The sequence below is a fragment of the Mycobacterium sp. NGS11 genome (assembly GCF_059813315.1).
This window is the reverse complement of the sequence record NZ_JCALEJ010000010.1, coordinates 115197-172867: the sequence shown is the minus strand read 5'-3', so window position 1 is coordinate 172867 and position 57671 is coordinate 115197. Positions and strand designations below refer to the sequence as shown.

Annotated in this window: 15 protein-coding genes and 3 pseudogenes (2 of these 18 cut by a window edge); 7 read left to right on the top strand and 11 right to left on the bottom strand. The window is 65.4% G+C overall.

The annotated features are described in order from the left end of the window. The 5 genes and pseudogenes from AC5Y4T_RS14400 to AC5Y4T_RS14380 form a co-directional block, all read right to left on the bottom strand. Positions 1-6968, bottom strand: a pseudogene (locus AC5Y4T_RS14400) (amino acid adenylation domain-containing protein) (its annotated part extends 1916 nt beyond the left edge of the window); the annotation flags it as partial. Between the two features lie 23 nt (positions 6969-6991). Beyond that, complete coding sequence (locus AC5Y4T_RS14395; protein ID WP_499919807.1) at positions 6992-7222, bottom strand: MbtH family protein; 231 nt, start codon at positions 7220-7222, stop codon at positions 6992-6994. 688 nt (positions 7223-7910) lie between these two features. Next, a complete protein-coding gene (locus tag AC5Y4T_RS14390; protein WP_499953933.1) occupies positions 7911-9182 on the bottom strand; it encodes a glycosyltransferase in 1272 nt (423 codons plus the stop codon). 184 nt (positions 9183-9366) lie between these two features. After that, positions 9367-10359: an aldo/keto reductase gene (locus tag AC5Y4T_RS14385; protein WP_499953931.1), complete on the bottom strand. Its 993-nt coding sequence runs from the start codon at positions 10357-10359 to the stop codon at positions 9367-9369. Further along, a complete protein-coding gene (locus AC5Y4T_RS14380; RefSeq protein WP_499953929.1) occupies positions 10359-11966 on the bottom strand; it encodes a GMC oxidoreductase in 1608 nt (535 codons plus the stop codon). Before AC5Y4T_RS14380 ends, AC5Y4T_RS14385 begins: the two co-directional genes overlap by 1 nt. Positions 11967-12224: 258 nt before the next feature. Between AC5Y4T_RS14380 and AC5Y4T_RS14375 the strand changes: the two genes are divergently transcribed. Next, on the top strand, positions 12225-13880 hold the full coding sequence (locus AC5Y4T_RS14375; RefSeq protein ID WP_499953926.1) for a GMC oxidoreductase: 1656 nt from the start codon (positions 12225-12227) through the stop codon (positions 13878-13880). Between the two features lie 115 nt (positions 13881-13995). Here AC5Y4T_RS14375 and AC5Y4T_RS14370 read toward each other — a convergent pair whose 3' ends face one another. Continuing rightward, positions 13996-15264: a glycosyltransferase gene (locus AC5Y4T_RS14370; protein WP_499919802.1), complete on the bottom strand. Its 1269-nt coding sequence runs from the start codon at positions 15262-15264 to the stop codon at positions 13996-13998. Between the two features lie 377 nt (positions 15265-15641). Here AC5Y4T_RS14370 and AC5Y4T_RS14365 point away from each other — a divergent pair, with 377 nt between their 5' ends. Both AC5Y4T_RS14365 and AC5Y4T_RS14360 read left to right on the top strand, forming a co-directional pair. Then, positions 15642-16736: an NAD-dependent epimerase/dehydratase family protein gene (locus AC5Y4T_RS14365; protein ID WP_499953961.1), complete on the top strand. Its 1095-nt coding sequence runs from the start codon at positions 15642-15644 to the stop codon at positions 16734-16736. A 154-nt stretch (positions 16737-16890) separates the two neighbouring features. Beyond that, a complete protein-coding gene (locus tag AC5Y4T_RS14360) occupies positions 16891-19077 on the top strand; it encodes an acyltransferase family protein (RefSeq protein ID WP_499919852.1) in 2187 nt (728 codons plus the stop codon). Positions 19078-19677: 600 nt separating this feature from the next. Here the strand turns inward: AC5Y4T_RS14360 and AC5Y4T_RS14355 are convergent. Continuing rightward, the gene (locus tag AC5Y4T_RS14355; RefSeq protein WP_499919800.1) at positions 19678-20976 is read right to left on the bottom strand and encodes a glycosyltransferase; all 1299 of its coding nucleotides are present in this window, start codon (positions 20974-20976) and stop codon (positions 19678-19680) included. A gap of 1236 nt (positions 20977-22212) precedes the next feature. Here AC5Y4T_RS14355 and AC5Y4T_RS14350 point away from each other — a divergent pair. Beyond that, positions 22213-23724, top strand: a complete 1512-nt coding sequence (locus AC5Y4T_RS14350; protein ID WP_499919799.1) for an MFS transporter — start codon at positions 22213-22215, stop codon at positions 23722-23724. A 200-nt stretch (positions 23725-23924) separates the two neighbouring features. Further along, positions 23925-25352, top strand: coding sequence for a hypothetical protein (locus AC5Y4T_RS14345; RefSeq protein WP_499953959.1), 1428 nt, complete (start codon positions 23925-23927; stop codon positions 25350-25352). Between the two features lie 122 nt (positions 25353-25474). Here AC5Y4T_RS14345 and AC5Y4T_RS14340 read toward each other — a convergent pair whose 3' ends face one another. Next, the gene (locus AC5Y4T_RS14340; protein WP_499919798.1) at positions 25475-25705 is read right to left on the bottom strand and encodes an MbtH family protein; all 231 of its coding nucleotides are present in this window, start codon (positions 25703-25705) and stop codon (positions 25475-25477) included. A gap of 751 nt (positions 25706-26456) precedes the next feature. Here AC5Y4T_RS14340 and pks2 point away from each other — a divergent pair. Together pks2 and AC5Y4T_RS14330 are read left to right on the top strand one after the other, a co-directional pair. Further along, the gene (gene pks2, locus AC5Y4T_RS14335; protein ID WP_499953922.1) at positions 26457-32798 is read left to right on the top strand and encodes a sulfolipid-1 biosynthesis phthioceranic/hydroxyphthioceranic acid synthase; all 6342 of its coding nucleotides are present in this window, start codon (positions 26457-26459) and stop codon (positions 32796-32798) included. 86 nt (positions 32799-32884) lie between these two features. After that, a complete protein-coding gene (locus tag AC5Y4T_RS14330) occupies positions 32885-34237 on the top strand; it encodes a hypothetical protein (protein WP_499953957.1) in 1353 nt (450 codons plus the stop codon). Between the two features lie 21 nt (positions 34238-34258). On the opposite strand, the pseudogene AC5Y4T_RS14325 reads toward AC5Y4T_RS14330, so the two are convergent. The 3 genes and pseudogenes from AC5Y4T_RS14325 to AC5Y4T_RS14315 all read right to left on the bottom strand — a co-directional run. Continuing rightward, positions 34259-34945: pseudogene (locus AC5Y4T_RS14325) on the bottom strand (thioesterase domain-containing protein); the annotation flags it as partial. Positions 34946-35077: 132 nt separating this feature from the next. Beyond that, positions 35078-44410 (bottom strand): annotated as a pseudogene (locus AC5Y4T_RS14320) (amino acid adenylation domain-containing protein); the annotation flags it as partial. 161 nt (positions 44411-44571) lie between these two features. Then, positions 44572-57671: the 3' portion of a non-ribosomal peptide synthase/polyketide synthase gene (locus AC5Y4T_RS14315; protein WP_499953918.1), read on the bottom strand. 9916 nt of this gene lie beyond the right edge of the window; the window shows 13100 of its 23016 coding nt (coding positions 9917-23016); its start codon lies off the right edge, out of view — the gene reads right to left on this strand; it ends in the stop codon at positions 44572-44574.

Here is a 57671-nt window from a genome sequence, read left to right as displayed (position 1 = left end):
ACGGGCACGCCACAAACCGCGACGCCGTCAAACCCGCGCGGCCCACATAGCCATACCCCACCCCGGAACCGGCCACATACAACTCACCGGCAACACCCGCCGACACCGGCCGCAACCAGCCGTCCAACACAAAAAAGCCCAGATGCGCCAGCGGCACCCCCACCGGACTGGCCTTCGCCGCCACGTCGGCGCGCACAATCTCCCTGAACGACGCATGCACCGTCGTCTCAGTCGTGCCATACATATTGATCAACCGCGGCACCACCGGATGATCGGTGACCCAGGTCGCCAAACGCTGCGGCTCCAACGCCTCCCCGGCAAACACCACAGCCTGCAACTCAAGCCGCCGTCCCTGCTCCGGGCGCACCTCGTCAACAGCCTGCAGCGCATAAAACGCTGACGGCGTCTGACTCAACACACTGACCTGCTCGGCAACCAGCAACGCGTGGAAATCCTCCGGCGAACGCGCCACCGACTCCGGCACCACCACCAGCCGCCCACCATGCAGCAGCGCACCCCAGATCTCCCACACCGAGACGTCAAAGGCCAACGAATGCCACTGCGACCACACCTGCCCGGACAACTCCAGGTGCTCGCCCGCAGCCTCCAATAACCCCGTGACATTGCGGTGAGAAATCGCCACACCCTTAGGCACACCCGTGGTACCCGAGGTATAGATCAAATACGCCACGTCATCAGCCGAGCGCGCCGGAAATCCCGTACCCGGCTGCCCTGTCACGCGCGGATCATCGAACTCGACCACAACCAGGTCAAACTCAACCAACCGATCCGCCAACTCCCCAGCGCACACCGCCACCACCGGCGCCGCATCACCGAGCACGAACTGCACCCGCGCCGACGGTACGGCCGGATCAATCGGCACATACGCCGCCCCGGTCTTCAACACCGCCAGAATCGACACAACCGCCTCGACCGAACGGGAAAACAGCAACGCCACCCGCTCGCCCGGACCCACACCCAAGCCAACCAACAAGTGCGCCAACCGATTCGACGCCTCATCAAGCTCGCCATACGTCATCGACCGGCCGGCGAAACTCACCGCCACCGCCTCCGGCGCCCGCGCCACCTGCGCGGCAAACAACACCGGAATCGACACCCCCAAGCCCGCCGCCTGGGTCAACACCCCCCGGTTGGACCACCCATCCAACCGGACACGCTCGACCTCATCCAACAAATCCATCGACGACAACCGCCGCCCCGGATCAGCAACCATCCGGACCAAAATCTGCTGCAACCGATCGATCAACGTCTCAACGCTGGATGCGTCGAACACATCGGTATCGAACTCGAGGCGCAAACCCAACTCAGCGCCAGGCACGACCTGCACCGCGAGCGGGTAGTGGTTGTACTCGCGGTTGGTGAACTCGGTGACGACCAATCCGTCGGCGCCCAGCAACCCGTCGGTATCGAGCGGATAGTTTTCGAACGCGAAAAGGGTGTCGAATAGCTGGTCATGGCCAGTGGCGCGATGGATCTCGCTCAGCGCCAGGTGCTGGTGCTCAACGGTGTCGTTATGGATGGTCTGCAGCTGCGCCAGCAGGTCCACCGTGGTTGTTGCCGGCGAGATGCGCGCGCGCATCGGCACCGTGTTGATCAACAGCCCGATCATCGAGTCCGCGCCGAGTACCTCGGGTGGCCGGCCCGAGACCGTGACGCCGAAGACGACATCGTGGTGGCCGGTCAGTGAGGTCAGCAGCTGCGCCCAAGCGGCCTCCAGCACGACGTTGATCGTGGTGTGGCTTGAGCGCGCCAGCTCGCCGAGGGCATTCGTGGTTTCCTCTGGGACTCGAAACGACGCCACGCTTCGCCGTCCCAGCCGCAACCCACCTGGCTCACCAACTAGCGTCGGGGCCTCGAAATCGGCGAGCACCTGACGCCACGCCCCATAGGCGGAGTCAACGTCTCGATCCGCCAACCAAGTCACAAACCTGCGATATGGGACCGCCGCGGGCAGCCGCTGACCGGAGTAGCTGGCGAAGATCTCCCCCAACAGGATCGACAGCGACCAACCATCAAGCACGATGTGGTGGTTCGTCAGCACGACCCGGTACCGGTCTGTTCCGGTGCGAATCAGCACCACCCGAAAGGGTGACTGATCAGCGAGATCGCACACAGCGGCACGTTCGGCGGCGCATACCCGCCGGATTTGCTCGTCGATGTCGGGACTGCCGTCAAGCTGCACATACCGCCAGGGCAGTTCCGGGTCAGCAGGGATGATCTGCACCGGCCGGTCGAACTTGTCGGAGAACCGAGCCGCCAGGTTTGGATGGCGGTTGACCACCGTGTGCACCGCATCGCGCAATCGGTCCGGGTCGAGCGGGCCGGCCACGGTGATATCCAGCTGCACCGCGTACAGATCGTCGCCGCCCTGCCCCGCGCTGGCATGAAAGAGTAGGCCCTGCTGCAGCGGAGTCAGCGGCAGGACGTCAGCAATCCGCATATTGCCGCTGGAGCTCGTCGATCTGCTGCTGACTGAGGCCGGTAAGCCCGATGTCGGAGGGCGTCAACCCGCCACCACCGCGACGCACGTGGGTGCAGATACCGGCGAGGGCGTCGAACCACAGCCGGCTTAGCCGCCTAACCTGCGCCTGATTCAGTGCCGAGGGCGCCCAGGTCCAGTCGGCGTGCAGGCGCGGGCCGGTTTCGGTGTCGATCGTGGCAGCGTTGAGCTCTAGCGTGTGCATCAGCGCCATCGGAATAGCCGCGGCCGCCGCGGTCAACGACAAGCCGTCCTGGCTGATCTGCCAGAGCTCGCCAGGAGCCTGGGCGTCCGGGCCACCGAACCGCCCCAGATAGTTGAACCCGATCTGTGGATCGGAGCCCGCCAAGTCAGCGTCGGTGTTCAGATATCTCAGCAACCCGTAAGTCATACCGTCCGGAAGGTCCCGAAGCTGTTCCTTGGTGGTCTTGATCGCCGCCCCCAGCGCGGCGTCACCGGATCCCACCTGGGTCCAGCTGAGCCTGCCGACGGTCAACGAGACCGGGTATTTGGTGGTGAACCATCCCACCGTGCGTGACAGGTCGATATCGTTAGCCAGCTCTTCGTTGCGTCCGTGGCCCTCGACATCGATACCGATGGGCGCGCCGCCTGTGCCGAGGAATTCCGCCAGCGCCACTCCGAATGCGATCAGCAGGATTTCCTGCACTCCGGCGTGGAACGACGCGGGCACCTCGCCGAGAAGCAGGCGGGTGGTCTCGGCATCCAGCTGCGTGGACAGGCGGCCGGCCGTGGCGAACGTGTCTACGGCCGGTTGCACTGCCGGCAGCACAGCCGGTGTCAACAATGCCTTCCGCCACGTCTCGGCCTCGTTCAAGACTGCAGCTTCGCGCGCATACTCGGCCAGCAGGGACGACCACCGGGCGAACGATGTTCCGCCCGGCGGCAACGCCACCGGCTGCCCGCTGTGGCGTTGGGCCCAGGCGATGTTGATGTCCTCGAGCAATATCCGCCAGGACACCCCGTCGACGGCCAAATGGTGAATGACCAACGCCAACTGCCCCGTGGACGCCACCCATACAGCGCTGAGCATCACGCCGGCGGCCGGGTTCAACCGCGACCGCGCCTTTACCAGCGCTTCCTCGGACAACACGTCCACTGACTGCAGGCAGCCGCCGGCATCGACGGCCCCCGCCTCGGGCACCTGCAGCGACCAGCCGCCGGCGCCGTCGGCCTCGGCACGCAGGCGCAGTACGGCATGCCGATCCAGCAACGCCTGCAGGACCGCTACCACGTCCGGTTCGCTAACCCGCGGGGGTGCCTGCATCACCACAGTCTGGTTGAACTGGTCAACCGCGCCATCCACGCCTCGCAGCCAGCGCATGATCGGGGTGGCCACCACCGGTCCGAGACCCTCGTCGTCAACCTCGCCATCGCGGTCGATGACGCCGGCTACCGAGGCCAGCCGTGCGACGGTCTGCTCGACGAAAACGTCGCGGGGTCGGCACCGCACCCCGGCTTTGCGAGCCCGCGCGACCACCTGCATCGACAGAATGCTATCGCCGCCGAGTTCGAAGAAGGATTCGTCGACGCCGACGCGTTCGAGGCCAAGGACGTGGGCATAGATCCCGGCAAGGATCTCCTCGGTCACCGTGGCCGGAGCCCGATAACCCTCGGCGTCCTGATACTCCGGCGCCGGCAACGCCCGCTTGTCCAACTTGCCGTTAACCGTCAACGGCAACCCCTCGAGCACGATCACCGCCGCGGGAACCATGTACTCCGGCAACCGCTCAGCCAACCCCGCCCGCGCCGCACCCGGATCCACCGTCCCGGTCACATACCCCACCAGACGCTTATCACCCGGACGATCCTCACGCGCGATCACCACCGCCTGGCGCACCCCATCCAGCGCGGCCAACGCCGCCCGCACCTCACCCAACTCGATGCGATACCCACGAATCTTGACCTGCTCATCAGCACGCCCGAAGTACTGCAACTGCCCATCAGCACCCCAACACACCACATCCCCGGTGCGATACATCCGCGCCCCGGTACCACCGAACGGGCACGCCACAAACCGCGACGCCGTCAACTCGGGCCGACGCACATACCCGCATCCGACGCCGCGGCCCGCCACATACAACTCACCGACCACACCCATCGGCACCGGCCGCAACCACCCATCCAAGACAAACAACGCCGCACCAGACACCGGCGAACCGATCGGCACCTCATCTGATCCCGACGTCAGCGGGCCAGTCATCGCCGCGTACACCGTGGCCTCGGTCGGGCCGTAGGCGTTGATCATCACTCTTCCGGGCGCCCACCGGTCCACCACTTCGGCCGGGCAGGCCTCGCCCGCCACCACCACTGCCGTCGAATCTAATCCCTCTTGCGCCAACATCCCAAGGGCAGAAGGAGTTTGGCATAAGACGCTGACCTTTTCGGCGACCAGTAAATCATGGAAGTCCTCGGGTGAGCGCGCCACCAGCTCGGGCACCACCACCAGCCGCCCACCGTGCAGCAGCGCGCCGAAAATCTCCCACACCGAGACGTCAAAGGTGAAGGAGTGCCATTGAGACCACACCCTCCCTGGTCCGGGCGGCAGGCCCGCATGCAGCACCTCAAGCAACTGGGTCACGTTGCGTTGCGTGACGGCTACGCCTTTGGGGATGCCGGTGGTGCCCGAGGTGTAGATGATGTAGGCGATGTTGTCGGGCGCAGGCGCCGGCAGCCCCGTGCACGCACACGCCTGGATCTCGGCGGCACCGACATCGATGACCGGCAGATCACAGCCATCGAGGCGCTCCACCAAATCCTGGGTCGTGACCGCCACAATCGGCGCGGCATCGGCAAGCATGAACTCCAACCGCGCCGTCGGCAACGCCGGATCCATCGGCAAATACGCCGCCCCAGTCTTCAACACCGCCAAGATCGACACAATCGCCTCAGCCGAACGGGCAAACAACAACGCCACACACTGCCCAGGCCCCACACCCCGACCGGCCAGATGATGCCCCAACCGGTTGGCGGCCTCATCAAGCTCGCGATAAGTCCACCGGCGCTGCCCACACACCAGCGCCACCGCCTCCGGAGCGCGAGCCACCTGAGCGGCGAACAACTCCGGAACCGACGCCGAGGACCCCACCGCCGCGGCCAACACCGACCGATTACCCAACTCATCGAGCCGCGCCTGCTCGGCCCCATCAAGCAGACCCATCGACGACAACCGCCGCACCGGATCGGCAGCCATCGCCACCAACACCCGTTCTAGCCGCGTAGCCAACTCCCCGAGATCGCAATTGGGCAGCAACTGCCCCGCACCCGGCGTGGACAAAAACAGCTGATCCTCGTCCCGGAAAAAGACCAGCCGGAACTGATCCCCCAACCCGTCATGAGTCAACGTCGCCGTCACCCCAGAGCCGGCAAGATCTGCCAGATGCGTAGTCGGGATGAAGTTGACCGCCACCCGATTCGACGCCTGCCCGGGACCCCGGAAATGCCCCGCATTCTCCAACGCGTGCACCGGGAACCGCTGATGCTGCAACGCTTCTCGAATCCGCCTGTCGACGTGTTCACAAAAACCGGCCACCGTCGACCCCGGTGAGGCCTTCAACACCAGCGGCACCACCCCAGAAATCATTCCCGGCACCAGCTTGGACTCCGGCCGCACCCGCCTGCTCACCGGGAAATCGAACACGATCTCCGAATTCTCGATATCGCCCCCACCGACCAGCAGCGCACACGCCGCAGTAATCACCGACGACCGACGCATCCCCAACGTCTTCGCCAGCGTGTCGATGCCGGCGACGGCGTTCGAGTCCAGCTGCACGGGCGCAGACGATTCGTCGCCGTCGTTCGCGTTCGCAGCGTCCGATGCCTGATAGCGCGGTTCACTCTGCGGGGGCAGATTCTTGGCCCAATACTCCTGGTCATCGAGATAATCGCTGGAAGATTCATATTCCAGCTCACAGTCGATCAGATCGTGCAATGAGCCGAAGTAAGTATCAGGAATCGACTCACCACAAGCCAAAGCACTATAGGTGGTGGCTACCCGATGGAGAACTAGTGCGAGACCGATTCCGTCGGTCACAATGTGATGACAGCACGCGAAGAAATAAAATTCATCCGTCCGTGTCTGCAACAAAGCGAATTTGAATAGCGGGCCACTAAGCGGCATCGCCGTTCGCTGAATCGAGGACGCCAGCCGATAGGCGTCCTGCTCGGAATCCCGGGATTCTGTCAAATCGTAGCGAGCAAGTTCGACATGTGGATCCTCGACCACACTTTGAATAATCTGGCCATCGACCTCGGAAAAGACGGCTCGCAGCGGTTCGGCTTCCCGCACAACCTGGCGGATCGCGGATTCGAACAAGTCAGCGTCGATAGGGCCCGCAATCCGCATGAATACGCCAAGCTGCCACCTGGCAGCAAACTGTCCTGTTTCTTCTGCGAGCCATATATCCAGTTGCCCCCGCGTTAGCGGAAGTGAACGGTCATGAAGTCTCATACCACTCCCCCGAAACACACGATCTACTGGTCAGATGCGCGGGCCGCCGTCAGCCTTTCGCGCAGACTCTTCGGCCGTATGTCAATCCAGTTCTGGTCGATGTAGTCCAGGCACGCGGCGCGGTCGGCTTCGCCGTACACGACCCGCCAGCCGGCTGGAACGTCAGAGAAGGTCGGCCACAGGCTGTGCTGCTCCTCGTCGTTAACCAAGACGACAAAGCTGGCACTTTCGTCGTCCAACGGATTGACGCTCACCGATTCCTCATACCCCTCTAGTCGACGTGTGTAACACTGCTCCAAACGGTACCGGAGGCGTCGGGGCCTGTCCGTAGTTTCGACAAACTTGATGGTTGGGCCTACGTGACGATCGCCACAGCCCGGGTGGCGGTGTGCGGGACCGGCTTTCGCAGGCCAACTTCGCCCCGGCGATTCGCGGCTGTTGAGTTTGCTCAATGGTGTGTTGGTCGGGCAAGAATCCCCCAGACTACGAATGTTCGGCAAGCGAGCATTACAATCCACGCCGCTTGTCATCCCCCGCCCTTCAGGGGGTCCATTTTGAGACGTCGTAGCGACGTGATTCGCCCGTTTGAAGCAGTGCCACCACCACATCGCTGATTTTGGTCGACTAGCGCCGACCGGCTTGTCCGTCGTCATTGCAATGTCGGCCAGCAACCATTTGTGTGCCCGACCATTAGGCCATGTCTTTGTGCGTCGTCCGTTGCCCGGCGTGATGACGAGCTCTTTGCGCCCGTGCCGATATGGCGGTGGCTCGCGTCGGCATCCGGTGTGGCGCACGGCCGCCGGCGGAAATGGTCACCCGAGAAAAATTCTCGAGCATTAAAAATGCATCCCCTTCGGGCATAGGGGCAATGACCTCAAACATTCGGTTTTGGGAGCGATGAGGTCGCCGATCGACACACTTTCGGCCGCTCGACTGCACCGATCAGCCGGCCCTTCGAGCGCGAGCGAATTCTTCCAGAAGATCGGCGGCCGCCACAACGCTGGCATCAGGTTTCGTCATTCGAGTCGATATTTCACGAGCCCGAGCGACGTATTGCGGGGCGAGGATGGTGCGTAAGTCCGCGACCAACGATTCTCGGGTAACGGTTGAAAAACGACGGGCGGACCCCACCTTCAGTCGTTTGATTTGAGCTCCCAGGAGCGTCTGAGTGGGGTCCATCGACAGGATCAAAGTTGGAACGCCGGCGCGCAGTCCGACGGCCGTGGTGCCTGCGCCACCGTGGTGGACAATCGCGCGGCAAGCCGGAAATATCGCCGTGAAACTGACTGCTCCTACCACCTTGACATGCTCGGAATGCGAGACGTCGCTGAAGTCACTCCAGCCGGCGCACACCAAGGCACGCTCGCCTAACTCCGCACACGCCGCGCTGATCATGGCAAGCGTGTCGGCCGGGGATTCGACCGGCATACTGCCAAAGCCGAAGAAGATGGGCGGTGTTCCCGCAGCAATCCACGAGGCGACCTCTGCGTCTGCCGTGGTCGGCGACTCCATCGTCAGCGCGCCGACAATGGGCCGTCGGCCATTCCATTTCGCCCATTCAGCTGCCAGCCCTGGAAAGCAAACCTCGTCGTAGGCTTGGATTTCCAGAGATCCGCGTTCGGCGATCCTTCGCGGCGCGGGTTTCCTTGCCTTGGGTAAACCGAGCTCACGGCGCTGTTGGTCCTCGACCCGCTTTTCGATCAACCAATCCACCCACTCGAGCACATTCATCGCGAAGCGTGCCAACGGCGCGGGAAGGAACCGCAGGAGCTGGCCATTGGCACGCACCGGGACGTAGTGCAGTGCCGCAAACGGCAGGTCGTAGCGCTCCGCGACGTTGGCGGCGGGCCGCTCGAAAGCCAAGCCCGTGAACAGTAGGTCGGCTCCCTCTGCCACCAAAGACGTCAGGGTTGTGTTCAGCTCCCCCCAGCACCGGCTAACGGGCTCCGAGAGTTCTCTCCACAACCGGCGAAGCTCACGGATCCTCCAGAAGTTCCGGAACAAAGACATCCAGAAGTCGCGGTAGACGGTCAGCATCGCCTGCGAATCCGGCCCGTATGCGACTGCTGGAAGCCCCACCGACTCGGCGAAGCCGACCAGGTCAGGCGGGACGGCGATGCGCACGTCGTGCCCCCGGCGCAGCAGCTCGCGGCCGAGGGCGGCACACGGCTCGATATCGCCACGAGTGCCGAAGCTCGCTAGCACGAATTTCACTGCGAATCCACGCCTTTCACTTATCCTGCCGCGTCCTGCGGGAAGGAGCAGGCGCAGCCATCGTGCGAGCCCAATCGCCCGGCAACCTACGTCAGTACCCACGCTGACGACTGAAATCCAGACGTTCTGGTCAGGCGTGCTACAACACCGGACGCCCTGCTGAGTGTAGCGGGGCTCCGAAAAGTCACCGCAGAGCCTGACCTGTATTCAGCCAGTGCAGCGTCGCTTCATCCAGCTTCAGCGAGAGTGCGGCCGCGTTGTCGTCGAACTTCTCCAGCGTCGTGCAGCCGACCACCGCGAACACATGAAGCGGGTGGCACAGGACGTATGCGAGCGCAACCTGCGCGACGGTGACATCATGCTCGCGCGCGAAGGTTTTTGCGCGATCGAGCCTTTCGATGTTCTCTTGGGTGCCGAAGTACGTTGCACACCACCGGCTCATGCGGTTGCGGCCTGGATTCTTCGGGTCGTAATGGTTGGAAAAGAATCCGCGGGCGAGGCTGGACCACGAGAACACGGACAGCCCGTGCGTCGAATACCAGTCCCTCGCCGCACGCTGGGTTTCCCCTCCAAGTGTGACGGCGCCGGGCCATGGGGCTTTCGCCCATTCGGCCAGGCTGAACTGAACGCTCGAGGCGCTGAATGGCATCGATCCCGCGGCGGTGGCGTACGTGTTGGCCTGGGTGATTCGCTCGTGGGACCAGTTCGACGCACCGATCGCGCTGATCTTCCCTTCGTCCATGTGACGGCTGAGCCGCTCCATGATGGGTTCCACTGATGCCGTGGGGTGGTCGTAGTGAAGCAGGTACAGGTCGATGAGATCCGTGCCGAGCGCCTTGAGTGACGCGTGGAGGTCGTGCGTCACGTCGGACGCAGAGAGCCGCGGAGTTTTGAGTAAGAGGTGGGGATGACATCCCTTGCTGATGACCACAACCTCGTCGCGATTCCGGTGTTGCCGCATCCATGCCCCCAGCGTGCGTTCGCTGTCCCAATAGATGCGCGCCGTGTCGAATGTGTTGTACCCCAACTCGAATGACCGATCCAAAAGTGAAAAGGCTTGCTGTTCAAGGGCTCGGCTGGGCGGCAACAACGGCAGTCCCCGGCCCCGCAACCGATCGGTGCCGAAGACGATCCGAGAGACCGGCTTATCGATCCCCGCAACCTTCCCGTACTCCATCAGTTCACACCGTTCGCGTAGCCAGCAACGATGAATCGACACGCTCGAACAGTGAGGGCCATCATCGTCAGCGTGGGATTCTGATATCCGGGCGAGACGAAACACGCACCGTCGGTGACAAACACGTTGTCAACATCCCAGCACTGGCAGAACGAGTTGACCACCGAGCTCTCCGGTGTCTCGCCCATGCACGCGCCGCCGGTCTCGTGAATGGCTCCCCCAGGCCACAACGCGCCAGAGTCCGTGAGGATCAGGGAGCGGAGCAGTCGGTAGGGGATGTTCCACCGCGCGGCGTCGAGGTTGTTGGCCGCTTGCAGTCCGCCGGCCGCCGCAATGTCGGGAAGGGTCCGCTTCATGTGCGCGACCATGTTGACATCACTTGCCGAATGCTTGCACTCGATCCTGGCTACCGGGATCCCCCACGCATCTCTGACTTTCGGGTCGAGCGAAACGAAATTCTCGTACCGGGGCTGCATTTCGCCATGCGCGCTCATAACCCAGACCGGCGTATCGCGGCCAATCGCGACCTGGATGCCGTATCCGCCCGGGAAGTCCTTCGATGAGTCCTTTTCGCAGAAGCTGGGAATGTAGAGGCCCGTTCCACCGAAATCGAATCCGTCCTCGTTGAGACCAATCTCGACGTCCTCTTTGGAGACTGCACCAACCTGCGTGTATGAGACGTGGTCGCACAGGTAGCGGCCCAGATGGCCCGACGATCCGCCCACGCCCGACGGGTGTTGCGCGGATCTCGAGTTCAACATGATCCGCACGCTTTCGATCGCCGACGCGCAAAGCACCACGACCTTTGCCTCAACTGTCTGCGCCTTCTTGGTCGAACGATCGATGTACTCAACGCCCGTCGCCTTGCCCGATCGCGGATCGATCACCAATCTGCTCACGACGGAATCGGTCCGAATCTCGAGCCGGCCAGTTGCCAGAGCGAGCCTGACGGCAAGCGGAATCCTATGGTTGTCGTACTTGGTCTTCCTGGCGTACGTCACCCGGACGTTCGGAAGCCTTTTCTCGACATTGGTGAGGAAAGCCGCTTCCATCTTGGTCGTCTTCGCCGGCCCGATGAACTCTCCGTCCGGACAATTGGGGATACCTTCGGCTTTTCCGTAGACGCCGAGCGTCCTCTCGACGATGTCGTAGTAGGGCGCCAAGTCTTCGTATGACAACGGCCAATCGACGCCATCCCCACGGACGCTTGCGGCTTTGAACTCGTAATCCGACATCCGAGGCGTATGTCTCCACCAAGTGTGCAGGCGGCCGCCCAGTTGCCGGCCCCTGAACCAAAGGAACTTGTCCTTGCCCGGCGTGGTGTAGGGGTTTTCCCTGTCGCTGACGTAAAACCGCTTTGTCGTCTCGGCGAATGACGAGCACCGAATCTGCACGTGTTGTCCCCGGGCCGCCGAACGGACGCGCCCTGCAATCCCCATCGCCCGTAGCTCCGCATCGGCGGGAAAGTCGCCGTCGATGTCCAGGTTCCGGCCGGCCTCTAGCAGCACGACGTTCAGGCCACCTTCGGTCAGCTCCTTGGCAGCCCACGATCCAGAGGCGCCGGAGCCGACGACAATGGCGTCGTACGTCAGTTCGCTTGTGCGCATACCTGTTCGTCTCGTTTCATACGTACTTGTTGTTTCCTCGCGGGTAGCGGCCACGACACATCGGACCGCGTGTCCTTTGAGGATATGCGCGCTCACCGCCGTACACCGCCGATTTGACTGCGGCAGGCGTTGCTGAAAAGCCCACGCAGGCGGCATCTTCCCGCCGCTAGGCAGAAAACCGCACCCTTCCTGCGGCGGCGGTGCTATCGTCGTGCCGCTCAGACTCGGCGAACTTTTGCGCCCAACATAAGGAGCTGGATGTTGGCTCACGGCGAAGTGGATCCGCACGAAGCGGAACGCACTATGTGGGACGTGATTGTCGTCGGCACGGGCATGGGCGGTGGGGTGCTGGGTTATTCGCTTGCCAAGGCCGGGCGCAGGGTGCTGTTCGTCGAGAAGGGACGCTCGACCCTGCCGGGGGCGCCGGGCACGATTCGCGCTTCGATGCCCGAAGTGGCCGAGCCGCGAGCGAGCCGGTCCGCTGCATCCTACTACGACGCACTGGCCCGGGCCGGGCGCTCCACCGATGAGATCGAAGACGTTACCGGCCGCTCCGCGCGGCGTTTTTTGGCCGGGATAGGCAGTGGGACCGGCGGGTCCTCGGCGCTGTATGGCATGGTGTGCGAGCGATTTTTTGCTCGCGATTTCACTCCCCGGCAAGACTTTCGCGACCCCGGTGATTCCACGGTGCCGGAGGCTTGGCCGATCAGTTATGACGAAATGCGGCCGTGGTATGCGGCAGCGGAAAAGCTGTTTGGCGTGCGTGGCCAGTCCGATCCCTTAAGGCCTGAGGCAGCTGATGCCAATCTGCTTGCTGCGCCGCCGTTTTCGGAAGTGAACCAGCCGCTGGTCGACCATCTGGCTGGGCAGGGACTGCACCCCTACCACCTCCCGATGGCCTGTGATTACACCGACGGCTGTACCACCTGCCAGAGCTACCTATGCCACCAATCGTGCAAAAACGACGCCGCCCGCAACTGCCTGCAGCCAGCCCTCGCCGAGCATGGCGCCCAGCTGCTGACGGAATGTCGGGTCGTCGGTCTGGACGCTGACGCCACCCACGTCCGCCAGGTGATCTGCGAACACCCCTCCGGGAGGTTGGCACTGAAGGCCAAGGTAGTGGTGCTCGCCGCCGGCGCGCTGATCACCCCTGTCCTGTTGCTCAATTCCCGATCCGGCGATTGGCCGCGCGGATTAGCCAACGGCTCAGATTGGGTAGGACGCAACTTGATGCGTCACGTGGCTGACCACATCGAGGTCTGGCCGCAACGCGGTTGCAAAATCACGGCCGAAAACAAGCAGATCGGGCTTAACGATTTTTATTTCTGGGAAGGGCAAAAATTCGGCACCGTGCAGTCCGGTGGGGCGATGCCGCCCGTGGCGGCGCTGACCAACCATCCCGGCTGGGGGCACAAGGCCCTGCGTGCGATTAGCCCCGTGGCGCGTCCGCTCTACGAGCGATACTTCAGCGGCGGGCTGGTGCTCGTGGCGATCATGGAAGATCTGCCCTATCTGGACAACCGCGTACTTCCATACGATCAGCCAAGCACGGACGGCCGCCAACGACTTCGACTTCAATATCGCTTGCATGCCAATGAGATTCAGCGCCGCGAAGTGTTCTTACGCCAGGTAAAACACGTGCTGAAACCGTTTCGCAACATCACCCTCGGAAGCCCTAAAAGCAATGCGGCCATTGCTCATGTCTGCGGCACGTGCCGGTTTGGGACCGACCCGAAAACCAGTGTGCTGGACCCGCAAAACCGTGCGCATGAGGTGGAGAACCTGTACGTGGCGGATAGCTCGTTCTTCCCGTCCAGTACCGGTATGAATCCCAGCCTGACGGTCGCGGCCAACGCCTTGCGCGTTGCCGCGCACGTGAACCAGGCGCATTTCGCGCATTCCATCGCGTCCTGATTGCGGTGCGGGCGGCCTCGAGCCCACCCACACGCGGCGCGTTGCAGCGCGACTAATTCATTGTGGTTGGCGACTTTTCGACGCCGACGCGAGTACCCAACGACCGCCGGGTCGATCAGGCGACACGTCGTAAGCGCGCGAACTCTTCTAAGAGATCGGCAGCGGCCGCAACGCTTTCGCCGGGTTTGGTCATTTGGGTGGCGACCTCACGGGCCCGGGCGACGTATTCCGGAGCGAGGATAGTGCGCAGGTCCGCGACCAACGACTCCCGTGTGGCACTCGAAAACCGCCGGGCGGTGCCGACTTTCAGCCGCTTGACCACAGTTCCCCAAACCGGTTGATCGCCCAGCATCCAGAGGATCAGGGTGGGAACCCCTGCGCGCAGTCCCGCGGCGGTGGTGCCCGCGCCGCCGTGGTGAACGACCGCGCGGCACGCCGGAAGGACGGCGGCGTGGTTCACCGCACTGACCACCTTGACGTGCTCGAGATCCGGGACGTCAGGGTAGTCACTCCACCCGGAGCAGACCAACGCTCGTTCGCCCAATTGGGCGCACGCCCTGCTGATCAGGGTAAGGGTGTCAATGGGGGATTCGACCGGCATGCTGCCGAAGCCGAAGTAAATCGGTGGTCTACCGGCGGCGACCCATGACAGGACCTCGTCATCGGTCTCTGTCGGCAATTCCATCGTCAGCGCGCCAACGAAGGGGCGCTGGGCGGTCCGATTCGCCCATTCCGATGCGAGCCCCGGAAAGCACACGTCGTCGTATGCCTGGATTTCCAGTGATCCACGTAGAGTGATTCGCTGCGGCGCAGGCCGCTTAGCCTTGGGCAGACCCATGTCCCGGCGTTGTGCGTCTTGGACCTTCTTCCAAAGACCCCAAAGCAGCCACTCTCCAGCCGTGATTGCGGTGCGGCCCAACGGGCCCGGCAGGAGTGGCAGGAGTTTACCGTTGGGCCGCAACGGGAGGTGGTCCAGCGTTGCCAACGGAATGTTGTGATATTCCGTTACGTCCGCGGCGATCTCCTGGTACGCCAAACCGGTGAATAGTAGATCCGCGCCCTCCGCCAAGTCCATCAGTGTCGTGTTCATCTGACCCCACCATTGGACGCTCGGCTCCCAAGCCTCACGCCAAACGCTGACGCGATTCCGAATTCTCCAAAAATTGTCGGACAGGTCCTTCCAGAGATTGCGGTGCGCCTCCAACATCGCCTTGTTTTCCAGCCCGTACGGGACGGCCACCAGCCCAGCCGCCTCAGCGAAACCAACCTGGTCAGGAGACGCGGCCATGCGCACCTCGTGCCCCCGCCGCAGCAGCTCACGGCCGACAGCGACGCACGGCTCGATATCCCCGCGAGTTCCATAACCTGCCAGCACAAATTTCATCGCGGATCTTCGCCTTTCGCCAATCTTGCGCATCCGTCAAATGAAAGCGGCTGCGCAGGTTGCCAACCCGCCGTCGGCAGCTTATCCCCAGAATTAGCTCGAAAGGGTGAAAATCGCACGCCAATGGCTCCGAATTTAGGAAGTTTCCTCAATCCACCCTCACCGGACCGTGGCGGACAGCCCACTCCGGCGGTTCTCTGTTTGTGGTACCCAGCATTCATCCAGGCGTGACGTCGATGCCCAGCTGCAGGCGGCGTGCGGCCGCCAATCGAAAATGAGCCGGATATGATCGACTCCGACCGCACGCGTGCCCGCATCGCGTGCCGGACATAACCTCTCCGCAGGCGAACCGGAGGCTTCGGCTCTTGTCACAATCTGTGCTCATCACTGGTGGGGCAGGCTTTATCGGGTCCGCGCTCGCGCGCCGTCTGGTCACATCCGGCTACGACGTCGCCGTCATGGACGTGCTGCATCCGCAGGTGCACGGTGAAGGCCGCGCGATCGACCTGCCCCAGTCCGTGCGCATGTTCACCGGTGATGTGACGCATGCTCCCGATTGGGACGCTGCGCTTCGGTTGTTCCGCCCTTCTCAAGTCGTCCATTTGGCGGCCGAGACGGGAACGGGACAGTCACTGTCCCATGCGACACGCCACGGTTCGGTGAACGTAGTAGGAACCACCCAGCTGCTTGATGCGCTGAGCCGTTCGGCACTCGTGCCCGACCAACTCGTCTTGGCATCGTCGCGGGCCGTCTACGGCGAAGGAGCGTGGCGATGCGGCACCCAAACCTTCTATCCGCAGCCGCGCAGCCACGCGCAGCTGCGGGCCGGTATCTGGGATCCCAAGGGCCCCAACGGTCAACCTGCGGCGCCGCTTGCGAGCTGCGCGGGCCAAACCGAGCCCCGCCCGACCAATATCTACGCTGCAACCAAGCTCGCGCAGGAGCACATGTTGGCGGCCTGGACGGCCGCGCATGACACCAATCTCAGTGTGCTGCGCTTGCAGAACGTCTACGGGCCAGGCCAGTCGCTGACCAATGCATACACCGGAATCGTCGCTCTGTTCGCGCGGTTGGCGCGGGAAAAGAATGTGTTAGAGGTGTATGAAGACGGTCGCATCGTACGCGATTTCGTTTTCATCGACGATGTCGTCGACGCGATATATGCAGCGGTTCAGACTCCCTCGACCCGTGCACGCTGCCTCGATATCGGGTCGGGTGTGGCGACCACCATCCATGAGCTTGCCCGCAAGATTGCCGCCATCTGCGGCGCCCCAGAACCAACGGTCGTGTCAAAGTTTCGGGATGGTGACGTACGCGCCGCGAGTTGCAACATCCATCCGGCCGAACATTCGCTGGGCTGGCGCCCGAGGTGGGCGCTCGAGGATGGTCTCCATTCACTTCTCGAGTGGATCGGGCAGCAACACGATGTACCGGCGGGGCCGCCGATCACGCCGGCTCCTGCCGTGCCGTAGCGGCTCACGATGAGAACCGCCACCGGCCTTTCGCCGTACACCAATGTGAGCGCGGACGGCGAAGGCTCCTTGGGCCACTTACGCGACGCGGCGCAGCCGTTGGAGTCGTGTGCAACAATGCGCCAGTCAAAGAACGTGTCCTCGTGCCCAGGTGGTGATCTTGCTCAAGACCCGCGGCGATAGCCCTGTCGAAGGGGCACAGGGTCGCCGCGCACCACAGACCGGTTTTCGCGCGGACATCGAGGGACTGCGCGCCGTCGCGGTGATCGGCGTCGTCCTCTTTCATGCCGATGTGCCCGGTGTGGGCGGTGGTTACGTGGGCGTGGACGTCTTCTTTGTGATCTCCGGCTTCCTGATCACCGGGCTGCTATGGCGCGAGGTCAGCACCACGGGCACCATCGGGCTGCGCCGGTTCTACGGTGCGAGGGCCCGCCGGCTTCTACCAGCGTCTGCTCTGGTGGGCATCGTCACCGCTATTGGCTCGGTGCTTCTACTTCCCCCGTTGCGGGTCCCGGACGTCCTTGATGACGGCCTTTGGAGCGCGCTGTATGTCGGCAATTACCGCTTCGCCCTGCAATTTCGCAACTACTTTGATGCGAAGCTGCCGGCATCGCCTTTTCAGCATTACTGGTCCTTAGGCGTAGAGGAGCAGTTCTACTTGGTGTGGCCGGCCGTGATCATCGGCACGGCTTGGCTCATCCGGCGTGTGGGTCGCCGTGGCACGGACGGCCCCGAGCCGTCGCGACGGCCCTACCTGGTAGTCCTTGCGCTGATTGCCGCCGCTTCGTTTGCGCTGTCGGTGGTGGTCAGTTACGTCGTGCCTTGCGTAGCCTTCTATTCGCTGCCCACACGGGCCTGGCAACTGGGTCTCGGCGGCCTGGTGGCACTTGCGGCAGGTCGATTGGGCCGGCTTCAGGCATTGCCCGCGGCCATCGCGGGATGGTCAGGACTGGCCCTCATCGTCGTGGCTTACCTGGCATTGAGCCCGACCACTGTCTACCCGGGGACCGCGGCGCTATTACCAGCGATCGGTACGGCGTTGGTGATCGGCGCCGGCTGTGCCGGCCCTCCTCGGGGATGCGGTCGCTTGCTGGAATTGCCCCGGATGCGCGCGGTCGGCCGGGTCTCGTACTCGTGGTATCTGTGGCACTGGCCGGTGCTGGTGTTCGCGCCCGCCTTGCTGGGCCATCCGCTCGGCTTGGCAAGCAGATTTGCGGCGGTCCTGCTATCGGCCGGCCTGGCGGTGCTCACGCTTCATCTGATCGAAAACCCGCTCCGATTCGCGCCGCTCTTACGTCGGTCTTCACTGCGCAGTCTCGCTCTCGGCGGTGCCGCCACCGCGGTGGCGGCCTGCGTGTGTGTGGCGTTACCAGCAGTGGTGCCGACCCCGGTCGGGCGCGGTGCGCCAGCTTCGGCACTGACCGTGACGGCGATGCCTCGACCCACGGGACCCGACATCACGGCATACGACGCGGCAGTGCAGCGCGCATTCGCACAAGTCCAGGCCGCCGTCGCAGCCTCTGTCGAGTTGCGAGCCGTACCGTCGAACCTGGACCCGCCACTTGCCGATGTGGCAGCCGAACTTGAGCCCCTATTCCTCAACGGCTGCATGCGCACGTTTTTCCAAGCGGGACAGCCGGAATGCGTGATGGGAGATACCGCCTCCGCGACGACTGTCGCGCTGGTCGGTGATTCGAACGCCGCGATGTGGGCTCCGTCGGTCCAGCAAGTCGCCGCGCAGCGGCACTGGCGCCTGGAGATACTCAACAAGGCGGCCTGCCCTTTGATGGACTTGCCTGTCACCAACCCCCTGCGTCGCATGCTGACCAAATGCGATCAGTGGCGGGATCAAGTGATCGGCCGATTACGCGCGGAACGCCCACGATTGGTGCTACTAAGCGTATGGCGCGGGTACGGCCCAGGCGGCGGCTACCTGCCGGGCTTTACTGCATACGATCCGGCGTGGCTCGCGAGTTTGACCCGCCTGGTGCAGCAGCTGCGTGGCTTTGGCGCCGAGGTGCTGGTGCTCGGGCCGATTCCGGATCCGAAGCTTGTGGCGCGGATATGCCTGTCTGGACACCTCGATGACGCGACAGCCTGCTCGTCAGCGAAATCGACGGCGGTAAACAGCTCTGGTATTACCGCTGAATCTTCAGCGACCAAAGTCGGCGGCGGACAATACGCCGACCTCACGGAGCTTTTCTGCACCGCCGACCGCTGCCCGGTCATCGTAGGAAACACCTTGGTCTACTTTGATGAGGATCACCTGACGGCCGAGTATCCCCGGGCGTTGGCACCGGTAATAGGGGCGCTGGCCGACCGCGCGCTGGCCGGCGGGTGAAATTTCGCGCCGTTCGCGGCCAACCTCAGCGTCGTCCAAGCAGGTAACACCGCTTGCTGTGGCATTCATCAGCTATACGTGCCGTCACCCCGATCGGCTCTCAAGGTGACTTGTTATCCGTTGCAGAACAGGCACTTTCGTCAAACCGAAACTGGCCGAGCTACGTATTCAGTGCGAGGATGGCGCGGACGTGTGCGACCCGGAGTTCCGCGTAATGGTCCAAACTGCCGACCGGTGCCGAACATCAGCTGCCTGACCACGCCTGGCCTTGGAGGGTTGATCTCGCAAAGACGGGACGCGTTGTCGTCGCCGTTCTAACATGCATGCGGCTCAAAGGTGTCGCACCCGAACTCAATTGGCCTATCCAAGAAGCGTGAGGGCCCTGCCGCTCACTGCTTCATTGAGTGGTCAAAACGGTCGCCCGGCACTGGAATCAGTGGACGCCGAGGATAATTTGAGAGGTTCGCACACAACGCTGACTATTCTTCCTTGGTATCAGAATTTGCCGAGTTATCGTCGGAGCGGTGCGCCGGAGATTTTGAATCGACCAACGCGAGCAGGTCAAGGAAACCCGGGCGACTCGCCGGATTGCCGCGCCAGTCACCGCAATGACGGTGGTCGCCGTTCGGATGCCGTGCCGCGGAGGGCAGACTCTTCCAGAAGATTGGCGGCGGCCGCGATGCTTTCGGAGGGTTTGCTGGTCCGTGTCGCGATCTCACGCGCTTGGGCAGCATATTCTGGATCGAGGATGGTGCGCAGGTCCGAAACGAGCGAATCAGTGGTGCTTTTCCAGAGGAGGCGGCCAGTACCTATCTTCATCCGCTTAACCGCATTTCCCCAAATCGGCTGATGCATCCGCAACGTCGCAAGAATCAACTGAGGGACCCCTGCGCGCAGAGCTGTGGCTAGTGTGCCAGCGCCGCCGTGGTGGACGACCGCGCGGCAGACCGGAAAGATCGCGGCGTGGTTGACAGTGTTGACTAGCTTGACGTGTTCGAAATCGGGGACGCCACTGAAATCACTCCAGCCGGCGCATACCAATGCGCGCTCACCCAACTCCGCGCAAGCTGCGCTGATCATGGCGACTGTCTCGGCGGGAGACATAATTGCGGTACTGCCGAAGCCGAAATAGATTGGCGGTTGACCTGCTGCGATCCACGAGAGAATTTCTTCATCGGCTTCCGTCTCCAACTCCATTGTCAGAGCGCCAATTAAGGGCCGACGACCCTCCCATTTCGCCCACTCGCTTTTCAAGCCGGGAAAGCAAACGTCATGGTACGCCTGGATCTCAAGCGAGCCACGTTCAGCAATCTGCCGCGACGTGGGGCCTTTAGCAGTTGGCAAGCCCAATTCGCGGCGCTGGTTGTCCCCTAACTTCTTCATTGACAAACGCCACGTCAGCCAATCGTCCACAGTCATTCCGATACGACCAAATGGCGAGAGGAAGGTCGGAACAAGCTCACCGTTGGCCCGAATCGGGACCGTGTGCAGGGTGGCCAACGGAATGTCATAAAACTCCGCGACGTTGAGAGCAGCCTGCTCGCCATATACGAAGTTCAATAGTAGATCGGCCCCATCTGCCAGCGACATCAGTGCCGTACCAATATCTTTCCAGCACTGCGAAAATAGGCGCAGATCTTCCCGAACCAGCTTGAACAGATCTTGGACTTTCCAGAACTCGCGCGATAGACGCGTCGTAAATTCGAGGTGCAGGTTGTGCCATGCCAGCGAATCCGGCCCGCAAGCAACCACGGAAAGCCCCGCCGCCTCGGCGAAGCCAACCAGATTGGGCGGGACGGCAATCCGCACGTCGTGCCCTCTCTGTAGCAACTCACGACCCACGGCGACGAAGGGCTCGACGTCGCCGCGAGTTCCATAGCTTGCCAGAGCAAATTTCATCCCGAAAGTCCTAGCCTTTCATTTGCGTACTACTAATTAGCAGTTCCTGAGAGCCGGCGGGGCGCTTGCCTACGACTGATTCTCCCCCCCACTGCCCACAACAGCGCGATAGGGCGGCGCGTTCACCGCGCCAGCTACCGTGCCCTGCTCGACCCTCACCACGTGCGTGTTCTGCGATATAAAGCATCAGCCCCCGACCGGCGTAGCCGCTTCGCAACATATCCCAAGTCTCGACTGCATATGCGAAAGTTCCTCAAGTTTTATCGAATTGGCACCGAAACCCGACCACCGCGAAACAACCACATCTACCCACCTATGTCAGAAGGCCGCAGGCGTTGACCGCTCCATGGCCTTCAACCAGCCGCTCAGGCGCTAATACCCCGGCCGGCTCGTCTGGACAACATACTGGCCGTATACATCAAGGCGCTCGACGATTCTTTACGGATGTTTGGGTCCCGCACGATCCTGAAGAATTCGTCGCGCCAGTTTAGAGCTACCCGGAGCCGACGGAGGGTAAACTGGCGACCTTTTATCGCGATAGCGAAGCTCGAGCGAAAGCGCGAGTTGCGACTGGACGCCCTGCATGACTCCAATCTCAGTCGGCTGCGCCTGACTCTCGGTCCGCTGCGCCTGCGGAAGGTCTACTTGACGAGTCTTCGCTGAAGTACGTATCTGCGCGCGAGCCGCCCTGCCTGTAGATCGGCGCGGCGCTGTAATCACACCATGACCTGACCCGCGAGATCGCCGCTATCTGCCCTTCGAATGCAAGTAGTAGCGAGCGTGTCGACGCGACTGCACTAGGAATCTGCGCCGTACCGTCGAGGCGACGATGAAACGCTCTACTGGCGCGCTAAGCGACCATTGACGATGGCCTGCAGTCATTGGTCTCCGGATTGGCGATTACCTTTGCGGAATGAAGTGGTGAATCTATCGAGGTGTGCCAACCGACGCGACTGGGCGTCGTGCGGCACGTCGCCAACGCACGATCACAGGACCGAGTACCGAGGCCAACCATATTCGCGTGACCTCACCGCTGGCTCTGGACTGCCAGGCGCCCCTGAGGCGGACCCTGGGCCATTGGTGCTAGAACGGCCATCTGCGGGTTCACGAAAAAACATTCGTATCGTTGCGGTAGCGTGCGCTGCTATGACGGCTCTAATGATGTAGGGCTGGCAGCACCCCAAAAGACGACACAGCGCGGGTCGCAATGCGACAGACGCGCGGAATGAGCGATACATGCCCTTCAAACCGACCACGCTCGGCCGTGCGAGCAATAACTTCATGGCCGGGCTGCCAGCTCGTCGGTTTATCGCCGCAGTCATTGCAATCGGCTCCGTGCAGCTCATGGCCACGATGGACGGCACCATCGCGGTCGTTGCTCTCCCCAAGATCCAGGACGAGCTAAACCTGTCAGATGCCGGGCGGAGCTGGGTGATCACTGGCTACATAGTGACCTACAGCGGCCTGCTGCTAGTGGGCGGTCGCCTCGGTGACGCAATCGGGCTCAAACGCACCTTTATGGTCGGCGTCGGCCTATTCAGCATCGCGTCGGCGGTATGCGGTATCGCGCAAGACGGAGGCACCCTCGTCACGGCCCGGCTTCTGCAGGGCGCGGCGGCCGCGATCATCGCACCCACCAGTTTGGCGCTGATCTCGACCACCTTCCCGAAGGGACCGGCACGTAACGCTGCCGTGGGGGTTTTGGGCGCCACGGCCAGTCTCAGCTCGGTGATGAGCCTGGTGGTGGGCGGGGCCCTTACCGAAGTGTCATGGCGGCTCATTTTTTTGTTGAATGTGCCGATTGCGCTGCTGGCGATTTACCTCGGTCGAAGCGCCCTACGGGAAACTCAGCTGGAACGGCTGAAGCTCGACATCACGGGGGCAGGGCTGGCGACGTTGACATCTATCGCCGCGATTGTCGCCGTGTCGATGGGACCGGAGAAGGGCTGGCTGTCGGGCGCGACGATCGGTTCGGGTGCGGTGACACTGGGCGCTTTTGTGGCGTTTGTCGTCGTGGAACACCTGGCTGAGAACCCTATCGTGCCGCTTGACTTATTCTTCGACCGCAACCGGCTCGCCACGTTCGCTACCATCTTCCTCGCCGGTGGCGTGCTCTTAACCCTGACAGTGCTGGTCACCCTGTATGTGCAGAACCTCTTGGGCTACAGCGCCCTGCACGCAGGCCTCGCCTTCATCCCATTTGTCCTTGCCGGTGGGGCCGGGGTGGCTTTGTCCTCCCGGCTGGTAACGCGTTTTCCGCCGCGGGTATTGGTGCTCGCCGGCGGGATGCTCGTGCTCGGCGCGATGCTGTACTGCTCAACGTTTCATCGTGGCATCCCGTACTTCCCCAATTTGCTCGTGCCGCTCGTCGTGGGCGGTATCGGTATCGGCATAGCCGACCCGCCAATCGTGCTGTCATTAATCGCTGGCGTTGGTCCCGATCGGATCGGGCCCACGTCCGCGATCTCGCTTATGCTTTACGGCCTCGGCGGGCCGGTGGTGATGGGCGTCATCCAGGCTGTCGTCACAGCGCGAACCGTGTCATTAGGCGGGACTAGTGGACCGGCGAAGTCCATGAATCCCGCCCAGCTACATGCCCTGGATCAGGGCTATACCTTTGGGCTGTTGTGGCTGGCCGGCGTGGCCGTCGTGGTCGGTGTGGCTGCGCTGCTCATCGGCTACACCGCACAGCAGGTGGCGCATGCCCAGGAAGTCAAGAAAGCTATCGACGCCGGCGATCTAAACTAATAGCCGACCCGTGCAGCACCACCCGGTGCGCGCGGCGCATTCATGGCCCATACATGACCGGATTTTGAGTGGCCTCGAGTTTGACGCGATGCCCTCCGCTGCTCTCGTCACGCCGCGAATCGGGCGCAACCAGGTTCAGGAATAAGCTTGGCAGCGCCAAAGAGCCGAGAGACATGAGCCGGCAAGGTAAGGTTCGGGCGGTGCCAGCCCGGATACGCCCCCTTAGAGCATCCAGAACACGCCGCGCCTCGAAACGTGATGCGCTGCCGGACAATCGGCTCGCGTTCGCGGACCACGCCGTGTTCGCAGAACACACCGCCAACGGCCGGAACCTGGTCATCCAGGTCGTGTTCATTTACGAGCACGCTATCGACATCGATGGGGTGAGGCGGTTCAACCGAAATCTGGGTCGCGGGCTGCTCGGGCGGCGCATCGAGCGTTCATCGTTCGGGCGATATCGGTGGGTGACTAACCATGTTCCATCGGACGTCGACGTCGCCGAGCGTCCCCGGCCACGTGCCGAACTCAGCGACTGGGCCGACGAACGCTCGCAGATGCCCACCGATTCGGAATCGGGTCCCGGTTGGCATATCGGCGTCCTCCCGCTTGCCGACGGCTCGACCGCGGTCAGCTTGGTGGTTTCGCACTACCTCATCGACGGCTTCGGGCTCGCCCTCGTGATCGCTGATGCGTTAATAGACAAACAGCTCGAACTTGGCTACCCGCAGCCACATTCGCGCAGCCCACTGCGCGCCATCGCACAGGACGTCCGCGAAGCCGGGCGGGACGCGCGCGAAGTCGGCCGCGCGCTTGCCGTCGCAGCAAAACTGGCCCGTCGCCGTCGGCCGGACAGTACCCCGGCAACGGAATCGCGACCCGTCGCCGTCAGCGGAGGCGGGGCCGATGAAGGCGTTGTCGTGCCGGTCGTCACCTTGCATATCGACGCGGACGAATGGGATGCGCGCGCAAAGATTCTGGGCGGAACTGGTAGGACGCTACTCGCAGGATTCGGAGCAAAACTCGGCGAACGCATGGGACGTCGACGTGCCGGTGATGGTGCCGTCACCTTGCAACTCCCTATGAGCGCCCGCACCGAGGGCGATACACGTGCGATCGCGGTATCGTTTGCCCGCTTCAGCGTCGACCCGACCCCGGTGACAACGGATCTCGGCGACGTCCGTGCCGCGGTCAAGCAGGCGCTGGACACGCTGCGGGAGACACCAGATGAGTCGGTGCAGCTGCTGTGGCTGGTCCCGTTCACGCCGAAGCGGATATTGAGACGAATTGGCAATGCGATGGGCGCCGACCCGGATCACCCGGTGTTCTGCTCAAATCTCGGCGACCTCGGCTTCTTGGTGTTGGCCCTGGCCGGCAACGAGGCCGAATACGCCGTCATCGAAGCGGCCCTCAACAGGCTGCATCTCATCCGGGTGAGCGGGCAAAACTTAACGCGGCAACTGCTCGAGCGGACCGGTGGTCAAATGATGCTGCAGTCCTGGCGGATCGGCGACAAGATCGCCATCACCATCGAGGCCTATCAACCGGGCGCGAAAAACACCAAGACCGCTTTGCGCGAGCTGGCCGGGCAGACACTGGCCGAGTTCGACCTGACCGGTGAGATCGACTAAGCGGCACATCCCGGCTGCCGCATTGCGGCGACTTCCCTGCGGTGCCTGGCACGTGGGCCCGGAACGTGACGGTTCACGCAACGTAAATTTCGCGGCCCCTGCGATGCGGCGCGACTGCAGGCTTACTCGTCAGACGCCTTGCCGGCTGCCAACCTGTCGCGCAGGCTCTTCGGCCGTATGTCGGGCCAGTTCTGTTCGATGTAGTCCAGGCACGCAGCGCGGTCGGCTTCGCCGTAAACCACACGCCAACCAGCCGGAACATCGGCGAAGGTCGGCCACAAGCTGTGCTGCTCCTCGTCGTTGACCAACACGAAAAAGCTGCCACTGTCGTCGTCGAACGGATTGACGCTCACCGAGTGATTCTCCAGATCCTGTAGTCGAGATTGAGTGAAACCGCCCCAAACGATACCCGGAAGCCCACAGCCACAGTGGTGGGTTCGGGCAAATGTTCCTGATGACGCGGGGCGCGGTACGGCCATCGCACCCGGCGCCAACTGTGCTGCGATGACCCGTTGGCGATGGAGCGTCGTCGGGCTAGCCACCGACAGCCACGCCGCTCGCCGAGGCAGGGCTCCGGTAAGGGCGTCAACCGCCGCGAGCAAACACCCTGCCGCCACCGCGAGGCGGTTGTGGACGCGCACGGACGGCCGAGGAGTGGCCTGAGCGCGCGATACCCAAAGCGTCGCCGCCGCCGCGCCGGAGCGCCGGTAAGTGAGATCACGGTTATTGACGCTTGCGTAGCCGCTAAGCAGGACCGATCCCCCGCGGCCGAGTGTGCGAGGGGCCCGTCGCCAAGCGGCGGGTCGTCACCGTCGATGACAACCGGATCGGCGGACGCGGTCACGGGGTCGCGATCCGTCCACAGCCTTGACTGTGAACACAGCCCAGCTAATATCACGGTTAGGTAACGATCTTATCAACTTTTTAAAATCGTCGGCGGCGCGCGTAATACCATCGCCCTGCCATGTGGGCCGCTGGCGGCACCGATATCGCCGACGTGTAAAGGATCAAGCGGCGTGGGTGGTGGAGCTGGTAATCGGGGGACCGGGTCTTGAGTCAAGCAGGGGGGCAAGGCCAGGTGGTCGTTGCCCGTAAGGAGGCGGAATGGTTGCATTCCGGGCCATCGATGATGATGATGCACGTCGATCGGAGTCATTGAGCTGTTCGCCCGGCGCGGCCAGGCCTGCCACCCCGGTTGCCATCATCGGTGTGGCGTGCCGACTTCCAGGGGGAATCGACTCGCCGGACCGGTTATGGGAAGCGTTGCTGCGCGACGATGACCTGATCACCGAGATCCCCGCCGACCGCTGGGACGCCGAGGAATATTACGACCCCGAGGCCGGGGTGCCCGGTCGGTCTGTGTCGAAGTGGGGCTCGTTCCTGGACGACGCCGCGGGGTTCGATGCCGAGTTCTTCGGGATCGAGGAGCGTGAGGCGACCGCGATCGACCCGCAGCATCGGCTGCTGCTGGAAACGTCGTGGGAGGCAGTCGAACACGCGGGCCTCAACCCGGCGAGTTTGGCCGGGTCGCGGACCGCCGTCTACGTCGGCGTGTCGCACGACGACTACCTCTCGGTGGCGGCCGATTCCTACACTCAGGCGGGCCCGTACGGATTCCTGAGTAACAGTCGCAGCATGGCGTCCGGACGAATCGCCTACGCCATGGACCTACGCGGCCAGGCGATAACGGTGGATACCGCATGCTCGTCTGGGCTGGTCACGGTGCATCTCGCATGTCGCAGCCTGCACGACAGCGAATGCGATCTGGCGCTGGCGGGCGGCGTTTCGCTGACGCTGGATCCACGAAGATACGCCGCCGGATCAGCCGGCGGCGTGCTCTCGGCGACCGGGCGCTGCCACGCATTCGACGTCGCCGCCGATGGTTTCGCCATCGGCGAGGGCAGCGCAATGATGCTGCTCAAGCGGTTACCGGATGCATTGCGTGACGGGGACCGAATCTTGGCCGTGGTGCGCGGCACGTCCCTGAACAACGGTGGCCGAACTGCGGCCATCACCACACCGTCGCGGCCGGCACAAGTAGCCGCCTACCGGGCGGCCCTGGCAGCGGCGGGGGTGGAGGCCGGCAGCGTCGGCATGGTCGAGGCGCACGGCAGCGGCGACCCGGTCGGTGATCGGATCGAATTCGCAAGCCTGGCAGAGGTTTACGGCGCTGCCGGTCCCTGCGCGCTCGGCTCGGCAAAGTCGAATTTCGGACATAGCCAATCGATTTCGGGAACGCTCGGCTTGATCAAGGCGGCCCTGGCCCTGTGGCACGGCGCAATACCCGGAAATCAACGCTTTTCACGCCTGCCGGATGAGCTCGCGCAAATCGACACAAAGCTCTTCGTGCCGAAGTCGAACACGCCGTGGCCGAGCGATGACCTCCAACCGCGGCGGGCAGCGGTATCGGCCTACGGGTTCTCGGGTACTAACGCCCACGCGATCTTGGAGCAAGCGCCGCAAACTTTCGAGCCCGATGTAGAGGCCGAAGGAGCGACATCGCTTCTCCAGCCGCCGTTACTCTTGACGCTTTCGTCCACCTCGTCCAGCGAATTGCGCCGCACCGCAAGGCGATTGGCCAGCTGGATGCAGTCACATGACGAGGTGTCGCTGCCTGATCTGGCGTATACCCTTGCGCGCCGTCGTGGCCACCGCCCCGTGCGCACCACGGTCGTCGCCGCCAACCTCGACGAGGCGGCGGCGGGGCTGCTCCAGATCGCCGACGGCGAAACTTCGTATCGGGCGGCGGCCGGACGCGACGACCGGGGCCCGGTGTGGGTGTTCTCCGGTCACGGGTCGCCGTCGGCAATCATCGGGGCCGACCTGTTGGCCAACGAGCCGGCGTTTGCTGCCGCGATTGCGGCGGTCGAACCACTGATCGCGCAGGAGTCGGGCTTTTCGGTAATCGAAGCGATGAGGTCACCGGAGGTGATGACCGGCGTAGACCGGGTGCATCCGACGCTGTTCGCTATGCAGGTCGCGTTGGCGGCCACCTTGAAGTCCTACGGCGCGCGCCCCGGCGCGGTGGTGGGGCACTCGCTGGGCGAGACCGCGGCGGCAGTGGTCGCGGGCGCGCTGTCGCTGGCAGACGGGGTGCGGGTCATCTGCCGCAGCTCCCGGCTGATGGCGCGCATCGCCGGTTCCGGTGCGATGGCCCTGGTGGAAATGCCGGCGCAGCAAGTGCTTTCCGAGTTGATGGCCGGTGGGATCAGGGACGTTGTGATCTCCGTGGTGGCTTCACCCGAGTCCACCATCGTCGGCGGCCAAACCGAGACGGTGCGCGAACTGGTGAAAGCGTGGCAATCACGGACGGTGGCAGCTCGCGAAATCGTCACCGACGCGGCATGGCATACCCCGGTGGTCCAACCCATCCTCGATGAACTGTCGGAGGCGCTGGCTGAGCTGTCACCGGCAACGCCAGAAGTGCCTATCTACTCCGCGAGCCAGTTCGACCCTCGCGAGCTGCCGGTGTGCGATGCCCGCTACTGGGTCGACAATGTGCGGCGCACGGTGCGGTTCGCCGCGGCGGTCCAGGCCGCGATGCAGGATGGCCACCGGGTTTTCGCCGAGCTGGCGGCGGATTCCCTGCTCGACACATATCTCGAACAGAACGCTCGAAGCCTCGACATCTCGGTGGCCGCCTTGGCCGGCATGCGAAGCGAGCAAGCGCTGCGGCACGGGCTGCGCGGCCTTTTGGCGGATCTGCACAATGCGGGCGCAGCGGTCGACTTCTCCGCGCTTTATCCGGGCGGGCGACTGGTAGACGCGCCCCTGCCGACGTGGACGCACCGCCGGCTGCTGTTGGACCGTGACGATCACCAATCCTCCGCCACCGCCGCCGGATGCACTGTTTCGGCCCACCCGCTGCTGGGTGCGCACGTGCGCTTGCCGGAAGAGCCGGAGCGTCATGTCTGGCAGGGAGAGGTCGGCACCGCCGCCCAGCCGTGGCTCGACGATCACCAGATCCAGTGTGTCCCTGCGCTTCCGGCGGCGGCCCACTGCGAGATGGCGCTGGCCGCCGCGCACACGGTGCTGGGCGAGATTTCGGAAGTCCGCGACATCCACTTCGAGCGGACGCTAGCGCTGGATGAGCAGACCGCGATCGGCGCTTCGGCGTCGTTGTCGTCCGCAGGGGCGGTCGAGTTCGCGGTGGAGGCATTCCGGGGCGGCGAGAGAACCCGGCTGAGCAATGCGGTCCTGCACGCCGCTGACGAACGACACCTCGCCGTGCGCGACATTGCCGCGCTTCTTGCCGCGCATCCGCGCAGCGAAGACGGCGACGAGGTGCGCAAGCGCCTGGACGAGCGGGGCGTTCAGTACGGTCCGGCGTTCACCGGACTTGGCGCGGTGCACACGGGCGAGGCGGGTAGCAGCGCCGTGGCCGAGGTCGCGCTCCCCCGTCAAATCCGCTCCGGCCAACATGATTACACCGCGCACCCCGCACTGCTGGATGCCTGTTTCCAATCGGTCGCGGCTCATCCGGCCATGCAGGCGGTTGGCGGGAACGTGTTGGCGCTGCCACACAGCATCCGCCGGCTGCGGGCCTACGCCTCGGCGCGCAACGCCCACTACTGCTACACACGCGTATCGAAAGCCGACAGTTCCGGGATCGAGGCCGATCTCGATGTGCTCGATGAGCACGGCGCAGTCCTGCTCGCCGTAGAGGGGTTGCGATTGGAAACCGGTCTCTCCGAGAAGGACAGGAAAGACCGGGTTCTGGCCGAGCGGCTGTTGACCATCCAATGGCGGCAGCGAGAACTGCCCGACGTCGAATACGCCCACCCCGGAAGCTGGCTGCTGATCAGCACCACCGCCGTCGCAGACGTTCTGGCCACCGATTTGCCCGACGCCCTGAAAAGCCACGGCTCGCAATGCACCACCGTGTCCTGGACACCGCACGCTGACCACGCAGTGAACAGCCAACAGCTTCGGAAACATCTTCTCGGCACTGGGTTTACCGGCGTAGTGGTACTGATGGGACCGCAGAACGGTGACTCGGTTGACCCCCAGCTGGGCCGCGAGTGTGTGGAGCATCTGGTGCGGATCATCCGTGAACTGCCAGATCTCCCAGGCGAGTCGTCTCGCCTGTATGTGGTGACCCGCGCCGCTCAGACGGTGCTTTCCGGTGATGAACCGAACCTGGAACACGCTGGACTGCGGGGTCTGATCCGAGTGGTCGGCACGGAACACCCCCACTTGCGGGTCACTCATATCGATCTGGACCCCGACGCCGAAGCCGAACATCTGGCCCGGCAACTCGAGAGCGGATCCGAGGAGGACGAAACCGCTTGGCGTAACGGCGACTGGTATACCGCGCGGTTGTCACCCAGTCCGCTGCTTCCCGAGGAGCGGCGCACCACCGTAGCAGACCACGAGCGCGACGGGATGCGCCTGCAGATCCGCACGCCTGGCGCTCTGGAATCGATGGAACTCGTTGCCTGCGAACGGGTTACGCCCCGGCCCGGCCAGATCGAAGTCGCGGTCAGCGCGGCCGGCGTCGATTTTACCGACGTCCTCTTAGCATCCGGTCGTCTCGCGCCGCGAGAACTCGACGGCCACCCAGCGCGGCTCGGCACCGACTTCGCCGGGCTGGTGACAGCGGTCGGGCCGGGCGTGGCCGATCACAAGGTGGGCGACCATGTCGGCGGCCTGTGTCCCACCGGCTCGTGGGGTACGTTCCTGACGTGCGATGCGCGCTCGGCCGTTACTCTGCCGGCCGGCCTTTCTGACGAGCAGGCGGCCGCAGTCACCACCGCGACGGCGACAGCCTGGTACGGACTGCACGATCTCGCCCACATCGACAGCGGCGACAAGATATTGATCCATTCCGGCACCGGCGGTGTCGGGCAGGCGGCGATCGCGATCGCCCGCGCGGCGGGAGCCGAGATCTTCGCGACTGCCGGCACCGACCAGCGCCGAGATCTGCTGCGCGACATGGGTATCGCGCACGTTTACGACTCACGAAGCATCGACTTCGCCGACCTGATACGCCGCGAGACCGGCGGCTATGGGGTCGACATCGTGCTCAACTCGGTCACCGGCGCCGCCCAGCGCGCGGGGGTCGAATTGCTCGCGCACGGCGGACGATTCATCGAGATCGGTAAACATGACGGCTTCGGCGACCTCCGGTTGGGTCAGCTGCCGTTGCGGCGCAACCTCGCGTTCTACGCCGTGGACCTGGCCGCTATGTCCGAGAACCACCCGCACCGGCTGCGCGGGTTGTTGGACAAGGTGTATCGACTCAGCGCCGACGGTGTGCTGCCCATCCCGCACAGCACGCCCTACCCGATAGAGAAGGCCGCCAACGCGATTCGGGCGATGAGCGAGGCTCGACACACCGGCAAACTCGTGCTAGAAGTCCCCCGCACCGGGCGCACCCGGGTGAAGGTGCCGCCGGCGGCGGCCCGGGTCTTCCGCGACGACGGCGCCTACATCATCACCGATGGGCTCGGAAGCCTGGGGTTGTTCTTGACCGAGAGAATGGCTTCTCCCGCTTCAGGGGAGGGCTGCGGACGCATCGTGTTGTCTTCACTCACGCAGCCGGCCCCCGAGGCGCTGGACAAGATTGAGCGCATCCGCGCGATCGGCGCCGACGTTGTGGTGGAGTGTGGCGATATCGCCGAGGAAGCTACGGCTCGGCGTTTGGTCATGGCGGCGACGGCCACCGGCCTTGCGTTGCGCGGGGTGGTGCATGCGGCGACGGTGGCCGATGATGCCGCTCTGACCGACACCACCGACGAGCTCATCGAACGCAGCTGGACGCCAATGGTCTACGGCGCATGGAACCTACACCTTGCCACGGCCGGCCAGCCGTTGGATTGGTTCTGCTCGTTCTCCTCGGCAGCCGCTCTGGTGGGCTCGCCGGGACAGGGCGCCTGCGCCGCAGCCCACAGCTGGCTAGACGCCTTCACCTTGTGGCGGCGGGCGAAGGGGCTGCCGGCCACCGCGATCGCGTGGGGCCCATGGGGTCAGCCCGCCTCCGCTACCGCCGAAAATGTCGACATCGCCATCACCGCCGACGACTGCGCTTACGCGTTTGAGACGCTGCTGCGTCATGAGCGTGCTTACGCCGGCTATACGGTCATGAGCACCGCAACGACCACCTTCGCCCAACACACCCCCTTCTTCGAGGCGGTCCGCTCCGCTGGCCAAACCGCAAGGGGCGTAAGTAGATTGCGTGCCGAGCTCAAGGGATTGCCCTTCGACGAGTGGCCCACCCGGCTGCTGGGACTGATTTCCGACCAGGTCCGCCTGACCCTGCGCCGAAACGTGGATGTCGACCGGCCGCTCGCCGAGTACGGCATGGACTCATTGGGCGCGCTGGAGCTGCGCACCCGCGTTGAGACCGAAACGGGAATACGCATGAATTCCACCGACCTCGCCGACATCGGCACCATACGCGGCTTGGCGGAAATGCTGTGCGACAAGCTCGCAGGATCACGTTGAACAACCGGAAAGGCTGATCAGTGCCACTGCGGATACTTCCTGCACGAGCCTCCGTAGGCACCCGCGCAGTCAACGGTGAAGCGTGCCTGGACAATCGCCTCGCCTACGTGGACCAAGCCCTATTCATGGGGCAGCGCGTCACGGGGCCGAAGCAGATCATGCAGGTTCTGTGGGTTTATGAGCACCCCCTTGACTTCGACGGAGTGAGGCGTTTTCACCACAATCTCAGTCGTGGGTTGCTGGGGAGGCGCATCGAGCGTTCGCCGCTGCCATTTGCCCGGTATCGATGGGTGTCCGACCCCGGCCCGACGGACCTCGATATCGCGGAGCACCCCCGCCCACGCGCCGACGTCAGCGACTGGGCAGATGAACGTTCACAAATCCCCGTCGACCCGGAATCTGGCCCCGGTTGGCATCTGGCCGTGCTTCCACTGACCGATGGCTCCACCGCGGTAAGCCTGGTGATTTCCCATTACCTGCTCGACGGTCTCGGACTTGTCGTGTCGGGAATCGAGGCCCTTTCGGGCATCACCCACGACTTTGGTTATCCACCGCCACGTTCGCGCACTCGACGGCGCGCGCTGGTGGAGGATGCCCGCCAAACGGCGCAGCAGGCGCCTGAGATCGGTCGGGCGCTTGTCGCGGCGGCACGGCAGGCCCGTAATCAGCGGCAGAACACCGCACAACCGCAGAAACCTCGGCCGCCAATGCTAAGCGACACCAACGACGTCGCGGACCCCGTCGTCGTCGTGCCGACCGTCACGGCCTTGGTCGACCTGGCCGAGTGGGATGCCTGCGCGACCGCGCTCGGCGGAACCAGTAAGACTCTGCTCGCCGGGTTCGTGGCGAAATTCGCGGAGCACGTGGGCCGCCGGCGCGCCGGTGACGACACCGTCACCGTGCAACTTCCCATCAGCACCCGGGCCCAGGGTGACATGCGCGCGAACGCGGTGTCGTTCGCGCGTGTCAGCGTCGACCCGACACGGGTGACGACAGATCTGCGTGAGGTGCGCGCCGCGATCAAGCAGGCGCTGGTGACCCTTCGGGAAACATCCACCGAAGAGTCCTCGCAGGTCGCTTCGCTGATCCCGTTCATACCGAAACGGGTCCTGAAACGGCTGAGCGCGCTGGACTACGCGATGCTCAGCGAAGCCCTTCCGGTGTTGTGCTCGAATCTCGGTGACCTTGGCTCGGTGGTCTGCCGCCTCGATGGCAGCGACGCCGAGTTCGTCACCGGACGACTGGGTTTTCAACACCTGACGCGACAGTGGCTGGAGCGCACGGGCGGCCTGATGACTGTGCAGTCCTGGCGCCTGCACGACAGAATCGTCATCAGCGTCGGCGCCTACCAGCCGGGCGCCGACAACACGAAACTGGCCATGCGCGAGTTGGCTGCGCGCACGCTGGACGAGTTCAACCTGACAGGCGACATCACCTAACGCGGTCGCGAGGGAGCCGGGTCACGACTTCAGCACGAGTTTGAGCTGTTCCCCGTACAAAGCGAGCGATTCGCCGGCCATCATGTCGTCGTGGCCGCAGTCGACCGGATACACCGTGATGGCACCTTCGACGTATGGGTTCCAGTTTCGCGGGTCTGACGACTCGTTGCCGACGTCTCGCTGGGCAGAAAATATGATCACTTCGCCATCGAACACGCCGGGCACATGCTGTCGCAGGTGCGACCCGTTCGAATTGTAATTGTCAACCACGAACTCGAAGATTTGCCTCGGCGGGAGAATCAACTCCACTGCCTTTCCCTGCTGGCGGATCAGTTCCTCAGCCCGCTCGTAGGTGAGTGGCTCCGCGTGTTCGGGAACAGCGATGCGGTTGGATCGCAACGTAAGGTCCAAGATGCGACTCTCGCCCTGAATCTCCTCCGGCGCAACGGTATTCGTGGGCCCGCTATCGCCGAGCACCGGGTCCAGCATGATCAAACGCTGGACTTCGCAGCCGCGCCGGCGAAGCTCGACGGCCAGTTCATGGGCCACTGGCCCGCCGAAAGACCAGCCAAGCAGGTTGTAAGGCCCCACTGGATAAAGGGCCTGCAGTCGATCGGCATAGTCCTTCGCCATGTCACGAATCGATTGCCGGCCAAATTCGCCGTTGTCCGGAATTTGGTTGATTCCGATGATCGGGCAATCGAGGTAATCGCCCAATACCCGATACGCGTAACTTAGGCCGAGACCTTCATGGACGCAGCACAGCGGGATGCCCGTGCCCTTCTTGAGGACTTCTATCGGCAGCAGTTCCGCCGCGCTGTCATCGCTGCTCAGTTGCCGACTCAGGCTCCGAACCGACGGCGCGTCCAATATGGTGCGCACCGCGAGGTGGGCATCCAAAGTCTTGTTGATCGTGGCGATCACGCGCATCGCCAACAATGAATCACCACCCAGATCGAAGAACGAGTCCTCGACGCCGACGCGATCCAGCCCGAGGATTTGGGCGAAGATGCCGGCCAGCGTCTCCTCGATCGCGTTCGCCGGGGCCCGGTAGCGTTCGGCAACAACATATTCGGGTACCGGCAGGGCTCGCCTGTCGAGCTTTCCGTTGGGCGTCAACGGCAGCGCCCTGACTGGCACCACGGCCACCGGCACCATGTAGGCCGGCAACCGCTCGGCCAGCTTGGCGCGCGTGGTCATCGGATCGGCGGTGCCGGTGAAGTACCCGACTAGGCGCTTGTCACCGGGGCGGTCCTCGCGAGCGATTACCACCGCCCGGTCGACCCCGTCGATGTCGGCCAATGCCGCTTGGACATCACCCAACTCGATGCGATAGCCCCGAATCTTGACCTGCTCGTCGGCACGACCGAAGTACCGCAACTGACCGTCGGGGCCCCAGCACACCAGATCCCCGGTCCGGTACATGCGCGCTCCCGGAGTCCCCGCACCGGCGAACGGACATGCCACGAACCGCGAGGCGCTCAACCCTGCCCGGTTCAGGTACCCATACGAGACCCCGGCACCGGCCACATACAACTCCCCTATCACGCCGGCCGGAACGGGGCGTAACCAGGCGTCGAGCACAAACAACGCCGCTTGTAGCACCGGCGAACCGATCGGCACCACGCCTGTCCCCGGCGCCAGCGGGGCGCTCATCGTGATGCCCATCGACGTCTCGGTCGGGCCGTACGCGTTGACCATCAGCCGCCCCGGCGCCCACCGGTTTACCACCTCAGCAGGGCAGGCTTCACCGGCCACCATCACGGCCAGCGACTCCAACCCCTCGGGTGCGAGCGCCGCGAGAGCGGAAGGGGTTTCGGTGAACACGTCAACGCGCTCGGCGATCAGCAAGGCCTTGAAATCTTCCGGTGAGGTCGCCACGGATTCGGGCACCACGACCACGCGCCCCCCATGCAGTAGCGCGAAGAAAATCTCGGACACCGAAACGTCGAAAGCCAGGGATTTGCATTGAGCCCAGGCGGCCGGCGTCGGCAAGTGTCCATCCACCACCTCGAGTAGCTGGACCGCGTTGTGGTGAGAGACGGCCACGCCCTTGGGGACACCCGTCGTGCCCGAGGTGTAGATGAGGTACGCGATGTCGTCGGGGGCCGGCCCCGGCAGACCCGTTGCTGGACAGCCGGGAATGCGGGTGTCGTCGACGTCGATCACCGGCAAATCGGACCCGCCCAGTCGGGCCCGCAGATCCGCGTTGCTGATCGCCGCGACCGGCGCGGCATCGGCCACCATGAACTCGATCCGGGCCGTTGGGACTGCGGGGTCGATCGGCAGATAAGCCGCACCGGACTTGAGCACCGCCAGGATCGCGACGATCGCCTCGGCCGAGCGGGGCAGGAGCAGCGCCACCACATCACCGGCACCCACACCCTGATCGGCCAACAGGTGCGCCAGTCGGTTCGCCGCCTCGTCGAGCTGGCGGTACGTCATCGACCGCCCCTCGCACGTCAGCGCCACCGCGTCCGGGGCCCGCTCTACGTGCGCGGCAAACACCTCCGGAATAGAGGCCGACGCGGGCGCCAGATGCGCCAACACTGCGCGGTTGCCCCACGCGTCCAGGCAGGCCTGCTCATCGGCTTCGAGGAGGTCGATAGACGACAGCGGCCGGGTGGGCTCGGCGGTCATGGCGACAAGCACCTTGTGGAATCGCGCGAACAGCGCGTCGATGCCGGAGCCGTCGAACACCTCGGCGTCGTACTCGACGCGCAGCCCGATTCGAGGACCCGGCATGGCGGCAACCGCGAGCGGGTAGTGGGTGGATTCGCTGGTGTTGACTTCGGTGACGGTCAGGTCGTAGTCGCCGGTCAACGCCTCGGTGTCGACCGGATAGTTCTCGTAGATGAACATGGAGTCGAACAGCTGGTCGTGATCCGTGAGGCGGTGGATCTCGGACAAAGCCAGATGCTGGTGCTCCAGCGTGCAATTGTGAGCGTCCTGCAGCTGATCCAGCAGGTCGGCGGCGGTGGTTGCCGTGGTGATTCGCGCCCGCACCGGCACCGTGTTGATCAACAGCCCCACCATCGACTCCGCGCCGGCCAACTCCGGCGGCCGCCCCGAGACCGCCGTACCGAAGACCACGTCATGCTGCCCGGTCAACCGCATCAGCATCTGGGCCCATGCCGCCTGCAACACGATGTTGACGGTGGTATGACGCGAACGGGCCAACTCACCCACATCCCGGGTCGTGTCCTCCGGCACCTCAAACCAGGCCGCGGATCGCCGCGCCTGGCTCAGCTGACCCGGCGGACCCACCAGGGTGGGGGCATCCAGGCCCGCCAGCACCTCACGCCAAGCCGCTTGGGCCGCAGCGCGATCCCGCCCGATGAGCCACGCGACGAAGCTGCGATACGGTGCGGCCGCGGGCAGCGGGCGTCCGTAATAGCTGGCGAAGATCTCCTGCAGCAGGATCGGCAGCGACCAGCCGTCGAGCACGATGTGGTGATTGGTGAGCACAAACCGGTGCCGACCTAGTGCGGTGCGGATCAGTACCGCCCGAAACGCAGCCTGTTCGGCGAGGTCGCACACCGCGACGCGCTCAGCGGTGCAGACCTCCTGGACTTGCTCGTCAATGCTCATGCCGTTGGGATGCGGCTCGATATACCGCCATGGCACCACCGGATCAGCCGGGATGATCTGCACCGGCTCGTCCATTTGGGTCGAGAATCGGGCCGCCAGGTTGGGATGGCGCGTTACCACCGTTTGCAGCGCGGCGCGCAACCGATCGGGATCGAGCTCACCGATCACCGTGAAGTCCAGTTGCACCGCATACACGTCGTGATCGGGACCCAGCCCGGCGCCGGCATGGAACAAAAACCCCTGCTGCAACGGAGTCAACGGCAAGATGTCGGCGATATGGTGCTCCCGCTGCAGCTCATCGAGCTGCTGCTGGGTCAGATGAGCGGTAGCAAAATCGGACGGCGTGAACCCGCCGCCGCCGGTGCGGACGTGCGCGCAGATCCCGGCCAGGGCGTCGAACCACAACCGGCCCAGCCGGTCGACGTGCTCGCGATCCACCGCCGACGGCGCCCAGGTCCAATTCGCGTGCAGCTGCGGACCGGAGTCGGTGTCCAGGGTGCCGGCGTTGAGCTCGAGGGTGTGCATCAGCGGCATCGGTATGGCCGCGGCCGCCCGGGTGACCGATGCGACATCCTGGCAAACTCGCCACGGGTCGTGGGACACCTCGGCCGTCGCACCCAGTCGTCCCAGATAGTTGAACCCGATCACCGGGTCCGAGCCCCCCAACTCGACATCGGGGTTCACATATCGCAGCAGACCATAGCCCAGCGGGTCAGGCAGGGCACGCAGTTGCTCCTTGGCGTCTTTGACCAGCGCACCCAGCGCCGCATCGCCGGCCACCACCCGATCCCAGGCCAACCCCCCGACGTTCAACGTCACCGGATACTTGGTGGTGAACCATCCCACCGTGCGAGTCAGATCCACATCGGCGGCCAGCTCGTCGTGGCGACCATGGCCCTCCACGTCGATGCCGATCGGCCCCCCAGCGCTGACCGCGAACTCGGCCACGGCCAACCCGAATGCGATCAACAGGATGTCGTGCACCCCGGCGTGAAACGCAGTCGGCACCTCTCCCAACAGCATCCGGGTGGTCCCGACGTCCAGGGCCGCCGACAGATGACCCGCCGCAGCGAACGTATCCACCGCGGGCTGCAGCGCCGGAAGCACCGCCGGGGCCGCTGCCACCTGCCGCCACGCCTCGACTTGATCCACCACCGCGGGACTACTGGCGTGCGCGGCCAGCAACGCCGACCACCGGGCAAACGACGTGCCCGTCGCCGGCAACGCTATCGGCTGGCCACCCCGACGCTGTTCCCACGCCAGATTGAGGTCCTCCAACAGGATCCGCCACGAGACCCCGTCCACCGCCAAATGGTGAATGACCAAGGCCAACTGCCCGGTCGAGCCAGCCCACACCGCACTGAGCATCAGCCCGGCAGCGGGATCCAACCGTGACCGCGCCGCGACCAACGCGTCCTCGGACAACACCTCGACCACCCGCAGGCACTCCCGGGCATCCACCTCGCCGGGCTCGGGTACCCTCAAGGTCCAACTCCGGGCACCATCGTCGACGGCGCGCAGCCGCAACATGGCGTGCCGGTCGAGCAGGGCCTGCACCAGCACCACGACGTCGGCCTCGCCAACCCCCACCGGGGCCTGCACCACCACCGTCTGATTGAACTGACCCACCGGACCATCCACGTTGGCCAACCAGCGCATGATCGGCGTCGCGACCACTGGCCCCAGCCCCTCGTCGACCGGGCCGCCGGCACCCTCGACCGACCCGGCCACCCGAGCCAATCGCGCCACACTCTGCTCGACGAACACATCACGAGGCCGAAACACCAGGCCGGCCGCCCGCGCCCTGGCCACCACCTGCATCGACAAGATGCTGTCTCCGCCGAGTTCGAAAAATGAGTCGTCGACGCCAACCCGCTCCAGCCCTAGCACTTGGGCGTAAATGCCGGCCAAGATTTCCTCGGTCGGCGTCGACGGGGCGCGATACAGATCGCCTGCGGCGTACTCGGGTGCGGGTAACGCCCGCTTATCTAATTTCCCGTTCGCCGTCAACGGCAACGCCGCAACCACCACCACCGCCGCCGGCACCATGTACACGGGCAAGCGCTCGGCCAGCGCGGCACGGACTTCGGCCGGGTCGGCCGTGCCGGTCACATATCCCACCAGACGCTTATCGCCCGGGCGGTCCTCCCGCGCGAGCACCGCAGCCTGCTCGACCCCGTCCAGGGCGGCCAACGCCGCCTGCACTTCACCCAACTCGATGCGGTAGCCGCGGACCTTGACCTGCTCATCGGCACGCCCCACGTACCGCAGCTGCCCATCGGAACCCCAACACACCAGATCTCCGGTGCGATACATCCGCGATCCGGGCGCGCCCTCTCCCGCAAACGGGCATGCCACAAACCGCGACGCACTCAGCCCGGCGCGCCCCACATAGCCGACACCGACCCCGGCGCCGGCCACATACAACTCACCGACCACCCCGACCGGCACCGGACGCAACCAGCGATCCAACACGAAGAAGCCGAGCCGCGCCAACGGCACCCCGATGGGGCTGGCCGCACTGTAGACGTCGCCGGGCGCGATCTCCCGAAACGAGGCATGCACCGTTGTCTCGGTCGTGCCGTACAGGTTCAGCAAGCGCGGCGAGCCCGGATGCTGGTCTAGCCACGTTCCCAGTCGCCGCGGCTCGAGGGCTTCCCCGGCGAACAACACAGCCCGCAAGTTCAATCGAGCCCCCAGGCCGGGCGCGAGCGCATCGGCGGTTTGTAAGGCGTAAAACGCCGACGGGGTCTGACTCAACACACTGACCTGTTCAGCCACCAATAACGCGTGGAAGTCTTGCGGGGAACGCGCCACGGACTCAGGTATCACCACCAGGCGCCCGCCGCGCAGCAGCGCACCCCAGATCTCACACACCGAGACGTCAAAGGCCAGTGAGTGCCACTGCGACCACACCTGCTCGTCGATGTCCATCCCGGCTTCCAGCGACGCCAGCAACTGGACCACGTTGTAGTGGGTGACGGCAACGCCTTTGGGGACACCGGTCGTGCCCGAGGTGTAGATCAGATACGCGATGTCCTCGGGCGCCGGTGCCGGCAACGCGGTGCTGGGCCGGGCCGCGATACCCGGATCGGCCACGTCGATGACGGCCACGCCATGGCCGTCCACCCGCTCGGCCAGCTCGCCGGTGGTGACCACCGCAACCGGCGCGGCATCACCAAGCAAGAACTCGATGCGCGCCGCGGGCACCACCGGATCGATCGGCACATACGCCGCACCGGTCTTGAGCACCGCCACAATCGCCACAATCGCCTCCGCCGACCGCGACAACAACAACCCCACCCGCTCACCCGGACCAACACCCCGGTCCACCAACAGATGCGCCAACCGGTTAGACGCCTCGTCGAGCTCCCGATACGTCATCGACGAGCCCTCAAACGACAGCGCCACCGCCCCCGGCGCCCGCGCCACCTGCGCAGCGAACAATCCCGGAATCGACACCCGCACAGTCGGATCGGGCCCAGCCAGCACCGCCCGATTACCCCAAGCCTCGATCCGGACGTGCTCGTCCTCGTCGACGACGTCGATCGAGGAAAGCCGCCGCGCCGGGTCGGCGGTCATGGCGCCCAGCACCCGTCCCAACCGCTCGATCAATATCTGGATGCTGGCCGCATCGAACACGTCGGTGCGAAACTCGACCATTCCGCCGATGCCGGCCGGATCACCTACATCGGTCCAGCGCTCCCCCACTGAGAACGTCAGGTCCATGCGAGCGGTATGGGTGTCCGCGGGCAGCGAGGTTACGTCCAGATCGCCCAAAGCCGATTCCGCCGGGGGGTCGCCGGCGAAGTTCTGCCAGGCCAACATCACCTGCACCAGCGGATGATGGTTCAGGCTTCGGGCGGGATTGAGCCGCTCGACCAATACCTCGAACGGCACGTCCTGGTGTTCGTAGGCGGCCAGGCTGCGCTGGCGCACCTGAGCCAATACCTCGGCGACGGTGGGATCGCCTGCCAGATCGACCCGCAACACCAAGGTGTTGATGAAGCAGCCCACCAGCTCGTCCAGTGCGGGGTCGCGGCGCCCCGCGATCGGGAAGCCCACGGCCACATCGGAACTGGCGCTCATCTTCGCGAGCAGCACCGCCAGGGCGGCCTGCATCACCATGAAACTGGTCGCCTTGTGCTCGCCCGCCAGCCCAGCGACCCGCTGCTGCAACTCGGCCGGCCAATCCACCATCGCGCGGGCGCCGCGGTAATCGGCCACCGCCGGATAGGGCCGATCGGTGGGCAACTCGAGCCGTTCGGGCAGCCCGGCCAGATGGTCTTCCCAGTAGGTCAGCTGGGCGGCGATCAGACTGTCACCATCGTCGAGATCGCCGAATTGTTCGCGCTGCCATAGCGTGTAATCGACGTACTGCACCGGCAGCGGCGTCCAACTCGGGGCTTGTCCGGCACACCGGCCGGCATAGGCCACCCCCAGATCACTGACCATCGGCGAGATCGACCAGCCGTCGGCCGCGATATGATGCACCACGGCCACCAGCACGTGCTCCTCGTCGGCGACGCGCAAAAGCCTTGCCCGCAAAGGGATCTCAGAAGTGAGGTCGAACGGATCACGCACAACCGCGGCGACGGCCTGCTCCACCCGACCGGCCGACCAACCGGTGGCATCCACGACCTGCCAACCAAAGTCAGCTTCCGCCGCCGGGATCACCAGCTGCCGCGGAACGCCGTCCACCGACGGGAACAGTGTCCGCAGGCTTTCGTGACGGCCTACCACATCGGCCAGCGCCGCCCGCAGCGCCTCGGCGTTCAGGCGTCCGCTCAGCCGCAACGCCACCGCCATGTTGTACACCGCCGAAGGGCCCTGCAACTGGTCGATGAACCACAACCGATTCTGCGCGAACGACAACGGCACCACCTCGGGCCGCTGCACCGGAATCAGGGGCGCAAGTCGGCTCGCGACCTCACCGATGCGGGGCGCCAACTGGGCCACCGTGGGGGCCTCGAACAGCATGGGCACGGCAAGGCCGGCGTCCAGTGCGGTGTTGATCGCGGCGATGGCGCGCATCGCCGACAGTGAATCGCCACCGATATCGAAGAACGACTCATCGACCCCGACCCGGTCTAATCCCAAGACCTGGGCGAAGATTCCGGCCAGGATCTCCTCGACGGCAGTGGCCGGCGCCCGGTAATGATCGACATCGCCGTACTCCGGGGCGGGCAGCGCCCGCCGGTCGAGCTTGCCGTTGACCGTCAGCGGCAACGCGTCAAGCGTCACGACCGCCGCGGGCACCATGTATGCGGGCAGTCGCTCGGCCAACTCGGCACGAAGATCGGCCGGATCCGCGGTACCGGTGATGTAGCCGACCAACCGCTTGTCGCCGGGACGGTCCTCCCGCGCGATCACCGCCGCCTGCGCCACCCCGTCCAGCCGGGCCAGCACCGCCTGTACCTCACCCAGCTCGATGCGATACCCGCGGATCTTCACCTGATCATCGGCACGACCCAGATACTGCAACTGCCCGTCAGTGCCCCACCGCACCAGATCCCCGGTGCGATACATCCGCTCCCCCGCCGCCCCCTCACCGGCGAACGGACACGCCACAAATCGCGATGACGTCAACCCCGCCCGACCGACGTACCCATAGGCCACGCCGGCACCGGCCACGTACAGCTCGCCCACCACGCCGGCCGACACCCGGCGCAGCCCGGCGTCGAGCACGAACAACGCCGCCCCGGCCACCGGCGAACCGATGGGCACCACCCCCGAGCCCTCCGACAGCGGCGCGCTGACCGCGGCGTACACCGTCGCCTCGGTGGGGCCATAGGCGTTGATCATCACCCGACCCGGCGCCCATCGATCCACCAGCTCGACGGGGCAGGCCTCACCGGCGACCACCAGCGCCGTCGACTCCAACCCTTCCGGCGACATCACCCCCACCCCCGAGGGTGTCTGACTCAACACAGTGACCTGTTCGCGAATCAGCAAGGCGTGCAAGTCATCCGGTGACGCGGCCACCTCCTCGGGCACCATGACCAACCGCCCGCCATACAGCAGGGCCCCGAAGATCTCCGACACCGACACGTCGAAGACCAGCGAATGCCATTGCGACCACACCCGCGGTGGACCCACCGGCAATCGACTCTCCACCGCGGCCACCAATTCGGTGACGCCGCGGTGCGAGACCGCGACGCCTTTGGGGACACCGGTGGTCCCCGAGGTGTAGATCCGGTAAGCGACATCCTCCGGGGCCGGCGCCGGCAAACCGGTACTGGGCTGATCCCGCACGGCCGGATCAGCCACGTCGACGACCGCTACCGCACACCGGTCCAGGCGCGAATGCAGGTCCGCGCTGCTGATGACGACCACGGGCGCCGCGTCAGCGACCATGAACTCGATCCGCGCCGCGGGCAGCGCGGGGTCGATCGGCACGTATGCCGCCCCGGTTTTGAGGACAGCCAGGATCGCCACGATCGCCTCGGCCGAGCGCGGCACCAACAGCGCCACGCACTGCCCCGGACCCGCGCCTCGCCCAATCAACAAGTGCGCCAAGCGGTTCGAGGCCTCGTCCAGCTCCCAATATGAGATCGAGCGACCGTCACAGGTCAACGCCACCGCCTGCGACGTGCGGCCTACCTGTGCGGCGAACAACTCGGGAATGGACACCGACGACGGTGGGCGGCCCAGCGCCGCCCGATTGCCCCACTCATCGAGCCCGACCTGCTCGTCGTCATCGAGCAGATCAATCGACAACAACCGCCGAGTCGTATCGGCGGTCACGATTGCTGCTCCGCATCGGCGGTCATAACCACCAGCACCTTTTGCAACCTCCTGAAGAGCGACTCGATCCTGGTTGCGTCGAACACGTCGGTGTCGTACTCGACGCGAAGACTCAACTGCGCACCGGGCTGGACTTGCACCGCCAGCGGGTAGTGGTTGTTTTCCCGGGCCGCGACGTCGGTGATGGCCAACTCGTGATCGCCCGCGAGCGCGGCGGCGTCGACGGGATAGTTCTCGAAGACGAACAAGGTGTCGAACAACTGGTCGTGTCCGGTGGCGCGGTGGATTTCCCCGAGCGCCAGGTGCTGATGGTCCAGAGTCGCGTTATAGACGTCCTGCAGTTGATTCAATAAGCCGGCGACCGTGGTTGCCGCGGTGATGCGCGCGCGCATCGGGACCGTGTTGATCAACAGCCCGACCATCGAATCCGCACCGGACAACTCCGTCGGCCGCCCCGACACCGCAGTGCCGAACGCGACGTCGTGCCGGCCGGTCAGCCACATCAATATCTGCGCCCACGCGGCCTGCATGACGATGTTCACGGTCGTGTGATGCGACCGCGCCAGCTCGCCGATCGCCCCGGTGGTGTCCGCAGGGATCGTGAACGAGGCGACGCCTCGCTTTCCGAGCCGCAGTCGCCCGGGCGGACCCACCAAGGTGGGCGTGTCGAAGTCGGCGAGCACCTCACGCCAGGCGATGCGGGCGGCATCAAGGTCGCGGTCGGCCAGCCAACTCACAAAGTGGCGATAGGGCGCGGCCGCGGGCAGCCGCTGCTTGTAGTAGCTGGCGATTACTTCGCCCAGCAGGATCGGCAGCGACCAACCATCCATGACGATGTGGTGATTGGTCAGGATGAACCTGTGCCGATCCGGCGCGGTACGGATCAATGCCGCCCGGAACGCCGGGGGGTCGGCCAGATCGCACACCGCGGCGCGTTCGGCAGCACATATGTCCTGCACCTGTTGATCGACCCCGGCGCCGTGGGCGTCGATTGCGACATACCGCCAAGGCACCACGGGATCGGCCGGAATCAGCTGCACCGGCTCGTCGAACTGCGCGCAGAATCGGGCTGCCAGATTCGGATGCCGGCTTACCACCGCGTTGACCGCCTCGTGCAGGCGGTCCTCGTCCAGGGCACCGCTCAAGGTGATGTCCAGCTGCACCGCATATACATCGTCGCCGCGCTGCGTGGTGGTGGTGTGGAACAGCAGGCCCTGCTGCAACGGGGTCAACGGCAACACGTCAGCGATGCGGTACTGCGCCTGCAGCTCGTCGAGCTGCGGCTGGCTCAACCGGGCCGGCGCGACATCGGACGGTGTCAACCCGCCCCCGCCACCGCGAACGTGGGCGCAGATACCGGCAAGGGCCTCAAACCACAACCGGCCCAGCCGGTCGACCTGCTCGCGATCCACCGCCGACGGCGCCCACGTCCAGTTCGCGTGCAGGTGCGGGCCGGTGTCGGTGTCCACGGTGCCGGCGTTCAAGTCCACGGTGTGCATCAGCGGCATGGGTATCGCCGCGGCCGCCCCGGTCAACGCCAAGCTGTCCTGGCACAGGCGCCACATATCGTCGGAGAGGTCAGCCCCAGCGCCCAGCCGCCCCAGATAGTTGAACCCGACGGTCGGGTCGGATCCCCCCAACTCGACATCGGGATTCAGATACCGCAGCAGACCGTAGCCCAGCGGGTCGGGCAGGGCGCGCAGCTGCTCCTTGGCGTCCTTGATCACCGCCCCCAATGCCGCCTCGCCGGCCACTACCTGGCTCCACGCCAGCCCACCGAGGCTCAACGCCACTGGGTATTTGGTGGTGAACCACCCCACCGTGCCCGACAGGTCCACATCGGCGGCCAGCTCCTCGTGGCGCCCATGACCCTCCACGTCGATGCCGATCGGCGCGCCGCCGGGGCCCAGCAATTCCGCCAACGCCAGTCCGAAAGCGATCAGCAATATGTCGTGCACCCCGGCATGGAACGCCGTCGGCACCTCGCCCAGCAGCATCCGGGTCGTGTCGGCGTCCAGCGACACCGATAAGTGACCGGCCGCGGCGAACGTATCCACCGCGGGCCGCAGCGCGGGCAGCACCGCCGGAAGCGCCGCCACCTGCCGCCACGTGTCGGCCTGCTCCACCACCTCAGGGCTTAGGGCGTGCTCCGCCAGCAGCGCCGACCACCGGGCGAACGACGTCCCCGCCGCCGGCAGTGTGATCGGCTGCCCGCCGCGGCGCTGGACCCAGGCGGTGTTGAGGTCCTCCAGCAGGATCCGCCACGAGACCCCGTCAACGGCCAGGTGGTGAATGATCAGCGCCAGCTGACCCGTCGAGTCGGCCCATAGCGCGCTGAGCATCACCCCGGCGGCCGGGTTCAACCGCGACCGCGCCTTGACCAGCGCCTCCTCGGACAACACGTCCACCGCTTGCAGGCGATCGTTGGCATCCACCGACCCGGCCACCGGCACCGTCAATGACCAGCCGCCGGCGCCATCGTCGTCGACGCGCAACCGCAACATGGCGTGCCGATCCACCAACGCCTGCAAAATCGCAACGACGTCGGCCTCGGTCACACCCGCCGGGGCCTGCGCCATCACCGTCTGGTTGAACTGGTCCACCGGGCCCTCGACGCTGTGCAACCACCGCATGATCGGGGTAGCCAGCACCTGCCCGACGCCCTCGTCGACCGGGCCGCCCGCACCGTCGGCCACCCCCGCCACCCGGGCCAGCCGCGCCACGGTCTGCTCGACGAAAATGTCGCGCGGCCGACACACCAGGCCGGCGGCGCGGGCGCGCGCCACCACCTGCATGGACAAAATGCTGTCCCCGCCGAGCTCAAAGAAAGACTCGTCGGCCCCGACCCGCTCGAGCCCCAGCACCTGGGCGTAAATCCCGGCCAGAATCTCCTCGACCGCGCTGCCGGGTGCCCGGTAGTGATCGGCGTCCTGGTACTCCGGTGCGGGCAGAGCACGCTTGTCGAGCTTGCTGTTGACCGTCAGCGGCAGCGCGTCCAGGACCACCACCGCGGCCGGCACCATGTACGCGGGCAACCGCTCCGCCAACGCGCTGCGCACCTGGGCCGGGTCGGCGCTGCCGGTCATGTAGCCGACCAGGCGCTTGTCGCCGGGGCGGTCCTCCCTGGCGATCACCGCCGCCTGCTCCACCCCGTCCAGCCCCAGCAGCGCGGCCTGCACTTCGCCCAACTCGATGCGATATCCGCGGATCTTGACCTGCTCATCGGCACGGCCGAGATACCGCAGCTCCCCATCGGCGCCCCAACACACCAGGTCCCCGGTGCGATACATGCGCTGGGCCGACGCCCCGTCGCCACCGAACGGACACGCCACAAACCGCGACGCCGTCAGCCCGGCCCGTCCCACATAGCCGTACGCCGCCGCGGAACCGGCCACATAAAGATCCCCGACCACACCGACCGGCACCGGCCGCAGCGACCCGTCCAGCACGAAGAACGCCAGATGCGCCAGCGGCACCCCGATCGGGCTCGCAGCGCTGTCCAGGTCACCGTCGACGATCTCCCGGAAGGAGGCGTGCACCGTGGTCTCCGTCGTGCCGTACAGGTTCAGCAGACGTGGCATTCCGGGATGGTTCTGCCACCACGTTCGAAGACGCTGTGGCTCCAACGCCTCACCGCCGAACACGACCGCCCGCAGCTTCAGCTGACGTCCGAGCTCGGGTGACAGCGTGTCCGCGGTTTGCAGCGCGTAGAACCCCGAAGGCACCTGACTCAAGACACTGACCTGTTCGGTCACCAGCGTGGCGTGGAAGTCTTCCGGTGACCGCGTCACCGACTCGGGGACCACGACCACCCGGCCGCCGTACAACAGCGCACCCCAGATCTCCCAGACGGAAATGTCGAAGGCCAGGGAGTGCGCCTGCGTCCACACCTGCTCCTCGAGCTGCATCTCGCCCTCGAGCGATTCGAACAGCTCGGTGACGTTGAGGTGGGTGATGGCAACACCCTTGGGCACACCGGTAGTGCCTGAGGTGTAGATGAGGTAGGCGATGTCATCGGGCGCGGGTGCGGGCAGGGCGGTAGCCGGATAGGCACGGATGCGGGGATCGTCGAACTCGATGACCGCCAGGCCACGCCCATCCAAGCGGGAGCGCAGGTCTGCCGTGGTGACGACGGCGATCGGCGCGGCATCGCCGAGCATGAACTCCATTCGCGCCGGTGGATGCTCGGGGTCGAACGGCACGTACGCAGCACCGGTCTTCAAGACCGCCAGGATCGCCGTGATGGCCTGTGCCGAGCGGGAGAACAGCAGCGCCACCCGCTCACCCGGGCCCGCACCGTGAGCGACCAGGAATCGGGCCAGCCGGTTGGCGGCCTCATCGAGCTCGCGATAGGTCATCGACAGGCCCGGAGAAGTGACCGCGACGGCCTGCGGGGCGCGGGCCACCTGGGCGGCGAACAGTTCCGGAATCGACGGCGAGGCGGTGACACGCCGGCTCAGCGCCGGCCGGTTACCCCACCCGAGCAGCTGTGCGCGCTCGGTGTCGTCGAGGAGATCGACCGACGACAGCCGCCGGGACGGGTCCGCGGTCAGCGCCAGCAACACCCGCTCCAACCGCTTGATCAGCGCCTCGATGCTGTCGGCGTCGAACACGTCGGTGCGGAACTCGACCATCCCGTCGATCCCGGCGGGCTCACCGGCCTCCGTCCAGCGTTCGGCGAACGACAACGTCAGGTCTGTGCGGGCGACCTGAGTGTCGGCGGGCAGCGTGGTGACCTCCAAATCACCCAACCGCAATCCGGTGGTGGACCCGATGTCCGGCCCGCCGAAGTTCTGCCACGCCAACAACACCTGGACCAGCGGGTGATGGGTCAGGCTTCGGGTCGGGTTGAGCCGCTCCACGAGCACCTCGAACGGCACGTCTTGATGTTCGTAGGCCGCCAGGCTTCGACTGCGGACCTGCGCCAGCAACTCTGCGACTGAGGGGTCTCCCGCCAGGTCCACCCGGAGCACCAGCGTGTTGATGAAGAATCCCACCAGATCGTCCAGCACCGGGTCGCGGCGACCCGCGATCGGGAACCCGACCGCGACGTCGCTGCTGGCGCTGATCTTCGAGAGCAGCAGGGCGAGGGCGGCCTGCATGACCATGAAGCTGGTCGCGTTGTGCTCGCGTGCCACTTGGGCCACCCGTTGCTGCAACTCCGACGGCCATTCGACGGTGACGTGCGCGCCGCGGTAGTCGGCCACCGGAGGGTAGGGCCGATCGGTGGGCAGCTGGATGCGCTCGGGCATCCCGGCCAGCGCGTCTTCCCAATACGCCAGCTGCGCACCGATGCGGCTCTGGCTGTCGCTCAGATCGCCGAACTGGGCTCGCTGCCACAACGTGTAATCGGCGTACTGCACCGGCAGCGGCGCCCAATCCGGGGCGTCCCCCGCAGACCGGCCGGCATACGCCACTCCCAGATCACGCACCAACGGCGTCATCGACCAACCGTCGCCGGCGATATGGTGCACCACCGCCACCAGGACGTGTTCGTCGGCGGCGACCCGGAAAAGCGCTGCGCGCAAGGGAATATCGGCAGCCAGATCAAAGGGGCGGCGCACCACCGTGCCGACGGCCTCCTCCAGCCGGCTCTCCGGCCAGCCCGTCGCATCGACGACGTCCCAGCCGAAGCGGGCCCGCTCGACCGCCACCACCAGCTGTTGGGGAATCCCCTCGACCGACGGGAACAGCGTGCGCAGGCTTTCGTGACGGCCCACCACGTCGGTCATCGCCGTCGCGAGCGCATCCACGTCGAGGCGCCCGTCCAGGCGCAGGGCCACCGCCATGTTGTACACGGGTGAGGGTCCCTGCAACTGATCGATGATCCACAGCCGGTTCTGGGCGAACGACAATGGGACTATCTCGGGCCGCTCGACCGGAACCAACGGCTCGAGTCGGCTCTCGTCCGCACCGATGCGGGGCGCCAGCTGTGCCACCGTGGGAGCCTCGAAAAGAGCGCGCACCGCGAGGCCGGCGTTCAACGTGCTGTTGACCGCGGCGACGACCCGCATCGCCGACAGCGAATCGCCGCCCAATTCGAAGAACGATTCGTCGACTCCGACCCGGTCCAGTCCGAGGACTTGGGCGTAGAGGCCGGCCAGGATCTCTTCGGTCGGGTTGGTCGGGGCACGGTATTGACCGGCATCGGTGTATTCGGGTGCAGGTAGGGCGCGCACGTCGAGCTTGCCGTTGACGGTCAACGGCAACGCGTCGAGCACCACCAACGCGGCCGGCACCATGTAGGCCGGCAATCGCTCGGCCAGAGCGCTTTTCAACGTCGCGGGCTCCGCGGCCCCGGTGATGTAGCCGACCAGGCGTTTGTCGCCGGGGCGATCCTCCCGGGCGACCACCGCCGCCTGTGCCACGCCGTCCAGGTCTGCCAGCGCCATCTGGACTTCGGCCAACTCGATGCGATAGCCGCGGATCTTGACCTGCTCATCCGCACGCCCCGCATACCGCAGCTGCCCGTCAGCATCCCAGGACACCAGATCGCCGGTGCGATACATCCGTTGTGCCGGCGCTTCCGGGCCGCCGAACGGGCAGGCGACAAATCGCGATGCGGTCAAACCGGGACGGCGCCAATATCCGTACCCCACGGTGGTACCGGATATGTACAACTCACCAAGCACACCGGGCGGGACCGGCCGCAGCCACATGTCAAGCACGAACAGTGCCGCGCCCGGCAGTGTCGAACCGATTGGCGGCGCCCCCGAACCCGCGAGCAACGGCGCGCTGTAGGTCACATCCACCGTGGCCTCGGTCGGGCCGTACTTGTTGATCATCAGCCGCCCGGGGGTCGCCCACCGGTCCACCAGGTCGGCCGGGCACGCTTCACCACCCACGAGTAAGGCAACCGACTCCAACCCCTCGGGCGCCATAGCCCCTGCCGCTGAAGGGGTTTGACCAAAGACGTCGACTCGTTCGGATATCAGCAGGTCGTGCAGGTCGGTCGTCGAGTTCGTCATCCACTCGGGTACCACCACCAGCCGCCCACCGTTGAAGAGCGCCCCCCAGATCTCGAGGACCGAGAAGTCGAACGACAGGGAGAACCACTGCGTCCAGACGCCGGGGCGGCGCAGATCGGCGGGCAGTGAGCCGATGTACTGGATCACGTTGTGGTGAGTTATGGCCACGCCCTTGGGGACACCGGTAGTCCCGGAGGTGTAGATGATGTAGGCGACGGAATCTGCGGAGGGCGGCGGCAAGGGAGTGCAGTCACGACCGCGAACAGCCGGGTCGTCGATATCGATCACCGCAACGTCGTGCCCGTCGAGCCGCCCACGCAGCCCATCGGCGGCGATGGCGGCGATCGGCGCGGCGTCGCCGAGCATGAAGTCGATCCGGGTCGCCGGCAGCGCCGGGTCGATCGGCACATATGCCGCTCCCGTTTTGAGCACCGCCAGGATCGCCACGATCGCCCGGTCAGAACGCGGAATGTGCAGCGCCACACAGGCACCCGGGCCGACGCCGTGGCCGGCCAAGTGGTGGGCCAGTCGGTTGGCGTCCTCCTCAAGCTCCAGGTAAGTCATCGAGCGGCCCTCGAAGGTCAAGGCCACGGCTTCCGGCGTGCGCGCTGCCTGCGCGGCGAACAACCCTGGAACCGACACTGCCGGGGCCGGCGAGCGGGCGAGCACCGCTCGGTTGCCCCACGTCGCCAGCCGGGCGTGCTCCGCTGTGTCGAGCAGATCCAGCGACGACAACCGCCGACCGGGGTCGGCGGTGACGGCCGCCAGCACCCGCCCCAACCGCTCGATCAACACCTCGATGCTGGCCGCGTCGAACACATCGGTGCGGAATTCCACCTCGCCGCCGATCCCGGCAGGCTCACCGGACTCGGTCCAGCGTTCGGCCAACGAGAACGTCAGGTCCATCCGGGCGGTGCGAGTGTCCACCGGCGCCTGGGTGACCTGCAGGTCGCCCAAGCTCAGACCGGCGGCGGGGTCGTTTTCCTGCCCGGCGAAGTTCTGCCAAGCGAACAACACCTGCACCAGCGGGTGATGGTTCATCGATCGGGTCGGGTTGAGCCGTTCCACCAGCAGCTCAAACGGCACGTCTTGGTGCTCGTAGGCGGCGAGGCTGCGCTGCCGCACCTGGGCCAACAACTCGGCGACGGTGGGGTCCTCGGCCAGATCAACCCGCAACACCAAGGTGTTGACGAAGCACCCCACCAGACCATCGAGCGCGGGGTCGCGGCGGCCCGCGATCGGAAACCCTACGGCCACATCAGAATTGGCGCTGATCTTGGCCAGCAGCACCGCCAAAGCGGCCTGCATCACCATGAAGCTCGTCGCATTGTGCTCACGAGCCAGCCGGGCCACCTGCTCCTGCAACTGCGCCGGCCAATCCACCACCACGCGGGCCCCGCGGTAATCGGCCGCCGGTGGATAGGGCCGATCGGTGGGCAGCTGAATGCGCTCGGGCATGCCGGCCAGCGCGTCTTCCCAGTAAGCCAGCTGGGCGCCGATCAGGCTTTGCGGGTCCTGCAGCTCACCCAGCTGTTCGCGCTGCCACAGCGTGTAGTCGACATACTGCACCGGCAACGGCACCCAACTCGGGGCCTGGCCCGCACACCGGCTGGCGTACGCGACACCGAGATCGCCCACCAGCGGCCCGATCGACCAGCCGTCCGCGGCGATATGGTGCAGGACGGCCACCAGCACATGCTCGGTGTCGCTGACGCGATAAAGCTTTGCGCGCAAAGGGATTTGGGAGGTCAGGTCAAAGGGGTCGCGCACCACCTCCCCGACGGCGTCAGTCAGCCGGTCAGCCGACCAGCCGCTGGCGTCCACCACGCGCCAACCGAAATCGGCGAGCTCGACCGGCACCACGACCTGCCGGGGGATCCCCCCGACCGACGGGAAAAGCGTGCGCAGGCTTTCGTGGCGACCGACCACGTCGACCAGCGCCGCCCTCAGTACGTCGGCATCCAGACGCCCGCTCAGCTGCAACCCGAGCGCCATGTTGTACACCGGTGAGCCGCCCTGCAGCTGATCGACGAACCACAGCCGGTTCTGCGCGAACGACAACGGCACCACCGCGGGCCGCTCCACCGCCACCAGCGGTTCCAGCCCACCGCCGGCGTCGCCGAGGCGCAACGCCAAGTCGGCTACCGTGGGCGCCTCGAACAAGGCGCGCACCGCAAGGCCGGCATCCAGAGCGGTGTTGACCGCCGCCACCACCCGCATCGCCGATAACGAGTCCCCACCCAAGTCGAAGAACGATTCATCGACGCCGACGCGCTCGAGCCCCAGCACCTGGGCGTAGACCCCGGCCAAAAGATCTTCGACGGCGCTGGTGGGGCCCCGGTAATGACCGCCTTCCTTGTACTCCGGTGCCGGCAGCGCCCGGATGTCGAGCTTGCCGTTGACGGTCAACGGCAAGCGGTCGAGCACCACCACCGCCGCCGGCACCATGTACGCGGGCAGGCGCTCGGCCAGCTCCGTGCGGATCTGGGCCCGATCCGCGTCCCCCGTCACGTAGCCGACCAGCCGCTTGTCGCCGGGACGGTCCTCGCGCGCGACCACCACTGCTTGCTCGACCCCGGCCAGCCCGGACAGGGCGGCCTGCACTTCGCCGAGCTCGATGCGATAGCCGCGGATCTTGACCTGATCGTCGGCACGCCCCAGATACTGCAGCTCGCCGTCGGCCCCCCAGCGCACCAAATCCCCGGTGCGATACATCCGCGATCCGGACGCGCCGTCGCCGGCGAACGGACACGCCACGAACCGTGCCGCACTCAACCCCGCCCGGCCCACATATCCGTACGCCAGCCCGCCGCCGGCCACATACAACTCGCCCACGACGCCCACCGGCACCGGGCGCAACCACTTGTCGAGCACGAAGAATCCGAGATGGGCCAACGGCAAGCCGATCGGGCTGACACTGCGGTCGACGTCGGCGGCGCCGATCTCCCGGAACGAGGCATGCACCGTCGTCTCGGTGATGCCGTACATGTTCACGAGCCGCGGCGAGCCCCCATGGCGGTCCAGCCAGGCGCCAAGGCGCCCGGGCTCCAGCGCCTCGCCACCGAACACCACTGTGCGCAGGTTGAGTCGATTTCCCGCTTCGGCCGCGCGCGCATCCGCGCTCTGCAGCGCGTAGAACGCGGACGGGGTCTGACTCAGTAGGCTGACTTGTTCGCCAATCACCAACGCGTGCAGGTCATCCGGGGACCGGACGACGGAATCGGGCACCACCACCAAGCGCCCCCCGTGCAGCAACGCACCCCAGATCTCCCACACCGAGTAGTCGAAGGCCAGCGAATGGCATTGCGTCCACACCTGCCCCGCCAGCTCTTGGTCGGCGTTCAACGAATCCAGCAGCCGAATGACATTTCGGTGAGCGACCGCCACCCCCTTGGGCACTCCGGTGGTGCCCGATGTGTAGATCAGGTAGGCGATTTCCTCGGCCGCCGGTGCGGGCAACGCGGCGCTGGGCTGGAAGGCGATTGCCGGATCGCTGACGTCGACGACCGCCAGTCGGCGGGCCTTCAGGCGATCGGCCAAGCCCACGGTGGTGATCGCGACGACCGGCCCGGCATCGGCCACCATGAACTCGGTCCGCGCCGCCGGGTGCGCCGGATCCATGGCCACGTACGCCGCACCGGTCTTGAGGACCGCCAACATCGCCACGATTGCCTGAGCCGACCGGGGCAACAACAGCGCCACCCGCTCACCCGGGCCCGCGCCGCGGGCAAGCAGCAAGTGCGCCAACCGGTTAGACGCCTCATCGATCGCGCGGTAGGTCAGCGAGCGGCCCTCGAATGTCAGCGCCACCGCCCCCGGCGTGCGCGCCACCTGCGCCGCGAACAATTCCGGGATCGAGCCCGACGACGTCGCCGGCCGGTCCAGCACCGCCCGGTTGCCGAACTTGTCCAGGCGTGCGCGTTCACCGGGAATCAGCAGATCGATCGACGACAACCGCCGGTCGGGATCAGCGGTGATGGCCTCCAACACCCGCTGCAACCGCACGATCAGCGTCCGAATGCTCTCCGCGTCGAACACATCGGTGCGGAACTCCACCGCGCCACCGATTCCGGCCGGGGCGCCGGTTTCGGTCCAACGTTCGGCCAACGAGAACGTCAAGTCCACGCGGGCAGTGCGGGTCTCGGTGGGTACGGTGCTGACCGACATGTCGCCCAGCGCCAAACCGGTGGCCGGGTCGCCGGCGAAGTTTTGCCAGGCGAGCATCACCTGGACCAGCGGGTGATGGTTCAGCGACCGGGTCGGGTTGAGCCGCTCGACCAGCACCTCGAACGGCACGTCTTGGTGCTCGTAGGCCGCAAGGCTGCGTTGGCGCACGTGCGCCAACACCTCGGCGACGGTGGGATCGCCGGCCACGTCGACGCGCAACACCAAGGTGTTGACGAAGAAACCCACCAACGGATCGAGGGCGGCATCTCGCCGTCCGGCGATCGGGAACCCCACCGCCACGTCGGCGCTGCCGCTGAGGCTTGCCAGCAGCACCGCCAGGGCCGCCTGCATCACCATGAAACCGGTCGCGTCGTGCTCGCGGGCGATCCGAGCGATCCGCTGCTGCAATTGCGCCGGCCAATCCACCTCCACGCTGGCGCCGCGGTAGTCGGCCACGGCCGGGTAGGGCCGGTCGGTGGGCAGCTGAATCCGTTCGGGCATCCCGGCCAGCGTGTCTTCCCAGTAAGCCAGCTGGGCGCCGATGCGGCTCTCCGGGTCCTGCAGCTCGCCCAACTGTTCGCGCTGCCACAGCGTGTAGTCGACATACTGCACCGGCAACGGCGCCCAGCCCGGGGCCCGCCCCGCACACCGGCTGGCATAGGCGACACCCAGATCACGGACCAGAGGGGTGATCGACAAGCCATCGGCGGCGATATGGTGCACCACCGTCACGAGCACGTGCTCCTCGTCCGCGATGTGGAAAAGCCTTGCCCGCAAAGGGATTTCGGATTCCAGGTCAAACGCGCACTGCGTCGTTTCCGCAATCGCGTCCCGCAACCGGTCAGCCGGCCAACCCGTGGCATCCACCCGCTGCCAGCCAAAGTCACTCTCCTGCAAAGGAATAACCACCTGCCGGGGAATCCCCTCGACCGCCGGGAACAGCGTGCGCAGGCTTTCGTGGCGGCCCACCACATCGGTCAGGGCGGCCCCCAGGGCAGCGGCATCCAGCTGACCACTCAGCCGCAACGCCACCGCCATGTTGTACACGGCCGAAGGGCCCTGCAACTGGTCGATGAACCACAACCGGTTCTGCGCGAACGACAACGGCACCACCGCGGGCCGCTCCGCGGCCACCAGCGGCTCCAGCCCGCCCCCGGCGTCGCCCACCCGCAAAGCCAATTCGGCTACGGTGGGCGACTCGAACAACGTGCGGACCGAAATGTCGGCACCCGTGGACTTGTTGATCGCAGCGACCACTCGCATCGCCGACAACGAATCGCCACCCGAATCGAAGAACGAGTCCTGAACCCCGACGCGGTCGACACCGAGGACTTCCGCGTAGATGCCGGCCAGGATCTCCTCGATGCCACTGGCCGGGGCGTGGTAATCGTCGCCGGCGGCGTATTCGGGTGCCGGCAAGGCTCGCGTGTCGAGTTTGCCGTTGACGGTCAACGGCACGGCGTCGAGCACCACCACCGCGGCCGGGACCATGTAGGGCGGCACGCGCTCGGCCAGCTCCGCGCGCACCCGGGCGGGTTCGGCGGACCCGGTGATGTACGCGACCAGACGCTTGTCACCGGCGCGGTCCTCCCGCGCGATCACCACGGCCTGCTCGACCTCGTTCAGTTTGGCCAACGCCGCCTGGATCTCGCCCAACTCGATGCGATACCCGCGGATCTTGACTTGCTCGTCGGCGCGGCCCCGGTAGATCAGTTGCCCGTCACCACCCCAGGACACCAAGTCCCCGGTGCGGTACATCCGCTGCCCCGGTGCCCCGTCACCGGCGAACGGACAGGCCACAAACCGCGCGGCCGTCAGCCCCGCCCGGCGCGTATAGCCACACGAAAGTCCGGAACCGGCCACATACAACTCGCCGACGACGCCGACGGGTACCGGCCGTAGCCAGGTGTCGAGGACGAACAAAGCGGCCCCGGGCACCGGCGTGCCGATCGGAACCACGC

Bases quoted from the DNA above. Each gene is read 5' to 3' on its own strand.
- AC5Y4T_RS14385 (WP_499953931.1), bottom strand. From the start codon at position 10,359: ATGGAGTACGGGAAGGTTGCGGGGATCGATAAGCCGGTCTCTCGGATC.
- AC5Y4T_RS14380 (WP_499953929.1), bottom strand. From the start codon at position 11,966: ATGCGCACAAGCGAACTGACGTACGACGCCATTGTCGTCGGCTCCGGC.
- AC5Y4T_RS14375 (WP_499953926.1), top strand. From the start codon at position 12,225: ATGTTGGCTCACGGCGAAGTGGATCCGCACGAAGCGGAACGCACTATG.
- AC5Y4T_RS14370 (WP_499919802.1), bottom strand. From the start codon at position 15,264: ATGAAATTTGTGCTGGCAGGTTATGGAACTCGCGGGGATATCGAGCCG.
- AC5Y4T_RS14355 (WP_499919800.1), bottom strand. From the start codon at position 20,976: ATGAAATTTGCTCTGGCAAGCTATGGAACTCGCGGCGACGTCGAGCCC.
- AC5Y4T_RS14350 (WP_499919799.1), top strand. From the start codon at position 22,213: ATGCCCTTCAAACCGACCACGCTCGGCCGTGCGAGCAATAACTTCATG.
- pks2 (WP_499953922.1), top strand. From the start codon at position 26,457: ATGGTTGCATTCCGGGCCATCGATGATGATGATGCACGTCGATCGGAG.